Origin of the sequence: Chryseobacterium sp. 2VB (genome assembly GCF_005503635.1) — a bacterium.
Lineage (GTDB): Bacteria > Bacteroidota > Bacteroidia > Flavobacteriales > Weeksellaceae > Chryseobacterium > Chryseobacterium cupriresistens.
In genome coordinates, this window is record NZ_SCNC01000015.1 from 57,672 (window position 1) to 112,792 (window position 55,121).

General features: G+C 36.6%; 67 protein-coding genes (1 of these 67 only partly in view). 15 read left to right on the forward strand and 52 right to left on the reverse strand.

Annotated features, from left to right (window positions below):
• Positions 1-4,592, reverse strand: the 5' portion of a protein-coding gene (gene dnaE, locus FFS26_RS14515; protein WP_137905362.1) for a DNA polymerase III subunit alpha. 76 nt of this gene lie to the left of the window's left edge; only the first 4,592 of its 4,668 coding nucleotides appear in the window; its start codon is at positions 4,590-4,592; its stop codon lies off the left edge, out of view.
• A gap of 428 nt (positions 4,593-5,020) precedes the next feature.
• Between dnaE and FFS26_RS14520 the strand changes: the two genes are divergently transcribed.
• The 4 genes from FFS26_RS14520 (at position 5,021) to FFS26_RS14535 (ending at position 11,719) form a co-directional block, all read left to right on the forward strand.
• Positions 5,021-7,150: a S8 family peptidase gene (locus FFS26_RS14520; protein WP_137905363.1), complete on the forward strand. Its 2,130-nt coding sequence runs from the start codon at positions 5,021-5,023 to the stop codon at positions 7,148-7,150.
• A gap of 75 nt (positions 7,151-7,225) precedes the next feature.
• Positions 7,226-9,298, forward strand: a complete 2,073-nt coding sequence (locus FFS26_RS14525) for a thiamine pyrophosphate-dependent enzyme (protein WP_110009283.1) — start codon at positions 7,226-7,228, stop codon at positions 9,296-9,298.
• Positions 9,299-9,413: 115 nt separating this feature from the next.
• A complete protein-coding gene (locus FFS26_RS14530) occupies positions 9,414-10,445 on the forward strand; it encodes a bestrophin family protein (protein ID WP_110009282.1) in 1,032 nt (343 codons plus the stop codon).
• Positions 10,446-10,624: 179 nt separating this feature from the next.
• A complete protein-coding gene (locus FFS26_RS14535) occupies positions 10,625-11,719 on the forward strand; it encodes a serine hydrolase domain-containing protein (protein ID WP_137905364.1) in 1,095 nt (364 codons plus the stop codon).
• 38 nt (positions 11,720-11,757) lie between these two features.
• On the opposite strand, the gene FFS26_RS14540 is transcribed toward FFS26_RS14535, so the two are convergent.
• The gene (locus FFS26_RS14540; RefSeq protein ID WP_110009280.1) at positions 11,758-12,216 is read right to left on the reverse strand and encodes an Lrp/AsnC family transcriptional regulator; all 459 of its coding nucleotides are present in this window, start codon (positions 12,214-12,216) and stop codon (positions 11,758-11,760) included.
• 157 nt (positions 12,217-12,373) lie between these two features.
• Here FFS26_RS14540 and FFS26_RS14545 point away from each other — a divergent pair, with 157 nt between their 5' ends.
• Positions 12,374-13,603 carry an aminotransferase class I/II-fold pyridoxal phosphate-dependent enzyme gene (locus FFS26_RS14545; RefSeq protein WP_110009279.1) on the forward strand — a complete coding sequence of 410 codons (1,230 nt, stop codon included), beginning with the start codon at positions 12,374-12,376 and terminating at the stop codon, positions 13,601-13,603.
• A 199-nt stretch (positions 13,604-13,802) separates the two neighbouring features.
• On the opposite strand, the gene FFS26_RS14550 is transcribed toward FFS26_RS14545, so the two are convergent.
• Entirely contained in the window at positions 13,803-14,807 is a 1,005-nt protein-coding gene (locus FFS26_RS14550; protein WP_110009278.1) for a glycosyltransferase, read from the reverse strand.
• Between the two features lie 208 nt (positions 14,808-15,015).
• Between FFS26_RS14550 and FFS26_RS14555 the strand changes: the two genes are divergently transcribed.
• On the forward strand, positions 15,016-16,029 hold the full coding sequence (locus tag FFS26_RS14555) for an SDR family NAD(P)-dependent oxidoreductase (RefSeq protein WP_110009277.1): 1,014 nt from the start codon (positions 15,016-15,018) through the stop codon (positions 16,027-16,029).
• A gap of 39 nt (positions 16,030-16,068) precedes the next feature.
• Positions 16,069-16,875 (forward strand): AraC family transcriptional regulator, encoded by an 807-nt coding sequence (locus FFS26_RS14560; protein WP_137905365.1) that lies wholly within the window; start codon positions 16,069-16,071, stop codon positions 16,873-16,875.
• 68 nt (positions 16,876-16,943) lie between these two features.
• On the opposite strand, the gene FFS26_RS22545 is transcribed toward FFS26_RS14560, so the two are convergent.
• Together FFS26_RS22545 and FFS26_RS14565 are read right to left on the reverse strand one after the other, a co-directional pair.
• Positions 16,944-17,111: a hypothetical protein gene (locus tag FFS26_RS22545; protein WP_171006319.1), complete on the reverse strand. Its 168-nt coding sequence runs from the start codon at positions 17,109-17,111 to the stop codon at positions 16,944-16,946.
• Positions 17,112-17,128: 17 nt separating this feature from the next.
• The gene (locus FFS26_RS14565; protein WP_110009275.1) at positions 17,129-18,295 is read right to left on the reverse strand and encodes a class I SAM-dependent RNA methyltransferase; all 1,167 of its coding nucleotides are present in this window, start codon (positions 18,293-18,295) and stop codon (positions 17,129-17,131) included.
• A 226-nt stretch (positions 18,296-18,521) separates the two neighbouring features.
• On the opposite strand from FFS26_RS14565, the gene FFS26_RS14570 reads away from it, so the two are divergent.
• Positions 18,522-19,664, forward strand: coding sequence for a tyrosine-type recombinase/integrase (locus FFS26_RS14570; protein WP_137905366.1), 1,143 nt, complete (start codon positions 18,522-18,524; stop codon positions 19,662-19,664).
• 12 nt (positions 19,665-19,676) lie between these two features.
• Here the strand turns inward: FFS26_RS14570 and FFS26_RS14575 are convergent, their stop codons facing one another.
• The 8 genes from FFS26_RS14575 to FFS26_RS14610 all read right to left on the reverse strand — a co-directional run bounded on the left by FFS26_RS14575 (position 19,677) and on the right by FFS26_RS14610 (position 24,128).
• Positions 19,677-20,045 (reverse strand): hypothetical protein, encoded by a 369-nt coding sequence (locus FFS26_RS14575; RefSeq protein ID WP_137905367.1) that lies wholly within the window; start codon positions 20,043-20,045, stop codon positions 19,677-19,679.
• Between the two features lie 2 nt (positions 20,046-20,047).
• Entirely contained in the window at positions 20,048-20,683 is a 636-nt protein-coding gene (locus FFS26_RS14580) for an SOS response-associated peptidase family protein (RefSeq protein WP_137905368.1), read from the reverse strand.
• 42 nt (positions 20,684-20,725) lie between these two features.
• Positions 20,726-21,982: a Y-family DNA polymerase gene (locus FFS26_RS14585; RefSeq protein ID WP_137905369.1), complete on the reverse strand. Its 1,257-nt coding sequence runs from the start codon at positions 21,980-21,982 to the stop codon at positions 20,726-20,728.
• The gene (locus FFS26_RS14590; RefSeq protein WP_137905370.1) at positions 21,979-22,452 is read right to left on the reverse strand and encodes a LexA family protein; all 474 of its coding nucleotides are present in this window, start codon (positions 22,450-22,452) and stop codon (positions 21,979-21,981) included. Before FFS26_RS14590 ends, FFS26_RS14585 begins: the two co-directional genes overlap by 4 nt.
• A 462-nt stretch (positions 22,453-22,914) precedes the next feature.
• Entirely contained in the window at positions 22,915-23,214 is a 300-nt protein-coding gene (locus tag FFS26_RS14595) for a hypothetical protein (protein ID WP_137905371.1), read from the reverse strand.
• 20 nt (positions 23,215-23,234) lie between these two features.
• The gene (locus FFS26_RS14600; protein ID WP_137905372.1) at positions 23,235-23,528 is read right to left on the reverse strand and encodes a hypothetical protein; all 294 of its coding nucleotides are present in this window, start codon (positions 23,526-23,528) and stop codon (positions 23,235-23,237) included.
• Positions 23,529-23,534: 6 nt separating this feature from the next.
• The gene (locus FFS26_RS14605; protein ID WP_137905373.1) at positions 23,535-23,933 is read right to left on the reverse strand and encodes a hypothetical protein; all 399 of its coding nucleotides are present in this window, start codon (positions 23,931-23,933) and stop codon (positions 23,535-23,537) included.
• A 3-nt stretch (positions 23,934-23,936) separates the two neighbouring features.
• Positions 23,937-24,128 (reverse strand): hypothetical protein, encoded by a 192-nt coding sequence (locus tag FFS26_RS14610; RefSeq protein WP_137905374.1) that lies wholly within the window; start codon positions 24,126-24,128, stop codon positions 23,937-23,939.
• A gap of 286 nt (positions 24,129-24,414) precedes the next feature.
• Here FFS26_RS14610 and FFS26_RS14615 point away from each other — a divergent pair, with 286 nt between their 5' ends.
• Positions 24,415-24,627, forward strand: coding sequence for a hypothetical protein (locus tag FFS26_RS14615; RefSeq protein ID WP_126654133.1), 213 nt, complete (start codon positions 24,415-24,417; stop codon positions 24,625-24,627).
• A gap of 28 nt (positions 24,628-24,655) precedes the next feature.
• Here the strand turns inward: FFS26_RS14615 and FFS26_RS14620 are convergent, their stop codons facing one another.
• The 20 genes from FFS26_RS14620 to FFS26_RS14710 form a co-directional block, all read right to left on the reverse strand.
• On the reverse strand, positions 24,656-25,162 hold the full coding sequence (locus tag FFS26_RS14620) for a glycoside hydrolase family 19 protein (RefSeq protein WP_137905375.1): 507 nt from the start codon (positions 25,160-25,162) through the stop codon (positions 24,656-24,658).
• On the reverse strand, positions 25,159-25,308 hold the full coding sequence (locus FFS26_RS22550) for a hypothetical protein (RefSeq protein ID WP_171006320.1): 150 nt from the start codon (positions 25,306-25,308) through the stop codon (positions 25,159-25,161). Before FFS26_RS22550 ends, FFS26_RS14620 begins: the two co-directional genes overlap by 4 nt.
• Before the next feature lie 10 nt (positions 25,309-25,318).
• A complete protein-coding gene (locus FFS26_RS14625; protein ID WP_171006321.1) occupies positions 25,319-25,786 on the reverse strand; it encodes a hypothetical protein in 468 nt (155 codons plus the stop codon).
• Positions 25,689-26,117, reverse strand: coding sequence for a hypothetical protein (locus FFS26_RS14630; protein WP_137905377.1), 429 nt, complete (start codon positions 26,115-26,117; stop codon positions 25,689-25,691). Before FFS26_RS14630 ends, FFS26_RS14625 begins: the two co-directional genes overlap by 98 nt.
• Positions 26,104-26,427: a hypothetical protein gene (locus FFS26_RS14635; protein ID WP_137905378.1), complete on the reverse strand. Its 324-nt coding sequence runs from the start codon at positions 26,425-26,427 to the stop codon at positions 26,104-26,106. The genes FFS26_RS14630 and FFS26_RS14635 overlap by 14 nt, the downstream gene beginning before the upstream one ends.
• A 71-nt stretch (positions 26,428-26,498) precedes the next feature.
• Positions 26,499-29,264, reverse strand: a complete 2,766-nt coding sequence (locus tag FFS26_RS14640; RefSeq protein WP_137905379.1) for a hypothetical protein — start codon at positions 29,262-29,264, stop codon at positions 26,499-26,501.
• Between the two features lie 2 nt (positions 29,265-29,266).
• On the reverse strand, positions 29,267-31,600 hold the full coding sequence (locus FFS26_RS14645; RefSeq protein WP_137905380.1) for an SGNH/GDSL hydrolase family protein: 2,334 nt from the start codon (positions 31,598-31,600) through the stop codon (positions 29,267-29,269).
• 11 nt (positions 31,601-31,611) lie between these two features.
• Positions 31,612-32,628, reverse strand: a complete 1,017-nt coding sequence (locus tag FFS26_RS14650; protein ID WP_137905381.1) for a phage tail family protein — start codon at positions 32,626-32,628, stop codon at positions 31,612-31,614.
• Positions 32,619-33,092, reverse strand: coding sequence for a hypothetical protein (locus tag FFS26_RS14655; protein WP_137905382.1), 474 nt, complete (start codon positions 33,090-33,092; stop codon positions 32,619-32,621). Before FFS26_RS14655 ends, FFS26_RS14650 begins: the two co-directional genes overlap by 10 nt.
• The gene (locus FFS26_RS14660; RefSeq protein ID WP_137905383.1) at positions 33,092-37,588 is read right to left on the reverse strand and encodes a tape measure protein; all 4,497 of its coding nucleotides are present in this window, start codon (positions 37,586-37,588) and stop codon (positions 33,092-33,094) included. The genes FFS26_RS14655 and FFS26_RS14660 overlap by 1 nt, the downstream gene beginning before the upstream one ends.
• 6 nt (positions 37,589-37,594) lie before the next feature.
• On the reverse strand, positions 37,595-37,729 hold the full coding sequence (locus FFS26_RS22895; RefSeq protein WP_002984504.1) for a hypothetical protein: 135 nt from the start codon (positions 37,727-37,729) through the stop codon (positions 37,595-37,597).
• 95 nt (positions 37,730-37,824) lie between these two features.
• Positions 37,825-38,319, reverse strand: coding sequence for a hypothetical protein (locus FFS26_RS14670; protein ID WP_137905384.1), 495 nt, complete (start codon positions 38,317-38,319; stop codon positions 37,825-37,827).
• 64 nt (positions 38,320-38,383) lie between these two features.
• Complete coding sequence (locus FFS26_RS14675; protein ID WP_137905385.1) at positions 38,384-38,893, reverse strand: hypothetical protein; 510 nt, start codon at positions 38,891-38,893, stop codon at positions 38,384-38,386.
• Positions 38,894-38,904: 11 nt separating this feature from the next.
• Positions 38,905-39,312: a hypothetical protein gene (locus FFS26_RS14680; protein ID WP_137905386.1), complete on the reverse strand. Its 408-nt coding sequence runs from the start codon at positions 39,310-39,312 to the stop codon at positions 38,905-38,907.
• Positions 39,309-39,758: a hypothetical protein gene (locus tag FFS26_RS14685; protein ID WP_137905387.1), complete on the reverse strand. Its 450-nt coding sequence runs from the start codon at positions 39,756-39,758 to the stop codon at positions 39,309-39,311. Before FFS26_RS14685 ends, FFS26_RS14680 begins: the two co-directional genes overlap by 4 nt.
• Positions 39,749-40,072, reverse strand: coding sequence for a hypothetical protein (locus FFS26_RS14690; RefSeq protein WP_137905388.1), 324 nt, complete (start codon positions 40,070-40,072; stop codon positions 39,749-39,751). The genes FFS26_RS14685 and FFS26_RS14690 overlap by 10 nt, the downstream gene beginning before the upstream one ends.
• Positions 40,073-40,396: a DUF6706 family protein gene (locus FFS26_RS14695; protein ID WP_137905389.1), complete on the reverse strand. Its 324-nt coding sequence runs from the start codon at positions 40,394-40,396 to the stop codon at positions 40,073-40,075.
• A 3-nt stretch (positions 40,397-40,399) separates the two neighbouring features.
• A complete protein-coding gene (locus FFS26_RS14700; RefSeq protein WP_137905390.1) occupies positions 40,400-41,485 on the reverse strand; it encodes a major capsid protein in 1,086 nt (361 codons plus the stop codon).
• 10 nt (positions 41,486-41,495) lie between these two features.
• Positions 41,496-41,837: a hypothetical protein gene (locus tag FFS26_RS14705; RefSeq protein ID WP_137905391.1), complete on the reverse strand. Its 342-nt coding sequence runs from the start codon at positions 41,835-41,837 to the stop codon at positions 41,496-41,498.
• An 18-nt stretch (positions 41,838-41,855) separates the two neighbouring features.
• Positions 41,856-42,434 (reverse strand): hypothetical protein, encoded by a 579-nt coding sequence (locus tag FFS26_RS14710; protein WP_137905392.1) that lies wholly within the window; start codon positions 42,432-42,434, stop codon positions 41,856-41,858.
• A gap of 122 nt (positions 42,435-42,556) precedes the next feature.
• Here FFS26_RS14710 and FFS26_RS14715 point away from each other — a divergent pair, with 122 nt between their 5' ends.
• From FFS26_RS14715 to FFS26_RS14725, 3 genes are all read left to right on the forward strand, one after another.
• Entirely contained in the window at positions 42,557-42,826 is a 270-nt protein-coding gene (locus tag FFS26_RS14715) for a hypothetical protein (RefSeq protein WP_002984522.1), read from the forward strand.
• Positions 42,811-43,095 carry a hypothetical protein gene (locus FFS26_RS14720; RefSeq protein WP_137905393.1) on the forward strand — a complete coding sequence of 95 codons (285 nt, stop codon included), beginning with the start codon at positions 42,811-42,813 and terminating at the stop codon, positions 43,093-43,095. The genes FFS26_RS14715 and FFS26_RS14720 overlap by 16 nt, the downstream gene beginning before the upstream one ends.
• 293 nt (positions 43,096-43,388) lie before the next feature.
• Positions 43,389-43,586, forward strand: a complete 198-nt coding sequence (locus FFS26_RS14725; RefSeq protein ID WP_137905394.1) for a hypothetical protein — start codon at positions 43,389-43,391, stop codon at positions 43,584-43,586.
• Positions 43,587-43,615: 29 nt separating this feature from the next.
• Here the strand turns inward: FFS26_RS14725 and FFS26_RS14730 are convergent, their stop codons facing one another.
• Positions 43,616-43,873 (reverse strand): helix-turn-helix domain-containing protein, encoded by a 258-nt coding sequence (locus tag FFS26_RS14730; protein ID WP_137905395.1) that lies wholly within the window; start codon positions 43,871-43,873, stop codon positions 43,616-43,618.
• A gap of 112 nt (positions 43,874-43,985) precedes the next feature.
• Between FFS26_RS14730 and FFS26_RS14735 the strand changes: the two genes are divergently transcribed.
• Entirely contained in the window at positions 43,986-44,282 is a 297-nt protein-coding gene (locus tag FFS26_RS14735) for a hypothetical protein (RefSeq protein WP_137905396.1), read from the forward strand.
• 59 nt (positions 44,283-44,341) lie between these two features.
• Entirely contained in the window at positions 44,342-44,977 is a 636-nt protein-coding gene (locus FFS26_RS14740) for a hypothetical protein (RefSeq protein WP_137905397.1), read from the forward strand.
• 241 nt (positions 44,978-45,218) lie between these two features.
• On the opposite strand, the gene FFS26_RS14745 is transcribed toward FFS26_RS14740, so the two are convergent.
• The 11 genes from FFS26_RS14745 to FFS26_RS14790 all read right to left on the reverse strand — a co-directional run bounded on the left by FFS26_RS14745 (position 45,219) and on the right by FFS26_RS14790 (position 52,508).
• Complete coding sequence (locus tag FFS26_RS14745) at positions 45,219-45,617, reverse strand: hypothetical protein (protein ID WP_137905398.1); 399 nt, start codon at positions 45,615-45,617, stop codon at positions 45,219-45,221.
• A 20-nt stretch (positions 45,618-45,637) separates the two neighbouring features.
• Positions 45,638-46,675 carry a hypothetical protein gene (locus FFS26_RS14750; protein WP_137905399.1) on the reverse strand — a complete coding sequence of 346 codons (1,038 nt, stop codon included), beginning with the start codon at positions 46,673-46,675 and terminating at the stop codon, positions 45,638-45,640.
• Entirely contained in the window at positions 46,653-47,021 is a 369-nt protein-coding gene (locus FFS26_RS14755) for a hypothetical protein (protein ID WP_137905400.1), read from the reverse strand. Before FFS26_RS14755 ends, FFS26_RS14750 begins: the two co-directional genes overlap by 23 nt.
• The gene (locus FFS26_RS14760) at positions 47,018-48,352 is read right to left on the reverse strand and encodes a phage portal protein (protein WP_137905401.1); all 1,335 of its coding nucleotides are present in this window, start codon (positions 48,350-48,352) and stop codon (positions 47,018-47,020) included. Before FFS26_RS14760 ends, FFS26_RS14755 begins: the two co-directional genes overlap by 4 nt.
• 15 nt (positions 48,353-48,367) lie before the next feature.
• Positions 48,368-49,714 carry a PBSX family phage terminase large subunit gene (locus FFS26_RS14765; protein ID WP_171006323.1) on the reverse strand — a complete coding sequence of 449 codons (1,347 nt, stop codon included), beginning with the start codon at positions 49,712-49,714 and terminating at the stop codon, positions 48,368-48,370.
• On the reverse strand, positions 49,698-50,228 hold the full coding sequence (locus tag FFS26_RS14770; protein WP_171006324.1) for a terminase small subunit: 531 nt from the start codon (positions 50,226-50,228) through the stop codon (positions 49,698-49,700). The genes FFS26_RS14765 and FFS26_RS14770 overlap by 17 nt, the downstream gene beginning before the upstream one ends.
• Before the next feature lie 63 nt (positions 50,229-50,291).
• Entirely contained in the window at positions 50,292-50,561 is a 270-nt protein-coding gene (locus tag FFS26_RS14775) for a hypothetical protein (RefSeq protein WP_137905404.1), read from the reverse strand.
• 11 nt (positions 50,562-50,572) lie between these two features.
• A complete protein-coding gene (locus FFS26_RS14780; RefSeq protein WP_137905405.1) occupies positions 50,573-50,839 on the reverse strand; it encodes a hypothetical protein in 267 nt (88 codons plus the stop codon).
• A 293-nt stretch (positions 50,840-51,132) separates the two neighbouring features.
• Positions 51,133-51,297: a hypothetical protein gene (locus FFS26_RS22555; RefSeq protein ID WP_171006325.1), complete on the reverse strand. Its 165-nt coding sequence runs from the start codon at positions 51,295-51,297 to the stop codon at positions 51,133-51,135.
• 42 nt (positions 51,298-51,339) lie between these two features.
• Positions 51,340-51,747, reverse strand: coding sequence for a hypothetical protein (locus tag FFS26_RS14785; RefSeq protein ID WP_137905406.1), 408 nt, complete (start codon positions 51,745-51,747; stop codon positions 51,340-51,342).
• Between the two features lie 107 nt (positions 51,748-51,854).
• Complete coding sequence (locus tag FFS26_RS14790) at positions 51,855-52,508, reverse strand: recombination protein NinG (protein ID WP_228449442.1); 654 nt, start codon at positions 52,506-52,508, stop codon at positions 51,855-51,857.
• 105 nt (positions 52,509-52,613) lie between these two features.
• Between FFS26_RS14790 and FFS26_RS14795 the strand changes: the two genes are divergently transcribed.
• Positions 52,614-52,865: a hypothetical protein gene (locus tag FFS26_RS14795; RefSeq protein WP_137905407.1), complete on the forward strand. Its 252-nt coding sequence runs from the start codon at positions 52,614-52,616 to the stop codon at positions 52,863-52,865.
• A 24-nt stretch (positions 52,866-52,889) separates the two neighbouring features.
• Here FFS26_RS14795 and FFS26_RS14800 read toward each other — a convergent pair whose 3' ends face one another.
• The 7 genes from FFS26_RS14800 to FFS26_RS22560 form a co-directional block, all read right to left on the reverse strand.
• A complete protein-coding gene (locus tag FFS26_RS14800) occupies positions 52,890-53,099 on the reverse strand; it encodes a hypothetical protein (RefSeq protein WP_137905408.1) in 210 nt (69 codons plus the stop codon).
• A gap of 193 nt (positions 53,100-53,292) precedes the next feature.
• Positions 53,293-53,511 carry a hypothetical protein gene (locus tag FFS26_RS14805; protein WP_137905409.1) on the reverse strand — a complete coding sequence of 73 codons (219 nt, stop codon included), beginning with the start codon at positions 53,509-53,511 and terminating at the stop codon, positions 53,293-53,295.
• 20 nt (positions 53,512-53,531) lie between these two features.
• Entirely contained in the window at positions 53,532-53,987 is a 456-nt protein-coding gene (locus FFS26_RS14810) for a hypothetical protein (protein WP_137905410.1), read from the reverse strand.
• Between the two features lies 1 nt (position 53,988).
• Positions 53,989-54,195: a hypothetical protein gene (locus FFS26_RS14815; RefSeq protein WP_137905411.1), complete on the reverse strand. Its 207-nt coding sequence runs from the start codon at positions 54,193-54,195 to the stop codon at positions 53,989-53,991.
• Positions 54,192-54,569, reverse strand: coding sequence for a hypothetical protein (locus FFS26_RS14820; RefSeq protein ID WP_137905412.1), 378 nt, complete (start codon positions 54,567-54,569; stop codon positions 54,192-54,194). The genes FFS26_RS14815 and FFS26_RS14820 overlap by 4 nt, the downstream gene beginning before the upstream one ends.
• Positions 54,566-54,910, reverse strand: a complete 345-nt coding sequence (locus FFS26_RS14825) for a hypothetical protein (protein WP_137905413.1) — start codon at positions 54,908-54,910, stop codon at positions 54,566-54,568. The genes FFS26_RS14820 and FFS26_RS14825 overlap by 4 nt, the downstream gene beginning before the upstream one ends.
• On the reverse strand, positions 54,907-55,121 hold a 215-nt coding region (locus FFS26_RS22560; protein WP_171006326.1), incomplete at its 5' end, for a hypothetical protein. The genes FFS26_RS14825 and FFS26_RS22560, both read right to left, overlap by 4 nt.

Genomic DNA, 55,121 nt, shown 5'->3' on the forward strand with positions numbered 1-55,121 from the left:
TTCATAGACTGAACTTCAATATGGGAGTCATCTTCCAGGTTTTTGATAAAGAATTTCAATTTTTGGTTTCCTTTGTTTCTGTCGAGAACCGTTCTGAAAAAGTCGAGATCTTCAGGTCTTACATCCATCACATCCATTACCAATGATATACTTTTTGCAAATCGTTCAAATGCTTCCTGAAGTTCAATGACATCATTTACATTAACGAAGACCCTGCCATCTTTTACCTGAGCAAATTTTATCTTAAAAATCACAAATCTCTGAACTTCCAGCTTTTCTTTCAATCTCATGTAATCTCTGTCTCCCAGCCTGAATGAATAGGATCCGGAATAATCTTCCAGTGTAACAAAAGCTACTTTCTCACCGCTTCTGAAACCATCCTGAACCCTGTATTCGGTAATAAGGCCGGCTACAGTATATTCTTTACCACCACCGCCATTTTCCCTCTCTTTCTGAAGGGTCTTCCAGTCTTTCTTTTTCTCTTCAAACAGTTCTTCCTGTTTATTAGAGAAAGCCTGTTCTTTGTAAGCATCCACCTCATCCAGATTCAGGAATAAGAAATTCCCCTTTGGCTCTGCCCTCTTAGTAACTTCTTCTATCACTTCCTCTTCTCCTGCCAATACATCATCTGAAACAATTTCCGTAAGATCCACTGCATCATCCAGTGCATCCTGCTCCAAAACAGGCGCTTCATCGGTAACGGCCTTGTCTTCTTCATTTTTCTCAAGAACCGCTTTTTTAGAAAGCTGCCCCTGCATAAACTGGAACTGATATTTAAATTCGTCCAGCGGGTGAGCCGAAAGATAGAAGCCAATGATCTCTTTTTCTTTATTAAGCTTATGCATATTGGGCCATTCCGGACATGGAGCCAGTTTCGGCTGTTCAATCTGAACTTCTTCTGCGAAATCCGCAAATAAAGAGTGCTCCATCTCGTTTTTGCTTTCCTGGAAACTCTGCCCGTATCTGATCAGTCTTTCAAGATTGGTCTTTCCTGCCATGTCAATATCAAAATACTGTCCTCTGTGGAAAGCATCCAGTTCATCAAAAGCACCTGCAAGCACCAAACTCTCTGCTACCCTCTTGTTCATCTGTGAAGGCAGTATTCTTTCGAAGAAATCATAAATATTTTTAAACCTTCCGTTTTCTCTTTCTCTTGTAATTGCTTCACTCGGTCCTTCTCCAATTCCTTTGATAGCTCCCAATCCAAAACGGATCTGTCCCTTTTCGTTTACGGAGAATTTGTATTGAGATTCATTCACGTCCGGTCCCAGAACATCCACCCCCATACTTTTACAGTCTTCCATGAACATAGTGATTGAATCCGTATTGTTAATGTTATTACTCATTACACTCGCCATGTATTCTGCCGGATAATTAGCTTTTAAATAGGCGGTCTGATAAGCGATGAATGCATAACACGTTGAGTGGGACTTATTGAAGGCATATTCTGCAAAAGCTTTCCAGTCATTCCAGATTTTCTCCAGCCTTTCTTCATTAAGGTTGTTTTTTCTACCTCCTTCAATAAATTTCGGGTACATTTTATTAAGAACATCAATCTGCTTTTTACCCATTGCCTTTCTTAAAGTATCGGCTTCACCTTTGGTAAAGTTGGCCAGTTTCTGAGATAAAAGCATTACCTGCTCCTGATAAACGGTAATTCCGTATGTTTCTTTTAAATATTCTTCTGTTTCCGGTAAGTCGTAGACAATCTCTTCAATTCCGTGCTTTCTGTTGATGAAGTTCGGGATATATTTAATCGGACCGGGACGGTACAAGGCATTCATGGCGATAAGATCGGCAAAAACCGTCGGTTTAAGCTCTCTCATGTATTTTTGCATCCCAGGACTTTCATACTGGAAAATCCCGACCGTTCTTCCTTCTTTAAACAACTGATAGGTTTTGGCATCATCCAGCGGAATAAGATCCGGATCAATATCCACTCCATATCTTGCTTTAACAATCTTCAATGCATCTTTAATAATAGTCAGTGTTCTCAGCCCCAAAAAGTCCATCTTCAGAAGACCGGCACTTTCCGCAACAGAGTTATCAAACTGTGACACCAGGATATCAGCATCTTTTGCTGCAATGGTAACCGGAACAAGATTACTCACATCTTCCGGCGTAATAATCACCCCGCAGGCGTGAATTCCGGTATTTCTGATACAGCCTTCCATTTTTTTAGCACTTGCTAAAACTCCGTGTCGTGCATCATCAGGACTTTCAAGAACATATCTCATCTCATCAACGAGCATCTGTTCTTCCGGTTTTAATTTATCATACTTCGCTAAAGCTTTTGCAATATTCATCCCGGGACTTGGAGGAATCAGTTTGGCAATATTATTGGTATCAGGAATAGGCACATCCAAAACCCTTCCGGCATCTTTAATGGCAGATTTTCCTCCCAATACCGAGTAGGTAATAATTTGTGCTACCTGAGTTTTTCCATATTTTTCAACAACCCATTTGATAATTTTATCTCGCCCTTCATCATCAAAGTCAATATCAATATCGGGCATGGAAACCCTTTCCGGGTTCAGGAATCTTTCAAAAAGGAGATCATATTTGATGGGGTCTACATTGGTAATTCCGATACAGTACGCCACCGCAGATCCTGCCGCCGACCCTCTTCCCGGACCAACCCAAACTCCCATTTTACGGGCTTCATTACAGAAGTCCTGTACAATAAGGAAGTAACCCGGATAACCGGTATTGGCAATTACCTCAAGCTCAAAGTCAAGACGTTCTTTAATTTCATCAGTAATACCCGTTTCTGCATACCTTTTCTTGGCACCTTCATAGGTAAGATAGGTAAGGTAAGCCATCTCCCCTCTTTTTCCGCCGTCTACCTCATCTTCTGCATGGATAAATTCCGCAGGGATATCAAATTTAGGAAGAAGTACGTCTCTTTTTAAGGTATAAGGTTTAAATTTTGCTGTAAATTCTTCATATGCATCAAAAGCATCCGGATAGGCTAAAAAGGCTTCTTTTATCTCATCCGAATTCTTGATATAATACTCACCTGTCGCCAGCCCTCTTCTTTTACCGAATCCTTTTCCAATAGGTGTAGTAAGCTTTTCACCATCTTTGATACAGCTTACAATATCCTGGATATTGGCATCATCTTTATTCGTGTAAAAAGTCTCGTTCTGAGCTAAAATTTTAACATTATATTTATCCGCCAGATATAACAGCACTTCATTCAAATGCTCTTCTTCAGGAAGTTTGTGATTCTGGATCTGTACATAGAAATCATCTTCAAAGGTATCTTTCCACCATTTGAAAAGTTCCTCTCCTTTCTGTTCACCTGTATTTAATATTGCATCAGGAATATCCCCCATAATTCCGGATGTTAAAGCTATGACTCCTTCCTTATATTGAGCAATCAATTCCCTGCTCACCCTGGGAACTCCGAAATAGAATCCTTTCAGGAAACCGATACTGGAAAGTTTTGCCAGGTTTTTATATCCATTAAAATCTTTCGCCAAAAGCACAACCTGTGTTCTTCTGTCCGGATCATCTTTGGTAAACTGCTTTTGTTCGTAACGGTCTGAAATATAAAATTCACAGCCCACTACGGGAATAAGCGGTTCTGAAACAGGTTCTTCTTCAGTAAATTCTGTCCCGTTTTCTTCTGCTTCCTGTTTTTTTGCCAGGTATTCTTTATGCTTTTTCGCTCTGTCTGCATTAGCTCCTTCTACTGCTGAGACGAACTTGAAAGCTCCCATCATATTTCCAAGATCCACCATTCCGACAGCAGGGAAATTTTCATCAGAGGCTTTTTTAATCAGGTCATTAATGCTTGAGGTAGCCGTAAGCGTAGAGAAAACACTATGGTTATCAAAATTGAAATATTTACCTAAATCAATTTCATCAATACTTCCGAAATCCTGCTGCTTTTTCTTATTATGAAAATCAGCAACCTGTCTTCTGATGACAATATTGAAAGGCTTGATCGGGTCCGGATAAAGACTTCTGAAATAGGCAAGCTGATCTTCTGAAATCTTTAATGTCTCGGCAGGAACTACGCCTATTCTTACCATTTCAAAGAAAGCTCTGGCCGTTGCATTAACGTCGGCTGCAGCATTATGGGCTTCATCAAATTTGTTCCCATAAAGCTTTTCATATAATTCTTCAAGTTTCGGAGGTTTAAAACGGCCTCCGCGGCCTCCTCCAAGCTGGCAGAAGTCCGTTCCCAAAATCATGGTATCCGCTTTTGGCTTTTCCTGAAGGTTATCTTTCAGGTTTTTTCTGTAAAATTCTGCTCCTACGATATTGTAGTCGAACTCCACATTATGTCCGGAAACCACCCTGATTCTTTCAAGAACCTTAGAAAATTCTTCAAGAACTTCCTGAAGGTCACGTCCTTCTTCATTGGCGATTTTGGTTGTAATTCCGTGAATACGGGCAGCGTTGAAGGGAATATCATACCCTTCAGGTTTTATTATATAATCCTGGTTTTCAATCAAGTTTCCATCATCATCGTGCACCTGCCATGCAATCTGGACCATTCTGGGCCAGTTATCCGAGTCTGAAAGCGGAGCGTTGAAATTTTTTGGTAAACCGGTTGTTTCTGTGTCAAAAATTAAATACATATAATGTTCTAACTTTTTTATAAAAAGAGAATGTAAAGTTACTTCATTTTTTTCTAATCACACCCTGGTTTCAGAATATAAATCTCGGCCTTTTTTAAAAATACAAAGCTTAATTTCTTCTACTCCTATGGATTTGCTTTTTTCAATTAATTATCCATAAAATGATAAATTATAGCATATAAAACACCATAGAGTGCAAATCTCAGAGTTTTTCCAACTGTTTTCCTGTCAAAAAGCATCAATTCTCATTTAAATCCAGTAAAATAAAAACTACAAACACAAAGTAAAATATTAAAATATTCATAAATACCTATAACAACAACTAAAACAATCAACAAAAACAACATTTAATCACTCAAAAACAAAAATAAAAGCACTTTATATATATATTTAACAATCAAAGAAAACAAAAAAAAAAAAAAAAAACAATGAAACAAATCTTTATTTCGATCGGCGTACTGACAACCATTGTCATGAATGCACAAAACAGTAATGAAATTTTAAAAAAAACATTAGAACGACAACGAATAGAAAACAACAAAAAATTTGATCTGTTTCTCTCAAAACATTTTGAGTCTGATAAAAACCCTGAGACACTTAAAGAACTCGAAGAACAGCTAAAAAATCTGGCAGGATTTGATCCGGATGGAAAGCCTTATTTCTATCAGTCGGATGACTTGGATCAAATAAAAAACTCCAATGCAGACTTTTTACAGAATGGTACCATCACAGGGTTGACAGGCTCATTTAACGGCGAAAATATTAAATATACCATCTTTGATGGCGGAAGAGCATTTGAAGGACATGAACTGTTTAACAACGCAGCAGACAGGGTTAATAATAAAGAAGCCAGTACCATGAATTACAGCTCACATGCCACTGCTGTTACAGGATTTATCGGCGCCAAAGACTATCCTTATACGCTTACATTTACCAATGGAACAACCCGGGTTACGAATTTAAGAGGAATAGCACAAAATTCAACTTTTGACAATTATGCCTTCGCTACTACAACATTACCCGGAGGTTCTGCTTCCAGTACGGTATTCGAAAAGATAATCCTGGCACAGCCCAAAATATCCAATCATTCGTATGGAATCAATCCCGGATGGGATATGAAAGCAATAAACGGAGCTTATGCATGGATCTGGTTTGGGCAGTTCATAAGCCCTGGAACCACTGCTGATCTACAGGGAACCTATCTTGATAGCGACCAGACTTATGACAATATCGTGTATAATAATCCCACCTATGTTATCGTTAAATCAGCCGGAAATTCATATGGAATGGGGCCAACAGGAAACACCTTAGCTAAATATTATGAAAACAGTGCTGGAACTTATGTACAATTTGCAGCTACAGACACACTTCCACAAAACAACTGCGCTTTAGGATATGACTGTATTGGTTTTGGTTCTTTGGCAAAAAATATTATTGTAGTAGGTGCTTCTGATATCCTGACTGCCAGCGACAAAAGATACTCCTCTCCTTCTGATGTTATAAAATCAACCTACAGCAGCGCAGGTCCAAGAGATGACGGCGCTATAAAACCGGATATCATTACTACAGGAACGAATGTAGCGCATGCATCCACAGCGGAAAACACAACAGGCAGCAGCTTATATAACGTGGGCAGTGGAACCTCTTTTTCCGGGCCTATTGTTACCGGAATCATAGGAGTCTGGATGCAGATTTATAAGCAGCTGTATCCTGCTCTTGAGCTTAATGCAGCCTCTGCAAAAACATTAATGATCCACTCTGCATCGGAAGCAGGAACCGTTGGTCCGGATCCATGGAATGGCTGGGGGTACATCAATGCCAAAAAAGGAGCCGAACTTCTTGTAGGAAAATCCAACAATACCATACTATTTAATGATGAAACCTTAAATAACGGTTCGGTTAATACTCAAACGGTGAAAGCATCCGGATCTGAGCCCTTAAAAGTAACCATATCCTGGATTGATCCTGAATATGTAGTTTCTGAAAACTTAACATGGGCAGAGGCTTACAACAACAGAACATCCAGATTGATAAACGATCTGGATCTAAGAATTATAGATACCGGAACAGGCACCATTTATCAGCCCTGGAAATTAAATGCATTAGATCCAATGACACCTGCCACAAAAGGAGACAACACAGTAGACAATGTAGAGCAGGTTGTTATTGATAGCCCAACACCAGGAGCTGTTTATAGAATTGAGATTTCTCATAAAGGAACATTAAAAAATAACGCTTCTCCAAGTGTTACTTCTCCTCAGAATTATTCTATCATTACATCAGGATTTAGTGAAGTGCTGGGAACCAAAGATGCCGGATTAGAAAAGTCTGATGATATAACGATCGCACCAACAGTTGTAAAAGACTTTACCCGTATATTAAAAGCTCCTAAGAAATCTACTTTTAATGTTTATGATCTTTCAGGTAAAAAATTACAGACAGGTATCATTAACAATGATCAAGAAGCGGTAGATTTATCCACTTATACAAAAGGAATTTACATCATTGAAATAAAAACAGACAAAAATGTTATTTCTAAAAAAGTGATCAAGGAATAACCTATATAAACAAAGATTTTTCACAAAATACTAACAGTTGTTAGTATTTTGTTTTTTTATGTATATTTGCTTCCTATGGAAAATGCACTTCACGAAAAAGTTTCACAGGATATATTACTCAAAGCGTATAATCATATGATGCTGGCCAAGGCAATGGCGGATATTTATGAAGAAAACAGAAACGTATGCAAATACGTTCACAGTACTTCCAGAGGGCACGAGGCAATTCAGCTTGCAACAGCCTATCAGCTAAAGAAGGAAGACTGGGTTTCTCCTTATTACAGAGACGAAAGTATTCTTTTAGGAATTGGTTTTGAACCCTACCAACTGATGCTTCAGTTACTGGCTAAAGCTGATGATCCTTTTTCAGGCGGAAGGTCTTATTACTCACACCCTTCAAGCAGGGATGAAAACAAACCCAAAATTGTTCACCAGAGTTCTGCTACAGGAATGCAGACTATTCCTACGACCGGAGTAGCACAGGGGATCAAATACATTCAGGATTTCAATCTTCAGCAATTTGAAAACAATCCTGTTGTAGTTTGCAGCCTCGGAGACAATTCCGTTACAGAAGGTGAAGTAAGTGAAGCTTTACAGTTTGCTGCTCTGCACCAGCTTCCGATTATCTTCCTTGTTCAGGATAACGAATGGGGAATTTCCGTAACGAAAGACGAAGCAAGAACCTGTGATGCATACGATTTTGTAGCAGGATTCACAGGGTTAAGCAGAATGAGAGTAGACGGAACTGATTTTGTGGAAAGTTTCGAAGCCATGAAAAAAGCCGTAGATTTTGTAAGAACAGAAAGAAAGCCTCTTGTTGTCTGTGCAAAAACGGTATTGATCGGCCATCACACTTCAGGAGTAAGAAGAGAATTCTATAGAGACGAAGAAGATTTAACAAAACACAGAGCCAAAGATCCGGGAGAAATCCTTAGAAAACATTTACTGGAAACAGGTGTTGATGAAGATCTTTTAAAGCAAATCACTAAAAAGGCGCGTCTTGAAGCAGAAGAAGCTTTTGAAAAAGCTAAAAATGCAGAGGATCCAAAGCCTGAAACCGTAATGCAGCACGTTTTTGCCCCAACTCCCATTACTGAGGAAACAGGGACACGTGAACCTGCCAACGGAGAAAAAATTGTAATGGTGGATGCTGCCATCCATGCCATCCAGGAACTGATGTGGAAACACCCTGAAGCACTTCTTTACGGACAGGATGTAGGTGAAAGAATCGGTGGAGTTTTCCGTGAAACGGTTACTTTAGGAAAAAAATTCGGAAGCAAAAGAGTATTCAATACAGCCATTCAGGAAGCTTATATCATAGGATCTACTGCCGGGATGAGTGCTGTTGGACTGAAGCCAATTGTTGAGGTTCAGTTTGCAGATTATATTTATCCGGGAATCAACCAGTTGATTACGGAAATTTCAAAATCAAGTTATTTAAGCGGCGGAAAATTCCCGGTAAGCAATATCATCCGTGTTCCTATCGGAGCTTATGGCGGCGGCGGTCCTTATCATAGTGGAAGTGTGGAAAGTATCTTAGCCAATATCAAAGGAATCAAAATAGCATACCCAAGTAATGCTGCAGATTTTAAAGGTTTGCTAAAAGCAGCTTATTATGATCCGAACCCGGTAGTGATGCTGGAGCACAAAGGATTGTACTGGAGTAAAGTTCCGGGAACTGAAGATGCCAAAACGATAGAGCCTGCTGAAGATTATGTTCTTCCATTTGGAAAAGGTAAAATAATTATTGAAGCAGATAAGGATGAAACCGAAAAAGGCAGAACTTTATTGGTAGTTACTTATGGAATGGGAGTTTACTGGGCCAAAGAAGCAGCTAAGAGTTTCAACGGAAGAGTTGAAGTGATCGATTTAAGAACATTGATTCCTCTTGATGAAGAACTTGTTTTCGAAAGAGTGAAAGCGCATGGAAAATGTATCGTTCTGACAGAAGAGCAGCTTAACAACTCTTTTGCAGAAGCTTTTGCACACCGTATTTCCAAAAATTGCTTCAGGTATCTTGACGCACCGGTAGAAACAATGGGATCACTGGATGTGCCTGCTGTTCCTATCAACCTTGTTCTGGAAAAAGAAATGCTTCCAAATGCTGAAAAGCTCAGCAGCAAGATCGAAGAAATGCTGAAATATTAAATAATTGAAACCTCTGAAAAATCAGAGGTTTTTTTTATTAATTTTAATCAACAGAACAGATGCCTCATTTTGGTATCTATTTTGTTGATATGCACCAAAAATTCCATACTTCTTTATGATCACTACTAAATACGTCAATTATAAGCAGGTTCTCAATTTATCAGGTTTTCATCTTATACTGATTTCAATCTGGTGTACGCTGATCGCTGTCCTATTCTATTTTTTCAATTGGCAGTGGATGACGATTCCATGGGTTCCTGTAGCTTTGATTGGTACAGCAGAAGCATTCCTTGTTGGTTTTAAAAACAATCAGGCTTATGACAGACTTTGGGAAGCCAGAAAAATCTGGGGCGGAATTGTGAATTCCAGCCGTTCATTTGCCTCTATGGTGTATGCCTTCGATACTAAAAATGAAGAAATTGGTGTTTTTGATCTTGAAGACCGTAAAAGAAGAATCGTTTACCGTCATATAGCATGGTTATATACTTTCCGGGAACAGCTTTTGATTCCTACAGAATGGGAGCATATCAGCACAGAAAATAATAAATTCGGGAATATCAACCTGAGAAGAAACAGGTTAATAAAAGCCGGTTTTCCTGACTACGGAAGAGCTCCTATTTTCCTGCACAAATATCTGTCAGAGGAAGAGTATGATCTTAAAAATGATTATAAAAATTTTGCTACCTATCTGATTGCCCAGCAGGCGAAAGACATCAACGAGCTGAAAAATATGAATGCCATTACGGATTTCAATCAGACTCAGCTTCAAAACAGCCTGAATGAATTCTACAATTTCCAGGGACAGGCGGAGAGAATTAAAAAATTCCCTTCTCCAAGACAGTTTGCCAGTACAGCTTTTGTTTTTAATATTCTGTTCATCATGCTTCTTCCATTGGGATTAGTGAACGAGTTTGCCAAATTGGGAGATTGGGGAATATGGACCTCTATTCCTTTCTGTATTATTATCGGATGGATTTATATCATCATGGAACTGGTAGGAGATTATTCTGAAAATCCTTTTGCGGGATTAATGTTTGACGTCCCTATGCTGTCTATCTGCAGAACCATTGAAATAGATCTTCTCCAGATGAGCGGAGAAACAGATCTTCCGGATCCTATTGCTTCCAAAAACGGAGTATTAGTATAATTTCTGAGGATCATTTATTAAAACAAAACTGCAATAAAAATATCAGGTAAAATATATTTTAAAAGTTCATTGTTTTTCATAATTTAGGGCTTTGAAAGCATCAGCTATATTAATTCATCCGGATCAATATAGTTTTTACTTTTTCCATCAGCTAATAATTTATCCCTTCTTTTTAAACAATGAGATCCAAGCAACTCCTGCTGGTTATGACGATACTATGTCTTACCTTATTCTGCCCTAAAGTGAAGTCGCAGGCGGCCTTCAATAAAGAGTTACCTAAAGAATTTACAGATCAGTTCACCCAGGAGATCAACGACAGTATTCCTTCTCTGGGATCGTTCATTGTTTCTCAAAATGATAAACTGATTTATGAGCATTATTTCCACGGAGCCAACAAGGAAACCATCTTCAGCATAAAGTCCGTTACCAAGAGTATCGTCTCTGTTCTGGCAGGTATTGCTCAAGATAAAAACATACTTCCCAATCTCAATACACCGGTTTTAAAAATTCTTCCGGAATACAATGTCTCAAGAAGCAGTTTCAAAAACATCTCCAATATTGAAGGAAAGGTAGCTCATGATTCGATCAGAAATACGTTAAAGTTAAGAAATCTGCTGACCATGCAAGGTGGTTTCGATTGGATTGAAAATTCAAAAATATCAACAGCCATGTCATTTTCCGGTGATCCTGTAAAATTTGTACTGGATCTTCCTTTTGAAGAGTATCCGGGAACCGTATTTAATTATAACAGCGGTGAAACCCACCTTTTCGGAGCAGCACTGGCAAAAATTGTGAAAACCAATCTGAAACAATTTGCAGCAGAAAACCTTTTTAAACCACTAAAGATCAATGTTCCACGATGGGATACAGATTCCATGAACAGGAATATTGCAGGTTCGGAAATGTTTATGAAACCTGAAGATATGCTGAAATTTGGTTTGATGATCCTGAATAACGGAAAATTGGGAGGCAGACAGATTGTTTCCTCAAAATGGATTCAGGAATCGACAGCTGAGCATGTCAAACTGGATTCCTGGGATGTGATGCCGGGTGCCAATGGATACGGCTATTACTGGTGGCGGAGAAAAACCAACGGACATCAGGCTTTTGTGGCTACCGGATATGGCGGACAGCTTATCTGCATCATTCCTGATTTAAAAATGGTTATCGTGACGACCTGCTTTCTGAATGACAAAAACAGAGGCAGAAGCGAGATTAAAAGACTTCATTATTTTATCGACAAAATGACCAAAGAAGATATTTATAAACATTGATCTTCCACACAGTTTAAATCAAAAAACCTGTGATAAGCTTACAATACAATCGCCGTCGTATTTTTAACTTCGGAAATCATAAATGAGCTGTGCGTACTTGCGATGTGCTGAAGTGTTGTTAGTTTCGTCAGCATAAAACTGCGGTAATCTTCAATATCTTTCACTCCTATTTTAAGGATATAATCATAATCTCCGCTTACATGGAAACATTCCGTAACTTCCTGAAGGTCCATTACCTCTTTTTCAAACTGAAGAACAAATTCTTTTTTATGCTGGCTTAGTTTCACATGGCACAAAACGATAAAATTTTTCTTAACTTTACTCTTGTCCAGCAAGGCTACATATTTTGAAATAACCCCTGCATTTTCAAGTTTTTTTACACGCTCATAAATTGCTGTAACGGATAATCCAAGCTTAGCGGACAGTTCTTTGGTGGTTTGTTTACAGTCTTCCTGTAAAAAAGACAAAAGTTTCTTATCAGTTTCGTCAAGTTCCATAGATAATTTTTTGGTAAAAATTTAATACTATCGAAGATACTAAATATTTTTTCTAAATAAACAATATTTTACAGTTTTATATTCTATAAATTCAAATTTATATTGTAATAATTAACAATTTAATGCAAATTAGAACCATAAAATAAAAACAATATTTATGGAAAACTTTAACGCAGCCAATGAGATCCAGGATCTTCAGTATTTTGGTGAATTCGGGGGAGTGAATCCTTCTATCTCTGACAGCTCTACCTATACCTTCCTTTCTGCAAAGACAATGTTTGATACTTTCGAAGGCAATGCAGAAGGATGCTATCTGTATTCCAGACATTCATCACCGATGAATCTTTATCTGGCCCAGGCTCTTGCCAAGATGGAGAACACAGAATCTGCCAACGTTACAGCATCCGGAATGGGAGCAATAACTTCTGTTTTGATGCAGGTGTGCAAAAGTGGAGACCATATTATTTCAAGCCGGACTATCTACGGAGGAACCTATGCTTTTCTAAAAAATTTCTTCCCTCAGTTCAATGTAGCGACCACTTTTGTAGATATCAATAATTTTGAATCTATAGAAAAAGCAATTACTGCCGATACTAAAGTCATTTATTGTGAAAGTGTGAGCAATCCGCTGCTTGAAGTAGCAGACCTTAGAAAGCTTTCCGAAATCTGTAAGAAACACAACCTGAAACTGATTGTAGATAATACCTTCTCCCCTCTTTCAATTTCTCCAACATTATTCGGGGCTGACGTCGTGATTCACAGCCTCACAAAGTTCATCAACGGAAGCAGTGATACGGTAGGAGGAGTATATTGTGCCACTCAGGCATTTATTGATGATACCAAAAATGTCAATTCCGGAGCTTGTATGCTTCTTGGCCCAACCATGGACAGCTTACGATCTTCAAGTATCTTAAAAAATCTGAGAACATTACACATCAGAATCAAACAGCACAGCCACAATGCCATGTATCTGGCTGAAAGATTTGAAAAAGATGGTTTAAAAGTATCTTATCCGGGCTTGCCATCCCACAAAAACCATGAATTAATGAAAAGCATGATTCATGAAGAATACGGATACGGAGGATTACTGACTCTGGATGCCGGAACAACAGAAAAAGCAAACGAACTGATGGAACTGATGCAGACAGAAAACCTTGGTTATCTTGCTGTGAGCTTAGGGTTCTATAAGACCTTATTCTCATGCTCAGGAAAATCTACCTCATCTGAAATCCCTGAAAAAGAAAGAGCATCTATAGGAATTTCAGACGGACTGATCAGGTTCTCCATCGGTCTTGACCACGATATCAAAAGAACTTACCAAAAAATGAAGGAATGCATGCTGAAAGTTGGAGTTCTTAACCACCATGAAAACATTTCCATTTCCTAAATTTATTGTAAAAAGGCTGTTTCATTTGTGAGAAACAGCCTTTTTTATTTATCAATCTACCTGTTTTGATATTGATTAACAAATGTTATGTATAGTCTTTTATAGGTTTAGGCTAAAGCTTTTGGAAGATTTTATTTATTTTGATGAATGGGCTAAAGCCCCATTCCTATTGAATTTCTTTTACAGATAATCATCCCTGCTATTTCTTATAATAATGATGCGGAAAAGCATCCTCGGGCTTCATTCTGAAAACATTCAGCAAAATCCAGGACTTTAAGAATCCGTATCCGTAAGAAAACATCTGAATATAAGTGGAAATAACTGCCATTCCGGCAATACTGATATTTTTTGTCAGTAATAAAGCGTGAAACAACACCAAAAAGGTGTACAATCCATAAAAGGCAAGGATGATTCCTCTTCCCATAATAAAATACTCCAGAAAGCCCATCACATATCCCAGCATAAATAAAGTAGGAAAAGCAAAGGAAATCTTTACATAGTTCGGGTGTCTCTGGTTAAGAATCGGTCTTGCACAGCCAAATTGGTAAACCTGTTTGGAGAATTTCCCAAAATCAACCCTGCGTTTATGATAAACTGCAATATCATCAAAAAAAGCAGTAGTAAAACCATTTTCCCATAGGGTCATGGAAAGATCCGGGTCTTCACCAATTCTCATTTCGGAAAATCCGCCTACTTTTTTAAAGACTTCTTTTTTCACTCCCATATTAAAACTTCTGGGCTGAAATTTCGAAACCGCTTTCTTACTTCCCCTTATTCCTCCGGTTGTAAATACAGACGTCATGGAATAGGAAATAGCTTTCTGCATCAGATTAAATCCTTTATGCGCTTTATCAGCCCCGCCAAACGCATCACAAGAAATGGTCAGGATATCGTTTTTAATATGCTCAATATAATCTTTTTCAACAATGACATCACTGTCTACAAATACCAGCCATTCGTTAGCGGCTCTTGCCGCACCGTAATTTCTTGTCAGTCCCGGTCCTGAATTATCTTTTCTGAAATATTTAATATCCAACCCCTGTTCAAAGTTTTTGATAGTAGGTTTCAGATCGATCAGAGAACCGTCATCCACGATAATAATCTCAAACTCCTTATCTGTTTGTTGAGTAAGAGAAGTCAGCAACTCAAAAAGTTCATCTTTCCGGTTGTAAATGGCAACGACAATAGAAATAGTAGGCTTCAAATTGAAAATTTTTCAAAATTACTTATTCGCAGAACAACCTACAAACAGTTTAACAGCTTATTCAGAGAAATTAACGATGTTACCTTGTATTCTTCTCACTGTATGCATTTGACCAATGAAATTCTGAACCAAGTAATTTGGCATTTTAAACAAAATAAACGTCCGGAATCCCTACTAATTTTGCTATAGAAATTTAAACCAACAAAAAATGGAACCAATTATCAGCACATTACAGCAACCCGTTCAGTCAGGCTTTAATGCTTATTCAACAGCACAGGAAGTTATTCAGGGAATTGATCTTACCGGAAAAACAGTGATCATTACCGGTGGCTATGCAGGAATCGGTCTTGAAACTACAAAAGTACTTACTTCAGCCGGAGCCCATGTCATTATTCCTGCAAGAGATATTGAAAAGGCAGGAAAAAATCTTACAGGAATTGAAAATATCGAACTTGAAAAAATGGATCTGATGGATCCGGCATCCATTGATGCCTTTGCAGAAAGATTTGTCTCATCAGGCAGAAAACTGGATCTTCTTATTAATAATGCCGGGATTATGTGGGTACCACTCCGCAGGGACAGCAGAGGTTTTGAATCACAGCTGGCGACCAATTATCTTGGACAGTTCCATCTCACCTCAAAATTATGGCCGGCTCTGAAAAAAGCAAATGGAGCAAGGGTTATCAGTGTTTCTTCGTATGGACATCAGATGGCTCCTTTTAATTTTGAAGACCCCAACTTTGAGGAAAGAGATTACGATACCCTTTCCGGATACGGACAATCCAAAACAGCTTGTAATCTGTTTGCCGTAGAACTCGATGAAAAAGGAAAAGAATTCGATATCAGAGCTTATTCTCTCCATCCCGGTTCTGTATATGGTACTGATCTGGGCAGAGAAGAACCTGTTGAGCTTTTTAAACAGCTTGGAACGCATGACGAAAACGGAAATATAAAACCTGAAGTTGAAGCACGATTAAAAACAATTCCACAAGGGGCTGCTACTACAGTCTGGTGTGCTGTGACGCCTCAACTTAACGGAATTGGCGGAGTATATTGTGAAAACTGTGATATTGCAGAGGTAGACAGGGGGCAAATTGAGCACAGATTTGATGAACCAGCTACTATTCGTGGAATACAACCCTATTCTATCGACAAAAACAATGCTGAGCGCTTATGGAAATTAAGCGAAGAAATGCTGGGGTTTAAATTTGATACCAAATAACTGTTTTTTAAATACATTTGTAATGAAAAACTTTTGACAATGGATTTCCAGATACAATACCTCACGCCGGATATCAAACTTTCCAGTTATGATGACAAGCTCTTCAAAACGGAAACAGTTTTTGAATACCATATGCTCGTTTGGTTCATATCAGGAGAAACGAAAATTATCCAGGCAGATAAAACCTATGTTTTCAAAGCTGGAGATATTTTCCTGATTCCAAGAAACCATCTTGCCACGATTATCAATTATCCTAAAGACGGACTTCCGCATAAAGCTGTAGTCATGCATCTTACCACAGAACGGCTGAAGAATTTTTATAGCTCTGTTGATTATGAAAGGAAAAACGGACATCGGGAATCCAGCATTCACAGTTTCAGCAGCCATCCGCTTCTGAACAGCTGTCTTGCGTCGCTCATACCTTATTTTGAAATGGAAGGTCCGCTTCCTGAGAATATTGCCCATTTAAAAATCACTGAAGCTATCAGTATTGTAAGGGAAATTGATCCGGATATAGATTACATACTCGCCGATTTTGATGAGCCGGGAAAAGTAGATCTGATCAATTTTATGGAAAAAAATTATATGTTCAATATGCCATTGGAACGGTTCGGATATCTGACAGGAAGGAGTTTATCTACTTTCAACCGGGATTTCAGAAAGATTTTTCAGACAACTCCACAGCGGTGGCTTACTCAAAAGCGTCTTGAACTGGCCTATTATCATTTGTCAGAAAAAAATAAAAAGCCTTCCGATGTTTTTCTGGAAGTAGGTTTTGAAGACCTGTCGCATTTTTCGCATGCCTTTAAAAAACAGTATGGCTTTGCGCCTTCACTGGCACGATAAAAACAAAAAGGTTGTACTAATCTGTACAACCTTTTATTATTTCAATTAAACTTATAATGTATGACAAGTTAATTTTTCTTTGGAATATCTGTATCTTTTAACTGCTTCTTTTGAGATATCACATTATGATTTAGAGCTTTTCGTTCAGGTTTTGAAGGTGATGATTTTGATCCGGAACCAAGCAGACCAAATAAATCAAGAACCACATCAAATATATCTAAAAAATTCCAGGACATTTCAATCTCAGAGTTTATTACTTCTTATCTTCCAGTTTATGTACCTTTTTCGTTCCTTCATACATTTCATACTGCAAAAATCTTGTTTCCAGTTTTCCGTTGAAAAGTTTGATCTTTCTTGAAGGACGTAAACCGATTTTCTTCACCGCTTCCAGATCGGAAGAGATCAGCCATGCTAAGGTATTTGGATAATGGGTTTTAAAGGTATCTCCGATTTTCTTGTAGAAATCATCATCATTGATGGAAATTCTCTCATCGTATGGCGGATTGAATACCATTAATAAAGGGAACATATCTTTTTTAGAATCAAAGAAGTTTTGTTTTTTAATCTCAATCACATCTTCCATTTCCGCTGCTTCCACGTTCATTCTTGCCGCATTCAGCATTCTTGCATCGATGTCATATCCAACAATTTTTCCATCAAATTGTCTTACTCTGTTAATTCTGAATTCTTTAATTTTTGCAAACAAGTCTGCATCATAGTTATTCCAGTTCTGGAATCCGAACCTTTTTCTGAAAATCTGAGCCGGAAGATCCATTGCAATCATTGCTGCTTCAATCAATAATGTTCCTGAACCGCACATCGGATCAAGGAAATTACCTTTTCCGTCCCAGCCTGCCAGCTGAAGCATTCCGCTTGCCAATACTTCGTTGATAGGCGCTTCTCCCTGCTCTCTTCTGTACCCTCTTTTAAACAAAGGATCTCCTGAAGAATCCATGGAAATCATCACCAGTTCCCTGTCAATATGAAGATGGAATTTGATATCCGGATTTCTCGTTTCTACATTAGGCCGTCTTTTGAATTTTTCCTGGAAATAATCCACGATCGCATCCTTCATTTTTAAGGTCACAAACTGAGAATGCTTGAACGTTTCAGAATTGACCGTAGCATCGATAGAGAAAGACTGATCTACATCCATGAAATTATCCCATTCAAATTTGAATAACCTGTCATAGAACTGATGCTGATTAAAAGCTTTGAATTCATGAATCGGCACCAGGATTTTCAATGCTGTTCTCGCAGAGTAATTGATTTTATAAAGAAAACCAAGATCCCCTTCACAATTTACCGCTCTGTTTTTAATTTCAACATTTCTTCCGCCCAATTTTTTGATTTCTTCCGCCAGAATCTGCTCCAATCCGAAGAATGTCTTTATCTGTATTTTAATATTTTCTGTATCCATAAGTATGTATTAAAAGATTTAAAGCTTTAAAAATTAAAAGATTAACCACCCAATTTCTTATTCAATTGAATTTTTCAATCTCTTAATGTTGTAAAATACTTTGCTTTTAACCGCACAAATTTAGTTATTTTTTACCTTTAGATCTAACATGCGTATTTTCAAGTTTTTCGAATGTTTTATTTTTTGTATAGTAAAAAATAGTAAATTAACACTCTAATATTAAATCATGAAAAAAATAGAAGTTCGTATTTTCTCTTCTCAAAACCTTAATGAAAAATGGTATGTCTATTTGTATACCGATGGCAAAATTATTAAAAAAATATATAAGGGCTTGAATTTAGGACAAACATTTGAAGAAAGAATGTTTAAAGCTGAAGTGTTAAAGGCTACGTTGGAAAAAGAAATCAGCGGAGGATGGAATCCAAAAGCAAAAAAGAACATTGTTAAATACAATCTTCATGAAGCCCTTGAATTTGGTCTTGAAAAGAAAAAGTCGACTTTGAGTGCCGGATCTTTTAAAGAATATTCAATTACAGTTGGTCTTTTAAAAACTTATTGTACAAAACTGGGTTATGATAAGCTTAATATTAACGACTGTGATAGATTTCATATTAAAACTCTTTTAGATGCTGCTAAAAATGAAAGAGAATGGTCAGCAAGAAATTATAATAAGGTTCTTAGAAACATAAGCTCTATATTTGCTGAGCTTGTTGAATGGGAAATTATTTCTTCATCTCCGACACGGGACATTCGGGCTATTAAAGAATCTGAAAACGGCCAATATGATTTGATGACCGAAAGCGAACATCAAAAAGTATTCTCGCACCTGAAGGACCTACACTTGAATTATTATATTTTCTGCTCCGTAGTTTACTATATGGGTATTCGACCGGGCGAACTGGTAAAGCTAAAATGCAGTGATGTAATATTGGAAAAAGAAGTGATTGTGGTTAGTTCTAAAAATTCAAAAAACAATAAAACTCGTGTAGTGCCCATCATTGGTACTATCAAAACACTCATTAAAAATTTTGATTTGTCTAATCCTGACTATTATCTATTTGGAGCTAACACCAGTAGTAGGACTCCCGGACTTGTTGAAAATTACTTTTGCCCAAATCCATTTCAGGTCAAAAGAAAATACCCCACTGATTTATGGAGGCGAATAGTAATTAAAGATTTGAAAGTAAATAAAAAATTATATTCTTTAAAACATAAAGGCGGTAGTGACAAGCTAAAAGCAGGACTGGATTTAAAAGCCGTAAGTTCAATATTTGGACATTCTTCCGAAAAGATAACTGAGATTTACGCAAACTTCATCAATGACATTAGATTCGATGAAGCGAAAAAAATTAATCTGAAGGAATATTAAATTAAGGCGTAGCTAAAATGTTACGCCTTTTTCTTTTAGTTCCAAAATTCTTCTCTCCACAATATCCTCGGTTAATTCCTCATGATATACATGGTGCCAGACATAATGTAGGTAATTGAAAATGTCTTCATCAACTAATGCAGAAAGAAAAACATAAAGATCCCTGCGGTCTTCGTCCTCAAAATAATCCTCGTCAAACTCAAATATTGTATCTGCTGATATTTCCCACCGTTCCCGAAAGTAGCCATCAAATTCAATGTTTTTATCGGCTGCAGCTCCACGGATTAAATTCATGGCGTCATCGTAGAAGTTTACCATGTCGTCTGGATCATCTTCTATGTAGTTTGCGAGAAGCTGAAATATGTATTTGTCATCTTCCATGGCTAAAATAATGAAGGTGGTGGTAATTTATGCGGTTCCAAGTTTACTGCAACGAGTGCTGGATCATAAGCCGGAAAAACAAACTCTTCTATCGGTTCGTCCTTCAAAAATCTATCAGCCATTCTCGCATCCAAACAAATAGGCATTCTTAATTTAGAATTGTGGATTACAGACATGAGTTCGTTTGCTGCTGTAGTAACAATGCCCACTCCTATTTCTTTATTTTCCCAAACATCAAAGAATCCGGCTAAATATAAATGATCGGCATCTTTCCATAAAACTTCATGTTTTACTTTTGCCGGGGTTTTCTTTCCGGGAATTATTACATGTTGAAAATCGTAGAATCCGGATATAGGAACAACGCAGCGGTTATGCTCAAACTTCTTGTAAAATGTATGTGTTTTTTCAGCAGTTAGATTTAATCCTTTAGCTGGTTTATCTTTTGGTATTTCTGAATAAAGTCCCCATGTTCCGTGGGTGATCTTTCGACCATTATGTTCTAAAACGATTGGCATTGCTGGCCTGGTGAATGCTGAAATAGTTTCCTCCTGTACATATCCACTCTCATAATTTTCCGCATCCAACTCTTCAGCGATCTTTTTGAGATCAACTTTTTTATTGTTGAATGAGTAACACATAGAATAATTTTAATTGAAAAGATACAAAAAGCGTACAAATTATTACGCCTTCAAAATAATAGAGTCATAAAAGCTTGTTGAATAGCGTTGAGACAAGTGTTTTTGATCCATTTTCCAGGTTCTCTGAATATCCTGTGAAGCCAGCTTTATCTTTTGTTTTCCGAGGCGATTATTCATTAAATCCATTGCATTCATGAGCGGTTTATGCTTTTCATGAAAATCCTGATCAAACATACTTGTTATTCTTTCAGTTTCCGGAACGAATGTACTTGTGATCACCCCTGCTTTGCGGTACTTTGGGCCATTAATAAATATTTTATCCAGCGCTTTTTTAGCATACTTGGAAATATCTATTGATGAATTACTTGGATTTGGAAGCGTTACCGTGAATGAATCTGAATATTGAACCTGATTCTGCTTGAATCGGTCTGTCATGATAAATACCGTAACATGCCTGCAGCATGATTTCTGCTCCCGGAGCTTCCGGGCACATTCCGCCGCGAAAGTTGAAATTCTTTCATGTACGTAATCATATTCAGCGTGTCCGGTATCGAATGTTCTTGTAGTTGAGATCATCTTTTTAGGTTCAGGGATACTCATAGTATACTGAGCTTCTCCCAGAAGTTCCTTTTTCATCCTTACCCCTAATATTCCCATTTCATTACGCAGGAAATCATCCTGAAACTGTGTAAAATCCCAAGCAGAATGAGCACCATAATTTTTAAATCGCTCATGATACCTACGGCCGATACCCCAAATATCCTCCAGCGGAAACCATTTTAATGCTGCTTCCAGTTTTTTGTGAGTATCTATCATATAAACAGATCCTGTTTTTTCCGGAAACTTCTTTGCGATTTTATTGGCGACTTTTGCCAGCGTTTTAGATGGTGCCATACCAATACTTGTTGGAAGGTCTAAACCCTGCAACACATCCCTGCGTAAATCAACCATCTTTTTATATTGGTCCATATATCCATCAAGGAAAAGAAATGATTCGTCAATAGAATACACTTCAATATCATTGCAGTATCTACGGGTTATCTGCACTACTCTATTGCTTATATCTCCATATAAAACAAAGTTTGCAGAACACACAACAAGACCGTGTGATTTCTCAAAATGTTTTAGCTTAAAGTATGGTTCACCCATCGGGATCCCCAACGCCTTAGCCTCGTTACTTCTGGCAATTGCACAACCATCATTATTTGACAGAACAACTACCGGACGGCTTCGCCATTCGTAATTAAAGATTCTTTCGCATGATGCGTAGAAGTTGTTTCCGTCAATTAAAGCTATCATAATTTTCGCCAGTTTTTAAATGTCCATGTAACGACACCCCAGAGAAAAAATTCTGTTTCATCTGTGATGTCAAAATCTGAATATTCAACATTGGCTGATTCTAATTTAAGTTCTTTTATCTGGTTTCCGGCTCCATATCGTGGTCTGAACCGCTTAATAAAGAATTGATTCTCTATTATTGCCGCTACAAGATCATTTGGCCTGGCTTCAATGCCCTTCTGAATAAGACACCAATCTTCATTTAATATCCCTATATCCTTTAAGGAATCGCCCGAAACTCTTCCCGGGAAAGTTGTCACCGGATCTTTAACCAAAAGCTTTAAAAAGTCTATACTTTCATCCGGAAAATCCAGCGCGGCACTAGGAAAAGCACCATAACCGCCAGCGTGAAGTCTCTCTTCCAAAGGCGTCAAAACTATAGGCTCCGTACTTTCCAATGTAAATAACTCTAAATTTCCGATCGTTTTCATATCGCAAAGTTATATACTTTTTGAACCATTTTTTATCAAACCAATGTTAAAATTTCATGAGACAAAGCAAAACCCGCATGGCGACAGAACTTGACGCATTAAAAAGTTATCCACAAAAAAATTATAAATTATTAAAGGGATTCTAAAGAAATATTTCCCATGTAGTATTGATAAACAAGACACAGCATTGATACACACATCATAACAACTGGATAGATATAAAACATGTCACTTATCTGCTTTTCTTGATCATACTTGTTTTTCTCATTACTCAATGCGATTTGAAGAAGCCACAAAAGACCTAAAACAAACACTATGACTAGTGCAGGTGGATACATTGGTATTTTTTCAAGATCAAACATGCTTCAAATTTAAATAAAGTTTGAGATATACTATTATGGTTTTCCGTAAAAAATCCCCGGATCTCTCCGAGGATAAAACTAATAACCATGAAAACTCAAATTAATGAGTTGTATTGTAAATTTCGTTCGCTTTTTCGATTGCAAGCCTCTGTGCTTCGTTTCTTGTATTCTGATTCTTAACAATAAACAAATCTCCTGTAGCATTATCATTGATGTTACAACGATAAAAACCAGCCTTCATAGTTTCAATATAGATTCTTTTTTCATCAAGCCACTCTATTATTAAACCATTCTGTGACGCTGTATGTAATTTATCAAATAATTCTATAAGTTCGAAATCTTTAGAATATTCTTGAAGCCATATCCTAAAATCTTCTTTTGCTTTTCCTGTTAGTATCATATTCTTATATTTTGTGGAGACTACTCAGTGGGGTTAAATTGTAAATCTTTCGGTTCTTGTGGTAGTTGCATCCAGTGTGTGGGCAATAAATCTAATTCTAAAAATCCTCCCCCTTCTAAAGAATAATAAAACCATCGTATTTCAAATAATTCGTCTTCAGAAAGGTGTTTCGCGTACTCATCAACCATTGAATCTGGAAGACATTCGGCGTAATTGCCATAAAAACCTGAGAAAACTCCTGCATCCTCTCTAAATAATATTACATCTTGAAATTTTTCCGGTGGATTTGAGACCGGAATCCATTTATTTTCCATAGTCTACTATTTTATTCCTATAGCCTCTAAAGCGGAAGGGGTTAGTTCAAGCTCCCAACCATTATTTGCCAAACCTTCAATATCTTTGTACTTTTCAACAATGTACCTAAACTTACCTTCATTAAGCTTTGGCCCCCTTACAAACAATAACTTTTCTTTTGCCTGCCAATATTTAATGCATTCAGGTTTATTCTTATATTCAGGATCTGCAAACGTAAAATAAGGTTGAATCTCAATAATATTTCCCTCTTCATCACAAGGAACAAACATTGCCAGCGTCAATGGCTGTTTTAGGAATTCAGCGTAATTGAAAATTAATTTCAACGGTTTTACATAGTCTGTCTCAGACGTCGTTTTTCTTTTTTGTTCAAAAACAAAATCGGAAAGGGGGATAAGTTTTTTCATGCGTTATAATTTTTCAAGTTCTGCCTTTACTGATTCCCAAAATTTGACACTTTCCAACATCTCATTGAATACAGATTCATTGATAAGAAATTCTACGGCTTTAACAGCACAGGCAACAGCAGGATAATAATCCATTTTATAATGAGCTGAGAACATCTGTTCGTAGATTTCTATGGCTTTTTCTTTTGGTGTCATATTCAATGTTTATTAAGTACAAAATCATGCGCGTCATTTAAAATTAAATAACCGTTAATCATCGCCCAATTCTGGAAATTATTTGCTTCAAAATAATCACCTCCAAAAAGATCTAAAGCCAATCTTTGCTGTCCTTTTGGTTCTTTAAAGTATTCTTTGTGGAATTTATAAAATGCAAACTAGCTCATGGCTATTTTGTTTATGTTTCTTTTACAAATGTACATAATTTTATGTACATATACATATTTTTATGTACTTATTTTAAAATTATTTTTACCTTTGTTCTATGACAGTGAAAGAATATTTGAAGAATAATAAGGCAGTTAACGTTTCTGAAGTTGCTAAAATTATGTTTCCAAACAATGAAACGGCGGCAAATTACTTACTAAACAAACTTAACGATACCGCAAAACGTACCTTCACTAAAAAGGATGCAGAGAAAGCATTAAAGGCGTTGCAAAAACTTTATGGAAACATAAATGATCTAACCATTGAATAGAAAACCCCACGTAATTGCGGGGATATTTTTATTTAAAAACGGTCTTGTAGTACTTCAGCTTATTGTTTCGGTCTGTGAATCCATTAGCGTCACCGTACTGCTCAGTCAACTTCCCTTTATTGATAAGGTCAGAAATTGAATCTATTCTATCAAGATCTGCGTATTTGTTTAGATTATTTCGATTCCAGAACCAAATTGCTGAAGTCATTGCATCTGCTTCTCTTTCCAGCCACTCAGGGTTATTTACGTAATCAATTCCAGTTTCTTTTGATAAAATAGTGTAATTATACCTTCCGGTAATTTGAATGAATCCACGACCTTTAAATCGAAGCCCGTCACCCTTCTTAGTATTCCCTAGGTTTTTGCGTCCTTCATATTTTTGGAAATAAGAATCCGTCCCTACTTCTCGTAATCGGGTAAAGTTCATGCTCTCATGCGCTAATTGAGCGAAAAAATGCGCTTTTCTCAACGGAGTATTAATTCCATTTTTACTCAAAAGCGTTTTGTATTTATTTGATAGTTCTAATGCTGTCATTTCGTTTTATTTGTAATTGCTAAATATGCTTGCAAAGCCTTTAAATAATCATTCATAGCCTTTTCGCCCATTACTTTTATTCTATTCCTTTCTTCGGTTGTTAATCCATCAAAGGAGTTGGAAATGGATCTGTTGCTTGTTTTCATTTAATTCGCTTTAATTATTGTTCATCAAAATAAGTCCAGCTACTCCCAACACAGCGACTGAAAGACCGCCGATTTTAACACCACTCCAAAACCTTTTACGCTGTTTAATATCCGCTTCTTTCTTTACAACCTCCATTTGTGTCTGTAAATAAGAAATATCAATATTTAACTGCTTTTCTCGTTCTTCTGCTGCGATTTTATCCTGCTTTGAAATTTCCAGAACGGTTCCCATAGCCTCATCTTTTGCAGTCAATAAATTTTTACTGACAGTTAACGCTTTGTCTTGTTCATTGATTAGCTGGTTTGCGCTGGAAAGTGCTGATTCCGTTTTCTGAAGTCTTGTCTTTAAATATTCGTTTTGCTTCAGTCCTCGGTATACTTCAGGGATTTGTCCCTCCGGAATACTCCTTGTATTTGTATTTTGAGATAAAATCAAATTGCTCATTAATAGAAGCAGAATTAATGTGATCGCTTTCATTTTGTATATTTTTAAGGTCTAAAAAATTTTTATCATACATCGTTTTCATATTAAGAATACTATTGTTCATATTCTTAAAATTATCGTTTAGAATGCCAATACCAATGTTTTGCTGTTCTAAAACATTTCTAAAAGAATCGCTTTTGTTATTTGCTGCTTTTTCTCTTAGCTCTGATTGATATTTTGCATCATTTTGAGCTTCCTGGATCTTCCTTAATTCGGTAAGTTCTTTCTCATTACTTTCTTTAAATATATTACCTACTACAGAGGCAAAAACCGAGATAAGCAATACAACCAAAAAAGCGTATAATAAGTCTTTATTGATTTTCATTTTCGGAGTTTTTATCGTTAGATTCATCTTTATCGTCTATTTTAATTCCGGCCCGCTTTGCTGCAGTGTCGAATATTTTTAAATATCTCTTGTCCATCCAATCCGTCAAGTACTGTCCGGCAAATGCTACCATAGGCAGTGAAGGATTCCGCCACTCGCTCCAATTGAAGGCTTTTAAAAGCTCGGAGGCTACGTAAGTCAGGCATAGATTGATCAGTAAAACCGCCATCACATATGCAATACTTATCTTTTGCTTGTTCTTTATGTAAACAAAAGAAATGTAAGCCCCCGATCCTATCAGTACCGACATGACTAATGCGATTATCTCGCTGATATTGTAGTTTAGATTTTCCATTCATTTTTTAAAGATTATTTATTAATTTACGCTCCTATAAACAGTCCGTTTTGAAAGAAACAGATCGTTCCACCTATTGTTTTTTGCCCAGAAAATCCTTCAGCTAGTTGCCCTCCTAATGCTGGCACATATACTTTAAACCCTTTAAACCCATTGCCGCCGATATTATTTAAGAAAACATATCCATCATTAATAGTTAGTGCGTTATTGTTACCCTGTGGACCTGTTGCACTAAGTTCTAAGGCTGTATTACCAACATTGTTTCCTGATGCCGATATTGATGCACCTGTATTTATTACATTACCGGCATCTTTGGAAGAATTAATGATGAAATTGCCTATGTACTGGCTATTGGGGTGTACATCATTTGAGATCATTAGCCCATCAACCAGATCACCATTACTGTTTACAGTTCCGAAAAGAATTTTCCCAGTGGTACTGGTTAACGTCGATGGTGTGATATACCATCCATCTACCCCACCAATTGTTCCGGTTTCGGCTTCAATCACGCCTTTTATGTTGGCATTCTGGGCTATCAATTTTCCATTCTGTAGAACTTTAAACACTGCATCATTCTTATGCGCATAATCCGCACCTGCACCAAACCGAATGCTTTCCGGACCTGCATCAGTTACAGAAGATATAAAAGCGTTTCTTTCGGTGTTATTTCCGACTTCAATTACTTGAGACATCAATAAGCCATTATCAATAGATGTGAAGCCATCTGAGCCATCAGTAAACTTGATTTTACCTTTTATTTCCTGCGTGTCCAGGTTTATTGTCATTTGACCGTCCAGTGACGAAATAATTCCGGTTCTGATTAAACCTCCATTAATTGTCGTTGTTCCAACGGTTATGGATAAAACCCTAACGCCATCGACAACGGAGTGAAGAATTCCAATCAGAAAGTAATAATCATTCGCGTCTGCGTCAAATTTGATCTGTTCCTGAGTGAAGACAATTGATCCTGTCTGATCTGTTTTTGAGCATTTACCATAAACGTATCTGAACTGATCATCTGGAATGGTTTCTACATTCTCAGGGATATTCCACTCTTTATCGAATGTTTGAGAGTAGATTATTCCCGGATTGACTTTGACTTTATTCTTATCATTTTCAAACATGACATAGAAAACAACACTGCAGCTGATCTGTTGACTTCGAGCACCAACTGAAATCATATTCGTTTCGATAGAATTCGGCCGTATGTTCTCAGGATTAAAGTAATCATCCGTATCAAATACAAGATTCTTAAGCTCTTCCGTCGTTTTAAGACCGAGTTTTGAATAATTGATCTGTCCTAAATTGGTAATCGATAAAACATTTTTAATTTCCTTAATTTGAAGTTCTACCTTCGAACTATATGCGATTTCATATGAATCTGCAATTACAATTTTTAGTCTAAAAGGATTGTAATCATAGGATTCAATAAAGCTATTCGTAATCTGGTTTACTCTTAAAACCTTGTCAATCCCAAGAACCGGATCATACACTTGAATATAGTCACCAATATCAAACTTCCCTACTCCAATTTTTTCCATGTAAGCCGGATCGACATTGAGATCATAAGAAACTTTAGCATTCTTGTTTAGCTCAAATTGTTCCAGTCCTTTCTGAAGAAGTTCATTCTCCGCATTGTCGATATAGGTTTTCGGCATTACAATATCCAGTAATACATATTCATCACCGACAGCAAATTGAAAAGCAGTTGACGCTTCATCCGGGAAACTTTGCCCCTGATCGTTTTTGAAAGGAATTATTTCAAAAGTCTTCGTTGTATGATTATACCCTCCTTTTTTAATCTCAAACTCATATCCGGCCAGATTACCTGTATTAAAATGCACTTTGGCAGAAGTTCCCGCAATTAGATACTTAGTCGTTACTCCATCAGCTTCCTTCTCGTTGAGATCGAAATCCATGGTGGAATCCGAGAACTTAAATTTAGTATCTCCTAAAGATGTAATCTTTCCGGTTCTGTGCGGGTAAATTTCGTCAAAAGTGATTGAGCCTTCTTTTAATCCAAAACCAGCAATTGATCCAGCATCTTCCAAATAATCCGCACCAGGTAATTTTAATCTCTTACTAAAATTCCGGTATTCATTTGGGATATTGTTCGTTCCGCCAAAAACATAAAGCCGGTTCACAATGTCGTTATCATCAACATTATTCCGGGATAGTGAGTATAGTCCTTTACCTTTTCCATACTCGAATTTTAACGGCACTTTCTTGCCGTAATCTCCGGTATGAATAACATACTTACCATTTTCGTACTTAATCCAAAAATCAGTCTTGAATTCGTTACAGATCTTCTGCATTGCTGAAAGGCAAGTGTCATCTCCGAAAGTGATTGTTTTGGTTTCACCGTTGGTAAAATTCCCGAGCTCCCAATTAGCAGAAAAACGCTTCATATTGTTTTTAATAGCCAGCAAGAAAACTTCAATAGTTCCAATCAAAGGAAATTCCAGATCCGGCCCGAATCCGGTAGCATCTGCATTAAAATATTTGCATCGCTGCATGTCGAACATAAGTCCCTGAGCGGTAATATTGTACTCGTATGAAGTATTGCTGTCCTTCACTAAGGACGGCAATGTATTGATACGATAAACAGAATCGAACAACACGAAATAATCATTGATCAGAATATCCAGCTTTTCCCGGGAATTCAGTTTAATCGAAACCGAATCATCCGAAAGCATAACACGGTTAAGCGTTGCTGATTCTACAGAACGTTTCCCTCGCTCAATCAAATTGAACAAGGGTGATCCGTTTCTGTATAGTGTTATATTATTCATTATTATTGACAATAATTGTAAAGAATATTATAGAAGAGCGTGTCAGCCATTTGCGCATAACCTGCCGCGATCGGGTGAACGTCGTCCGTATATACTTTTTTAGTTCCAGAATCTCTTTTGTTTACTGTTAAATCTGTTGTTGGATAAGCATTATCCGGGAAGAAAGTACCCATGTATGAAATATGCTCAACCCATGAAGAGTATGTCGGATCTAATGCAATCTTTTCATAGATTCTGGCAATTGTCATTACTCTTTGCATAGTGCTCATGTATGATTGTTGGCGCGTACTTGTCCCGTAATCTTTATAGATGTCAACAGGTGGAAGCTGCATTGAAATTAATTTCACGCGCACTCCTGATTTTTGCGACTTAATTAAATCTAGCCACTGCCTTGCGAATGCTTCAATTTGTGTCGGCGTGTAGGTAAATACATCATTCCATCCAAGTTGGCAAAGAATAATTAAATTGCTGGCGGTAGAGTTGACTCCAGTGAAATTATTCTGAGTAAGATAATATCCTAAATCAAACTTTACAGCACCAGAAATTCCAGTGTTCCAAAATGCATTCGTAGCACCAGATTTTGATGCAAGGTTTAAATAGTCTGAGAACGACCACCCTCCACGGCCTTCATGCTTTATCACTTGATCCCCAATGGTTCCGATGAAATTAATATTTGTCAATGCTAAGGCGGCCGGCGCGGTTGCAGGTGTTAAATTATATCCTACCCCTGTTAATCTTCTGGAAAGCTCGTTTACAATCGCTCCTTCAATACCACTATTAACAGTGCCCTTAACCGTCGAATCGCCAAAGTGCATAAAATACAAGGCTGATGAAGGTGAGTTTGCATTAACACCTACTTTAATATTTACATAACCTAAGATTGTGTATATACCGTTTGGCTGTCTTTGCCTCACTGGGATTTGCACATCTGCTGTAGGAATTATTCTAATGAAGTCTTCATTCCCGTTGGGCGAATTAAAAAAAGTATCTCTCGAATAATCCTTAGGATGCTTATTTACAAAACCATTAAGGTTTAGAGATATAGCCTCACCTGCTTTAGCCCATGTTTTAGATGGGAAAAAAGAATCATTAACAAAAGTTTTTGCAATTGCATTTATATCTACTCTGCTTTGGTCGAAATGCGTTGATGTTAGTCTTTGTACATCACCTACATTTGCGCGCGCCGATGCAATAACGAAATCAACACCTGCAGGAACTGTTATTTCCTTGTCTGTAAAAGTTCCCTGTGCTGACAAAGAAACTACTGGATTCAATTTTGAATCATAGCCCCATATTGGATAAACAGCTGCTGAAGTAATTCCTGTGTATAATATCTTTTGATCTTTTGTAACCGGTAATGGTGGTGTTAATTTCCATGAAGTACTGCCAAGGACTAAACCTCCTGAACTATTTAAATACCCTGAAATAGAATTAGCAAATGCATCATCGGAAATTACTAATTTATTTAACTCAGTAATTTTTTCGAGATTCCTAACAGCTTCCGTTGCAATAAATCCTGTTTTAGATATTGAAAATTCGCCAGAATAGGAGCTTGCAGAATTTGTTCTTATCTTTCTGGTTCCTGGAGAAAGATCCGATACTTTTACTAAATAAGATGTTGAGTTTAGGTTATAATATCCTAGATATTTGCCATCAATATCAAAACAATAAATTTCAGCAGCAGCTGAAGAAGATGAAACAGCCGATCCTTTACGTAAAATTGTATCAGTTGCAACAACATCAATTAAATCTGATAAAAGCCAGTTTGTCGATGAAGTAAGGGTCGGAACTTGGCCAACTGTTGATGTCTTTGCAATATAATTTGTAGAAGTAGAGAATATAATATTTTGCTGTCCAGATTTTAAATTTTCAAGACTGTCATATACAACACCTCCACTGACAGAATTCGGGTCATCCTTAATTACTGATCCAGTTGGAGATGCTACAGGCATCTTTACTTCTGACTTCGTCCAGGTTGTCCCCTTTTTATAGAACATTGTGTCATACCCCGTCTTTGCTCTCAAATTTCCAGCATTTGGATATATTTTGCCCCAGTCAGCAGTGCTACTTGGATCAGTTGGTTTATCATCTTCGGAAGACACCGACGGCTTATATGTTCCATCTTCTGTTGGCGCCGGATCTGTTGGTGTAATGCTTCCTTTAAAATTAGAAACTATCATTTCCTGAACCTCTCCCTTAAGTTCATTTAAATCACTTTGAACTTGTTCCTTGGTTGGAGCATTTCCAACAAGTCCATCTTTGTCAATTGTTGCTATATTCTTAGGCGTAATACTATCTACGACGCTTATTGTCACTTGTCCTTCTAAAACTCCCATTATCTTAAATATTATATTTTCTCCCAAATTGTTTCCGCAGGCGTCTGAAGGTTTTTAACGTCTTCAATATTGCCTGCAATGATTATTATTTTTTCTTTACCTAACATGTTTTGCCATTCTCCAACAACCTCAGCGGTTTCAATGCGAGGATTATTGTAAACTATTCCCGGAATCTCATTTCCGTCGGAATCCAAAACTTTATAAATGAATTTTCCGTAATCCGGCATGTTGACTTCTTGAACTACAGATAAAGAGTTTTTTCCAGTTAAACCGTCGTAAAGTGCACTTACGGCAACAACTTCATATGTGTTGTCTAACTTTCGCCCTATTACGTACAGTTTTATGTTTTTCGGAGATTGTAAATCAACTTCTACTGAAAATTGATAAATTGTAGATCCAGATAGAACGGTATTAACTTCAAAATATTGATCGTTTACACCGCTTGTGCTTACTATTGACAGTCCGGAGTTCTCGTAAGAAGGTGCTGAATAGTCTTTAGTAAGACTTACATTTCCCCGGCCGGTCTGTTTCGTTCCGTCACCGAAGAAAATCTCAGTTTCAGAGTCTATTTCGTAAGAAATTTTAAAGCTGTCTAGTGTTGTTTTCAGAATCTTTTTGATAGGGTTAGGCTCAATTAATTTTAGCGTAAAAGAACCATACATTTCACCATCTCTGAATTCTTTTGTAAGGTCTGCCGACCCATTCAGTAATACTTCATAAGCGTATTCTTTATTTCCGAAAGGCTCAATAGTAAAACGTTTTGTAGATTTTGTGTCGAATAAGGCTAAAAATGAATTGAAATTTTCTGTAAGCGTATCAGAATCGGAAGCTCTAAGCCAGCACTGAAGTTCCATTTCTCTCGCTTCATAGAATGGCTTAGATAAATCGAATTGTTTCCCGTGATATTCAGCCCATGTGTATGAGTTTCTTTCGCGTGGCTTTAATTTATCAAGAACCCCTTTAGACTCTGAAACATTAATTCCAAACTCCACAAAATCCCTTCCATTAATTGACCACTTTAATCCCATACTTTTTGCTTTACCACACAATCTCCATTAACCACTCCTCCATATTGGTAAACAAATACCTCAGCATTTCCAGACCTTTCGATATTTAGTTCTGAATCGTCTAAAACCGTCACAAATATTTTAGAATATCCAGAAGCTTTTATTGTAATTTTAGACTTTCCACGAACAATAATCTCTGATACATCGAATCCCGTGAATTCTATTTCAGATTCACTATCAAAGATAGCCAAATTAACAGCCTTGTTTATAGTACTTTGCCTGTAGTAAACCCCGTATTTTTCATAATAACCACGGTATTTTTCAAGTACTTCTTTTGATGGGAAATTTTGCCTCAAAGCCCAATCCGAATTCGCAAAAAATAGTTCGCAAAGATTCTTTATTGAAGTATCTTTATAAGCTTTTTCAAAGCCCTCTTTACAAGGGCTAAAAGCTTTGATTTCTTTTAAAATAAATTCTGTATTCATTAGATTCCGGCTAAGCCATTTTTAATTTTTGAATTGAGTTCTGATAGATCTTTTCTCATTTGAACAAGGTTCCGTGTATTACTTTCAATTTGCGTTAGTTGCATTAATTGATTTTTAAATACATTCTGATTTTCTCTGTGGATCTTCAATGCTTCAGCAACATTTATTCGCATGGCATTAATCTGCCCTTCCAATGCTCCGGCCGTCTTCTCGGTAATTCCTTTAATATCTCCTTTTAAACCTTGGGCATTTTCAGCGGACTGTCCGAAAAGATCCTGGTATTGCTTCAGAGCCTCCATGTATTTTTTCATGGCCTCCTCGCCCATTGCTTTTATCTTGTCTCTTTCCTCTTGAGTGAGTCCATCAAAATTACCGGCGACATTGGAGCTCGCTATCTGTTGCTGTAATGCCGCAATGACTTTTTCTAACTCTTCTTTTTCGAATCGGGCTTTAATAGCATCAGCACTTAAAGGACTGCCGTTATTAATGAGATCATTAAGATATTTAAGCCTATCCTGGGCGTTCTTTAGTTGTTTTTGTAAATCAGCTGTATCACCATTACCAAATCCCATTGCGCTGTAAAGCTCATTAACCATGTTTTGGGCTGCCTCGTCAAGAAATTTCATTTTTAAAGCGTTCTGAACGGCATTACGCATAACATCATCAACAACTTTATCAAATGAGTTTGCAGCGTCTTCGCCTTTTCCAAAAGCCTCAACCAATGCATCAGACATTTTCTGCGCTAAATCTTTAAACTCAATAGTTGTAACCTTGCTTTTAAATTCATCAACCAGATCAGAAATCTTATTGTTTATGTCTTCAATCTGTTGGGAATACGAAGCAAGTTTATCAGTATCTGAGTTTTTCTTTTCATTTTCCATCCGACGCATCTTGATCAATAGATCTTGTTGTTCCTTCAGATTCGAAATGAGATCGCGCTGAATTTTTAATTGAGCATCTCCTGCAGTTTTCTCAATTGATTTGTTAAGTTGTTCATAAAGTGATTTCAACTTTTCAACCTCAATACCCCACTGTTGAATAGTTCTTGCTCTGTCAACGTCACCATTCATATATTTGGCAATTGAAGTTACCATCTGTAGAATTCCACCCGCCATTTTAGCATAATCCCCAGATATATATCCTGTTACTGCATTAATAATCCCATCGAATAACTGTTGTGCATCTTTAAGGGCTTGTTGAGATTCTTGAGAAAGCAAACCTAATGCGCTTCCAAGTTCTCCTGCAAAAGAAATCGTTGCATTTGCAGCCGCTTGCGAAACTGTGAAAATTTGACCTAAAGCAAATTTTGTATTATCTAACTGATTGTTATATTGTTCACTATTTTTTCCGTATTTTTTTTCTGCGTCGTCTAACTTTTTCTTTTCGTCAGCATATTTTCTTATTGCGTCACCTATTGCAGCAAACGGATTTCGTGACCTAACATTCTCATCTAATTTATTATATGCATCCTGAACTGTTTTCAGATCTTCTGGTCCTAATGCCTTTGCAGCATCTGAATCTAAAAACTTCTTAAATTCATCCCGCATTTTACGCAATGTTTTAGGGCCTACTCTCTCCAAATCTCCAAAAGCCTTAACCCATAAATCTGTTTTCTGGAAAAGTTCAACAGACATTGACGAAATATCTTTTGCTTGCGCTTTATTGGCTTCATTTGTTTGCCTGGTCTTTTCAACTTCAGAAGCATTAGACTGCTGAATTTTAAGACGGATGTCGTCATACTTCTTCGTAATTTCTGCTTTACGCTGTTCAAAGGTTTGATGTTCGTTAATAAACTGAGCATACTGTTCTTTTTGAGATTGTACAGCATTTCTTCTGAGTTCTTCCAGGTATTTTTTTTGATCAAGGAAATTTTGACTATTGCCTCCTTCTTTCTGGAACGCGTTATCTATTGCCTTATCGATAGCATCGATCTGATCCACAAACGATGGCATTAGCTTCAAAGTATTTTCGAACTCACGCTTAAACGCTTCAATCGGTTCTTCAAAACCGTTCAAAGAATCCATTTCATTTCTGAGCATAACTAAATACTCCTGATCAGATTTGGAAAGTTTTTCACCGGCTTCGATTCGTTTTTCAATAGCATTAACTTCTCCCTCTACATATTGAAGATAATTTCTAGATTTACTAACTAAAGGATCGTATTGTTTATCAGCTATTTCTTTTCCGTAATAGGAAGCTATAGAGTAATAGTTTTCAAACTGGGTTTTCGTTTCATCCAGTCTATCTTTGTTAGACTTATACCTTTTTGAATCTATTTCATCCTGTATTTGCTGCAGTCTTCTATAAGCTTCTTCAGTTGAAACAGTTTCGCCAGTTAAAAACGGATTTCCCTTTTTGTCTTTATCATGCCCGAATTTATCTAACTTTCGAAGTTTAACTACACCATTAACCGCTGTATCAATAGCGTCATTTAGCAACTGAGCTCTTCTTTCAAGCTCTTTTATAGAACCTTCGGGTAATATTTCTGCAAGTTGATTTTCCTGCTTATTTTTTTTTGGATTTAATAATTCATTTAACTTGTCTATTCTGTTCCGAATTGCTTGATATGCTGCTTGAGTAGGTGCTTTTTGCGCCTGTGCTTCCAATTCTTCAATTTGAGCTTTAATCCTTTCAGCCCATCCTTCAGACTTTTTAATTTCTTCAGGCGACTGAATTATTTGAGGCTTAAAACCATTTAGTTCAAAAGCGAGTTTTTCAATTTGTTTCTTTTTAAGTTCTAATTGTTCGCCATTAAGCTTGCCAAGCTTTACTTCTTGCTCTAACTGTCTTAGAACTTTTGTTTTTTGATTAATTTCCTGCTGGTTACTTCTGATGATTGTGTTAGAAATACCGGTTTTCTCATTAGCTACCTTTCTCTGCTTTTCAAGTTGTTCGAGAAGTTTATCCCTTCTTTTCTCAGCATCATAAGCATTCCTCATGTATTCGAGGCTTGCTTTTCCAGCTTTTCTTGCCTCTTCGTCCATTTTCTTCCACTTATCAGCTTCTTTCTGAGCAGAATCAGCCTGGACTTTTAATGCATCACGTTTAAATTGTTCCTCAAATGATTGTTCAAGTATTTTTCGTGAAGCTGCAGCCTTAGCCTGAGCCATTGCAAATGCATCAATCTTTGAAGTAACAAATTCTAATGCTTGGCCAAGTCTGTTTGTTGCTTTATACTGACCATCAAGAACACCAATAAAAGTTTGATCAATTTTGATAAGTTTTTCATAGGCAGCTTTACGCATTTCAAGAGTAGAAGACTCATTATTTATAATGCTTATCAGTTCGGAGATATTTGCCTTCGTTTCATTAACTCCTTTGGCAAAATTTCTGTGATATTCAGACATTACTTCCTCCTGAGCTTTCTGTGAATTCGTTTGCTCTTCGATTAAGCCGGTAAGCTCTCCGAGTTCCTGTCGGTAATTATAGGTAATAGCGATTAATGCCCCTATAACTGTAATTATAAGGGTATAAGGGTTTGCTCTTGCTGTCAAATTAAATAACGCCTGAGCATCTGCGGCAGTTCTTATGCTTCTGGCTAATGAAATCCATGTCTTAATGGCTTCCACAGCAATTGAAGCCTTTTGAATTGCTGTTGTTACCAGTAAAGCGGTTCGGTAAATACCGTATATTTCAATAAGGGTAAGTAGGACTCTTCCGACCTCCTGATAATTTTCAATTAAATGCGTTATAGCATCTATTCCTCCTTTCAGGATGTTTTCGTTGTTAGTTCCTATTTCATTAAGCATTAATTCAAATTCGTGCTTAAGTCTATTTACAGAACCGGTTAAAGTCGTCGCTTGTTTAGCAATAAGGTTATTAAATTTACCACCTTCAGATGTAAGCCTGTTCATTGCTTTTTCCACTTCCGGAAATCCAACTTTTCCGGCTTCAATTAGTCCTTTAAGCTCTGAGACATTTACATTCATTACTTTGGCTAATTCATCCATTAATGGAATACCTCGCATTGTGAACTGTAGAATATCCCTAGTATATGCTCTTCCCTGAGTCTTTAAAGTTCCATACACGTAAGCTATATCACCAATGTTTCCAGAAACACCGGAAGCTACATTGGCAAGCATTTCAATATCATGGGTTACCTTGTTTACATCAATACCGTAGGCAAGCAACTGCTTTCCTGCTTGTCCAATTTCGGATAAACGAAAAGGTGATCTTAAAGTGAGTTCCTTCCACTCATCCATTAATTTATTCATCTGAGAAGTAGATCCGGTAATTGTCTCAATAGCATTTTCCATCTGTTGGAATTCACCACGAACCGTAATAAGTTCATTGATGAAGTCTTTAACCGCATGAATAGAAAAATAACTAGCAATACCAACTGACAGATTTTTAAAAGCTGCATCCATGTCGTTGGTATTCTTTTTTGTGTTTTGATTTAAATTCTGCAGATCTCTTTTAATTCGTTCAATATTTCTATTCCACTCACTAAGATTTAAAACTGCATTGAAATTTAAAGCTCCTCCTACATTATTCATTCTTCATTATTTATATTGCTCCAACTGTGATAAAAAACTTTCCTGAGATAATTCAGAGTAATTGAATGATTTCCCTTTTTTGGAGTCTTTTTTCACATCTTCATCTTTGTCGTAATCATATGAAGGTGCATCAATAAGCATTCTTTGTAAAAATGCGTAGTCTACCTCTTCAAGTAAATAATCGAGTGTCCATCCAAAGTGGTGACATAGTTGACCACATAGACCATATATAGTTTTTAGGCCGTTTTCTCTACCTTCATCGGATTCGTCACTCTTACTGCGCTTAGTAATGTGGTAGAGATCGTAAAAGACTGATAATCGTTCAGCGTAAGAACTTTCTGCGTAAATTCAAGAAGTTCTCTTGAATTGATATTGCTGAAAATATGTTCAGTTAATAGCTTTCGGAAAAGCCAATTGTTCCATTTAGTTCCAAGAATTGTAATAGCTATAATTTCAGCGCAAAGTTTAGCGTTATCAGCAACAGAATTAAACTGTGAGTTTAATATTTCTTGGAAATCATCATTTTCCTGTTTCTCCTGACTGATTTTAAGTTTGAAAAACCGGTAACTCTGAGCAAACATTACTTTCAATGGTATTTTTTTTACCCTCCACGTTATCTCTTTGCCCCAGAAATTAGTTTTAACGGTAAATCCTACACTATTTAAAACCTTCAGCTCCTTTTCTTCTGCAATTACTTTTTCCTCTTCACTTAATATTTTATTTTCTTCCATAATTGTAATTTTTGTAGTTAAAAAAAGCGCACCCACCTAAGCAAGTGCGCTGAAAAGAAAAATATTAAGGTGTCGGAATCGGATATTTCACCAATTCAAACGAAGGTGTATTTTCTTTGGTCGGTCTCAAAACCTTTGCATTCACGGAAACTCCCAGCAAATTGTCTTTACCCATATCGGCAGTGAATTTGTAGGTAATAAGAGTTCTTACCACATCAAAACCAAACCCGATTTCCGGTGTAATTTTTAAAGACCTTTCTACGGTAACGTTTCCGATAGGTGGAATGTAGTTTCCGTCGGCATCTTTAGTTCCGGCTCCAACCTCAACCAGAGTATCTGCATCAGGATTAGCAACATCAAAGTCAAAAGACATAGCCCCTTTGGTTGTTCTTGTGAAAATAGGATCATCGTATTCCTCAACATTAAAGTCAGTAGTTGTACCGTCTTCCATATTGATCTTTAATGTTCCCAGCATGGTTTCCCCTAATTTTTTAAAGACGGTGCCCATTCCCCCGTCTGATGCAATTGGTGCTAATTCAATTTTCGCCACACCATTGTTAATCTGTCCTGCCATTTTATTGAATTTTAATTATTATTAAATGCGTTTAATTTTAGTCTGAAGTTGATATAGCAATCGTTACCATCCATAATTGTTTGCTCAAATTCTATATCAACATTGTATTTGTCAGTGAATTTTCTTTCCAGAATTGGTTTTACTTTGTCGGAAACAGCTTTTAGACGAATTTCGTTTGGAACGTTTTGATCTATGGCGTTGATCTTTACTTTTAGGTAAGGCACATAGCAATTCACGTTGAATGCACCGGTCTGGAAAAAAGTGCTGTTGAGAGTAATAGCGTTCACAACAATATCTTCTTTGGTACTGCCGGCCGGTCTAAAGTCTTTATACAGATCTCCTGTGATAATAGAACCAACACCTCCATTTTTCAGCTCATTGTATATCCACTGTTTGGCTTCTATTACTGAATTTCTCACCGTATGCTATTTAGAAATTGATTGAGTTTTAATTTTGCTTTGAGTTCTGCGCTGGTAAGGACATTACGACCTCTACTTTCAACAGTTGATGCGTAATTCATTCCTGCAACAATAACCAATGCTATTTCCGGAAGTGCTTTAGCAATATCAATCGCCAGATCATAGCCTATTTTCTTACCGTCTTTCGTTGTTGGTTGCGGGCCCTGTACTTTTTCAAAGTCTTGACCAACAATACTACCATTCAGAGTGATAACATATCCGATAGATGATCTCAGATTTCCCGTGACGTCTTGCCAGTCATTCTGTTTAGCGTAAGACCTAGCCTCGTTTATAGCATCTTCACCTACTACCCGCATAATTCGAATGATGTTTTGAATTTTAGCATCCAAAGCATTATTGATATATTGGTTTAAACCCGGCATGTTGAAGTTTGCTCTTACACCCATATTCTACTATGAAATTGATCATATTTGACTCTCAAAACTTCTCCTGTAAGTCGTGTTTCACCTTTTGATCCTATGACCCTTATACTTGATCCTATATCAATAGGTTTAAGCTTTTTAGGACACTGAATCAGCCAGGTGTATTCATACTTAATCTGATCGTTAGAAATCGTCTTGGTACTTGATAGGCTGTCTTCATCACGACATTTACCGAAATCCTGCCATTCTTCAGATCCTGGAATCCAGTTTCCGTTTTCATCTTTTATAGCATCTGATTTTACAAATACTTCTAGTTTATATGGATATTGAACCGCCATTTACCAAAGATTTGAACGATCACGAATTTTGTTTCTTTCCAAATTGTTTGGAAGTCCTAACTGGTCAGCTATCATACGGTAATATGCAACCATCGCATCTTTGTCATATTCGATTGTAAACTGTCCTTCTGAAACTCTTTTTGGAGATAATAAAAGCTTAGGGATTAAATTGTAAAACAGCGTATTAGTTTTTACTTCTAATTCGGGTTCGTATTCAGAGTCGCCATTCAATCCTACATTAATCAATTCTGCATCAATAAGCGAATCGGACACTTCAACCGACCATAATTCAAGATTTGCTGACAAATAATCCCTAACTTTCATTTATTATACTAGTTTTAGCTTTAAGTGGTAAATTGCGTCAATTGCTGTTAATGCAGGAATCGCCAATAACTGACCTCTTGTAAACTCGTTAAAAGGTTCATTCATAGACCATTTAGCAATCTTTACTTTATCTACATTCGCATATGAATGCCCCATAACCTGTTTTAAATCTCCTTCAGTCACCAGCGCATTTTTAACCTTTCCTAGTTCTCCTTGTGGAACAAATACAATCACATCGTCAGCGAAAGCTCTAAATGATCTTGTAGCTCCGTCCTCCTCAATGTTAAACAATGAAGTTTGCAATTCGATTGGCGGAAGTCCGTTAGAAACCAGGTATTCGTTAAGGTTGTCAGGTGTTACTAATGCCGGAGCTTTTCCAACTACTCCTTTAAAAATCTTTTGGATTTCAACGCTGTTTTTTAACTTGTTGAAAGTAGCTCTGGTCATGATCATTTTTTCAAAACTGTCATTACCTTTTCCTTGTGCGGCATCAATCACATTCTCAATATCCTGAAGCGGTGTTGCGTCTGCATCATCCCACTTCTTGGAAGCCTCAATAACATTGCCCGTCGGAAGTCCTACTGGAATTTCACCATAAGCAACGCCATCCGGGTTCCCGGTAGCTGAAAGATCAATCATACCTGTAGAAAGTCCTTGTAAGAACATAACATCAAGTCTGCCGGTACATCCATCCGCTGATAATTTGACATCGTTAAAAATTAAATCAATGATTTGCTTCTTCTTTGTGTCATCATCAATATTACCCATGTTCTGTAAAGAGTAGTAAGCTCTTACATCAGATTGTTTCATGAGATATTTGTGTGAAATAGTTGGGATAGACCCCTCAAATGAAGCCAGCCCTCTCCTACTTCTTACGGGAGAAACAGAATCTTCTCCTACAACAGATGCAATTGTATCAAGTTGTGTTTTTCCGATTACATCTTTGAAAGATAAATCGACCTGAGGCGTGTCCCAGGATAAATATTTGGAAAATTCTCTGGTTTTGAATTTATCCATTCTTTTGTCGATGATAAGCTGTAAACCTTCGCTTGTTGCGTATTCACCGAATATAGATGCTACATTACTCATACTTCATTAATTATTTAGATTGTGAGAAAATGATTTGAGGCATTTTTGCTTTAAGTTCATCCGTAATAGCTGGAATCCTTCTAGCATACACGGTTCCTCTCAGAACAATATCAACAGAAGTATTATCGTCAATAACAACATCTTCATACAGTAATCCTTTTGGAGCTACTTGATCTGGCTTTGCCAATCTTGTAGCTTCGTCAAAAGTAAACGCTGTACCGGCTACAATTTTTTCACCTTTTGTTAGTCCGGTAGTATCTAATGCGAAACCGCCTAAAGCCGTTTCCAAAACGTGAGCATAGATTGTTTTATCCCCTGCTACTTCCGTTCTCTTAAATCCTAATTTGCTCATTTTTTGTCTGTTTTGTTTTTACGCTAACCTTTCAATGTCTTTCAACGCTTGTCCTTTTTGCTCAGTCCCACCGGTTCCAATAGGCGGATTTCCACCTTTAGCTCCTTCAGTTGCAAAAGCCTGTTTGAAATCCTCAAATTCAGCCTCCATGGACTTCACTGTATCTTCTTCAGAATAGCCCTCTCCATAATCTACAGTTGAAAGAAACTTGTTGTAGTACTTTTCCGGAATGTTTTTCGCGGCAAGTGCCTTTACAAGATTTCCTTTTTTGTCGTCGGTAGCTGTTTTGGTTACTAATTGCTGTACGGTTCCAAGAAGTTTTTCAAACTTTTCTTCAAGAGTAGAATCCTTTTTTTCTTCGGTTTCTTTTTTCTCTTCAGACTTTTTCTTCTCGTCAGCAGGCTTTTGTCTTACCTTATCCAAGCTTGATTGAAATGATTTTAAAACACCCCCCACGCCGTCAATAACCCCATCTATGGTTTCATCAGTTGGCTTGTTTGATAGAATAAAATCCGCTTGCGACCCTAAAATTTCATCGCTTAACCCTAAATCAATGTAATTAGTTCTCAGCTTTTCAATTATAGTTTCTCTTGTCATATTAAAAGGTTTATTATTAATTACCGTAAATTTCGCCCGTAAAACGTTTATTTTCAATAGCATTTGTTGGTTTTACACACGATATTTCGTAATTTTACTATTATAACCACGGTATTATTTTTATGAGGGGAGATTTGGGAAGTATGAGAACGTCGGATATGACACTTAATGAACTTTTGGTAGCATTTAACAGACTATCCATGGTTCAAAAAATAACAATGGATTTATCGGAATTTTGCGAGGTAACAGGAAAGGGACAGAAAGAAGTGTATGCGCTTCTACGTTGTCAATATTATCCTGATGAACTGATCATAGGAGGCTATGAAGGAAGGAGAAGGAAAAAGAAATTATTGTTTGATACGCAAAAGGTTTTGGAATGGATGAGAAGGTGATAGAAAAAATTAATAAAGCAATTGGAATTGCTTCAGTAATTGGGTGCTTCCCAGGATTATTAAGCCATGTTAGAGAAGCAGATAGAATTTATGCTCAAAAACAAAAGCTTATAAAACTAATTGGTGAAGAAAAAGCTTCTGGAATTTTTGACCGTATAAAGAATGAAGCATACGCTCAGTTGGGAAACAACGGATCTTATATTTACAATGAACTCGTAAAAATTAATATTGAATTGGAATATGGAAAACACACCGAAAAGCGACATTAGAAGCTTGTTCGCATATAATTCTGGCTATGGATTCTTTTGGTTTAAATTCTTTGGAAAATATGGAATTCTAATCAGAGATAAGAACAAAACAACTACATTGTTCTCTGAAAGAAACGGCTATTCAACATTTAAAGATTTTGGCAGGTTTAGATTTAAAATCTTAAGATGAATCTAGGATAATTAATAAATTAAATCAATGCAGCCGATTAAATGTGGAAACTATTTTATAGTGCAGAATACTAAGCTCCTGGACAAATTAACCATCCAGTATTATGTTATAAATTTGAATTGAAATGAACAGTAAAACAACAGCAGAAATAAAAAAAGAAATTGAGGATTTGAAAACAGCTCTTAAAAGAAATATCGACGAATTTCTGAAATCGAATCCGGGGTTAGATCTGAATATTGAACTTGAAAAAGAGGTATTCGGATTTAGAGACGGTAATGCCGTATCAACTTACAATCCAAAAATTGAAGTAATTTTGAAATAATGGAAAGGAAATCCCCGCCTTTCGCGGGGTTACTTTTTCCCAATTCCGTAGAATTCATTTTTAGAGTTATAAAGGTGAGTGAAGTTTTCATCTTCTTCAATTAATTCAAACACGGAACATTCAAGCGCATCAGCACATTTCTGTATTAATTCCATCTTCGGTCCTCTTTTAAGTCTTTGATTAAAGTCTATGTAACTTATACCAATCTTTTCACACATCTCCTGAAGTGTTTTCCCTTTTCTTTTAGCTACTTCTTTGATTCTAAATTGCATGTTCAAATATACCATAAACGTAATAGTTTACAAAATTTTAGTAAATATACATAAAATAATTTATAAAAATATTGCATACGTAAATTAAAGTATTTATATTTGCTACAGAAACATAAACAAAATAGTCATGGAAAAATTTAGGGGTGAATATAAAAAGCTTGTTAATCGGTACGATAAATGGGAAGATCAAAAAAGGAGTAGAATTGAAAAAGACATTAAAGCTGTTATAAAAAGAAGGTGTATAGCTTTAGGAGTTGATTGCACTAATACACAGCATTCTTTTTATACCGATCTTGAATATGATGAAGAAATAAAAAGAAAAAGAATTCAACAGTTCCATGACTTTATAATTTATGTTGCCGACCATCATAAAGTTGATTTTTATTTTACTGTAGAGAATGGAAAATTTAGATGGCTTGGATAAATTAACCCCACGGAGTAGTCTCCACAAAATATAAAATTAAACTTGTAATAAACTATATTATGGAAACACCAGAATTATTAGCTCTAAAATCAAGAGAATTATTAAATGATCAATTATCTAGCGTAGATGGAAACAATGCCAAAGCAGGAACAATTACCGCTATATCTGCATTGTTTATACCTATTTCGTTTTCAGTTTTTGATAAAATTGCCACTTCCTATTTTTGGATTTGCGTATTTTTTATTCCTATAATTTTGAATATAATAGGAATATGTAATTTGATAATGGCAATGCGTCCTAGGAAATTATTTCATGGAATTGGATTTCATAACATGGATGAACTTCTAACAAACGAAGTTGAAGATGTCTATTTGTTTGAAATAAGCATAAATAGAGGAAGTTTTAATGATAATCAAGAGCCTATATCAAAACAGAATAGATGTATTAAAAAAGGGCTCTGGCTTATTTATTCTAGCGCAATTGCGCTAACATTATTTTTCTTTGTAAATTTAATAACAACTAAACCTAATAAAATGAGTGATAACAATCAAAACTCCAGCACTTCTTCAGGAAGTAATAACAATCAAACTTCAGGAGGAAATAGCGCTGGAACAAGCAGGCAGATTCCGTCCACTAACTCCGGACAAAGGTCTGTAATTGAAAAGGGAGGCAATCCCAATATTCAAAAAAAGTAATTAACAAAAATAGCCCCAGTTAAGGGGCTATTTTATTTTTTAGACTTATCAAAAGCTTCGTTTATTCGTAATTGAAGACTATGAATATCTTCAGATGAAAATATGCTTTCCATTCCATTCAAGTAAATTAATACCCCTCCCTGATGTCCATTCTCTATCATGACTATATGATTAATATTAATAAATCTAGTCATTGTTCCGTTAGTTTTAACTTCAATTAGCATTTTTTTATTTTTTATGGTTATTTCAAATATTTAATAAATTCTGATCTAAATCTTATTTCGGGAGTGTTTTCTACTATTTCTTTCCAGTACGCAATGTTTTTAGCTTCGTATTCTGGCTGTCCTGAATGCGCTAACGGTTCTCGTAGAACAATAAGAGTGTTCGCCACATTATCAGACAACATTTTATGCTGCTGAACTTGTTCCAACAGCCTCACATGAAAATCACAAAGGCTTTCATACTGTCTTTTAGTGTAAGAATATGAATGAAAATGATAGCATATAAACGGGAATTCGGGGTGAATTTCTCCGGTAAAGTTGCAGTTTTCAACCATTAATAAAAGCTTGTCCGGAAGTGGCATAAAATTACAGCCTTCCGTTAATTCATCATATAGTTTTTGTTCTTGGTGCGAGATCATCCAGTAAAATTACAAAATTTCTAGTGTAAAAACTTCTTGTTGTCAACCATAAAAGATGGCTGAGTTTTCCAACCTTCCATTTTTGCTTTGTTTTCGTCCATGTATGTTTTAAACTGTTCTGGAACATCAGAAATATAATTCTCAGATCTTTCGGGCGGTAAATTCATCCCTTTGTTGATCTCATCAATGATTTCTTTGTCTGTTTTGCGGACAGTGAACCGTTGACACATGCAGCCGATATGCCAGCCTTTCCAAATGAAGTTTTTCGGATAGAAACCTTTAAGATCATCACAGATGTCAACAATTTTATGCGCGTTACTTAGCTGAATTTGATAACCAACAATATCATTGTTCTGCATTATGCGAAGCTGGTCCGATTCCCGATAAGCCAGATTGTTTTCTTCTTTGGTTAGGCGAACAGCATTTGCCATACTACTTCGATATACACCTTGTCCCGGTTTATAGGCTTTAGCATTTTTGCTCAAAGTAAGATTTCCGTGCTTATCTCGAACTCTTCTGTAAAGCCTGTCAGGCTCTCTAAGATACTTTTTTATTTCCCTGGCTAATTGCTGAGCGCTTTTACCCTCAGACAGTCCCAAATCAAGCGCAAATTCAAGCTCTTTCTTCGTGTTCTGAGTAATTGACCATACACGGTCTGAAATAGTGAATTTACCAATCTTTCGCTCTTGAAACGCGTTTAATGCTTCAGCATTACGAGGCATAGGCGCTTCTTTGAGTTTATTCAAGATTTCAACCGGAATTTTCCCGGAAATACTGTTGAGCGTTGCAAGTTTTAATGCATCATTCTTCAAATCTCCAACATTCCATGAGTAAGCAGTAGAAACCGTTATCAATTCACGCAGATCCGAGTTGAATTGATTGAAAACATCTTCGATATACTTGGTTATCTTTGGATATTTTCGGAACTGAAAAAGCCCCTCCTTTAAAGTTACTGGAAGGGAAGAAAAAACAATACTTTCAACAAGGTCATTGAAAAGTTTTTCAACTCGTCTTAAATACTGCTCTACTCTTTTTCTATGTTGTTTGTCGAAGTCCATTGAAGAATTTTTCTATTTGATCAAAAAACCACCCTGTCATGTAAGCCTGAGCCTCGTCGTTTTCAATATCTAACTTTTGACCACGGTCTTTGAATAGCTTGTTGACAAGGTGAACACACTCATGAGTAATAACACTGTTTTTAGGCCGATCTCTAAAGCATACTACATACTTGGAATATCCATCGTGGCAATCATCAAAAACAAACGCCTCATCTCTTTCGTCGGCCGGTCTATCCCATTGCAGACGATTTTGATAAATGCTGTTTACGTTCTTCCATTCTTCCGGATCTAAAATGATAATGAAATCTCCAAAGTATATCGGAATTTTTATCGTTTTCTTTTTCATAATCCAAACGTTTGAGAGTTCTCTGTTTCTGATGCACTACTATTTTCGTCACGAATCCTATTCATTTCTTCAACTGGATCATCAATACCAAGATTACGCATAGCTGTCTCAACAGACATTATAGCCTGTCCTCCTGTTGCATCCATAAGATAGCTGATCTTCTCTTTCATATCATTAATCATGTACGGATTGTAAACAATATCAACTTCTAGTTCTTCCAGCTTTCTAGCATCTTTAGTGCTGAGTACATTTGCCAGGAATGCTTTGATTATATTGATACGCCTCGCCAGATAATCATCCCATATTTCACGCTTCATTTCAACTTTCAAATGAATATCCATGAAGTAATACTGGGCTGCTACCCCGGATATAGCTCCCATTGATTTAAGTTTGTCGAAGGAAATATCAGGCGTCTGAGTGATTTTGAAAATAATATTCCATAGGTTGTCGAATTCGAGCTTATAGGAGTCTGTATTGTTATTCCACGTCATGTAGTCAAGTTCGCCGTCTTTCTCCATTTCGAAAATAGCCCCCTTTTCTCCTTTTTTAGCGAATCCGCTTATTTCTCCTTTTGCTTTTATTTTCGGTGCAACATGATAGTCATTAATTTCAGCGTGACCGGAAGCAAGCTCTTCCAAACGTTCGATAAGTGGCTGAACAATATCCCATTCGGTTTTCTTTTGAGATCCATATACAACCGGTATTTTACCAATGATGTTTCGTTCTCGGCTTTCTTCAATCCATTGAGACTCCTTTTTAAGCACGATCTTTTCTTCAGCAGTATAAATCTCACGATATTCGACTTCCTTGTCGTTTTCGTCCTTTACTGTAATCTCACGAACAAATGCCGTCATGTCTCCGTTTTCAAAGACAGGATAGAAAACATCACCTTCAGTTGGTAATAGTTGTTTTACTCGCAATCTATCTGCTTCCGGTGTCAAATACCAAATCTCCGCTCCCTTAGTTGCACCGTATATCTGTCTTGCGATATTCCGGGTTAACGAAACGCTTTTATTCTGATCTAGTACCGATTGAACCAACGGCCAGACTTTAGCATCAGTTGGAATGTAAGAAACCGGCTTCCCAAAACCAAAAGCAACAATCTTATCAACAATCATCTGCTGGATAGCAAATCCGATACGGTTAATAGGCTGTGAGGTTGTTCCTTCTTCGGTTTCCACCAGCTTATCCGGGTATTTCGTTTTATTGGTGAAAATTTCGTGAGTTTCCACATTGTACTGCAGAACAGCTTTCGATAAATAGTCCGTGTTCGGTCTTAATTTATCCAGCTTCTTTACTATTTCCTCTGCATCTAATCCTTTCAAATCCATATATAGTATTTTTTATTATCCTAACATTCTGCCGAGCTTCTTTAAATCAACGTTTCGGCTTGTTTTTAATTCTTTGTAGCACGCATACCGGCAAGCATCAATTAGATGGTTATAAGCATCTACCGGAACGCTTGACTTCTTATCACTCCAAACGTAGTTGTTCAGTTCTTTGATAAGGTTTATACTTCCCGGATCTATCACAAGCTGATAATCCTGCATTAAAGCAATTCCAGCGGAAACGCTCCCCGGTCCTTTCTCTACAGCTTCGATATTATTCCCTCGTTTTCTCAACTCTTCAATCAATCTTGGTTCTGCTGAATCGGCATAAACTTTTCGGGTACCAGCGACTCTTTTGTTTGCTTCGTAAATATCCGTTGTGGTTAGGTGGGTTTTATATAATTCCTCTCGCAAGTAGATCTTTTTACGGACCTTATCAATCGATGCGCTTACTAGTGTTGTAGGATCGACGGAAAAACCGAAATCCTGACCATGAAGGGTTGAATTGATTTCCTGATAAGGACCGATAACCCAATCCGTAAACACAACACCTTCAGCTTTGTCAAGCCAGCCACCAAGAACTGAATGCGCATAGTAGTTATGCCATTTCTTTATTTTTTCAGGTAATGCGTCTCGTTCTTTTATTGGCGTCGATAAGTATTGGTGATACGCCTCTTCTGTTTTCTCAAAGTCCTCCATAATATGGTCGGCTGTCCAATCTCTTTGGCCATCTTTGTAAGTGGTATGAATATAGCAAACACCATCCTTGACACCATTCCATCCATCCGGAATACCTCTTTCTTCAAAAAATTCTTTATGTACCCAATGTTCCTTTGTTGTCGGGTTAAGAATCAAAATACATAGGTTAAATACATCTTTTGCTCTTATCGACTTTCGGATCTTATCCCATTCTGAAAACGATGGCATTTCCTCAGCTTCTTCCAGTACGAAAATTGAAAACCCTTTTAGAGATTTAAGATTTGCTGTTTGGTTTCCGGCAGAAGTCTTGATACCTTTGAATATTACCTTTGGCGTCGTCTCTGTTTCTTCCTTTTCTCCTTCTTTGTAAATAATCCTGTCTTTGTTTATGTTGAAACGATCTCCATAATTAAGAAGGTCAAGCTTTTCCTTGAATTCTGGAATTACCGAGTCTTCTGTAGATGTCATAGTGTATCTGGTATACAGTATTCTGTGATTATAAGAAGAGACAGCTTCAGCAAGCATTACAGAAGCCGTGAATGATTTGAAAGAGTTTCTTCCACCTGTCAGTATAGCAACGGAAAAAGGCGGTTTAGTTTCATCTTTACCACCTCTTTTATATTGCAACCATTCAAACAATGGCTCAAACTTATTTGGAATCTCCAAAACCACGTGTGAAAATGATTTTTGTTTGTTCTTTTATTTCTATTGGATTGTCTTTATCTCCAATATGCTTTTGCTCTTGTTTATCTGATAGGCCCTGAAGTCTTGCTGTTAGGTTAGCATTAAAAGCTCCAACCATTGCTCCCTCTATCTGCTGGTTGTTTATTTTTTCTCTCGCCCATGTTGTGACTTCCACAAACTCCGTTCTTTCTTCATATAATTTCCAGGTTGCATGAGCGATTCCTAAGTAATGACAAAGCGCAATTAAAGTATATGGTCTTTGTGTTGGAATTTGTAGTGGAGTTCCGGCGAATTCACCACCTTTTACAACGTCATTTTTTATCCATGGGTTTTTATCAGCCCATTCAAAGTAACCTTTACAGAAAGACTCTAATTCTGCTGGCGTTTCAAACTTCATTGGCCTTCCACCTTCGTTGCCTACAGAAATAGTATTCCCTTCCGCAAACTTACCGTCCGGCATTCTCCCTTCATTATCTTCACTCTTCTTCTTTGCCATTTCTTTTTCTTTATTCATTCACCGCACTCCCTGTCACTCCCTCTGCCATAGAAAATTATTGCTTTAAATTTTGCTTAGCTCTTCTTCAAGACTTTTCAACTCGCTATCATACTCTTGGATAAAATCTTTTAAGAACTTTCTGGAAAACTCTCTTGATGGACAATGGTCTCCAAATGAACTAAGATCATTTACTTCAACCTTTAATCTCAATCGCTTGGTCGATCCTTTTTCTTCTATTTCACCCAACGCTTCTGTTAGACGCTTGATTTGTATTTCAAGCCAATCTATTCTATCATAAATATCTCTACCTTTTAAAAACTGATCCTTTGTCATAGAAAATTAGTTTAGTATTTATTTTTCTTCTTTCGGTTACGTGGCTTGGTGTAGTTCGTAGGTTTTCTTCTTTTTTGGGGATAACTGATTTTAACATTTCGAATCTCATCACTTAGCTCCTTTAAAGCTTTAGATGCAGTATTCGAACTAACACCCATACTTATCAATGAATTTATATCAGCTTCTACTTTTTCGTAAGACTGATTAGTACTCATTGCAATTCTTTCAATCATTTTTTCTTTACCCTCCATTCCCAACAAATTAAATTTTGCATTCATACTCCCTAAATTAAAAACCCGCTACCTATTACAGCAGCGGGACACCAAATCACAAAATATTAATATGAAAAAAATAGTTCCTACTGCATTAAATCAATCTAAAATGATAGTCTTTCCTATCAGTCAACCATACTTGCCCTATGGATTATATAATATGGATATTATACTTCATTTTTTTTAAAAGAACAATGGGATCTATAGTAAATGTTAGTTCACACCATTAAATGGGATAAGTCTTAATATTTTCATTTACCTTTCAGGACCGTACTATCTTCGTGTTATTTACTGAACTTCTATTCCAACATAGTGTTATACACGATCCTTTCCTTATCGACTTCATAAGCGGATTCACCCGCCACTGTTCTTTGGTTGCCCGTCTTTCCGGGCTGTCTGTCGATACAGTCACTTCGCTTATGCTCCGGACTCGAACCGGATTCTTTCGTAATAGTATTTATCATACTCGCCTATCGCATTACCTATATGCTAGCATCACGTTTTAATTACCACTTAATAATCAATGTTATCGTTAAAGCAACCACAAGAATTAAATTAACCCAATTGAATAATCTAACATTGTCAATCCACCCACTATCTGTAATCCAATTTTTTGCACCTTCAAAATAACTGTACGGTATATACGTAATTACTACAAATGGAATCCAAAACATATTAAGCACAATGCCGATAATAGAAATAACTAAAGGAGTTAGGATTTTTAACTTATTATTCCCTGAGTATAAAACCCGATATTCCCCCAATATAAAGTCTTTAAAACCATAGGCATAAATGTCTTTATCTGTATGTCTTACAATCCTCCAAAGTAAAGAACCAAAACCAACCATAGTTTTTCTGTAATTCTTTAGTTTATGTGTTTTGAAAAGCTCTAGAAACATTTGTTTTTGATTCATCTTATTCATTTAAAAATAAACACCAAGCACCCTCCTTCATCAACCAACTCTCCACCCCCTCTGCACTCATCATCTGTGCTTGGTAATTCAACAACAATTAAATCATATCACACAACCGCTTTCTTCTTCATTTCCCTAATCTTTGAGCGGTAATACTCAATCTTTTCTTTTATCTCTGGAATTGACAATTTCAAAACTCCATTTCTCGCTCTGAACTCTAAAGCATCGAATCTTTCAATCCCTATTTTTTCAATAAGCCTCGGACGATATTCGTTAATATTCCCTGACTTTTTAAAGTTGCAATTGTTACTGCATTGCTTGTGGCAATTATCTTCATCAAATCTCACATTAGGAAATCCTCCTGTAGCCCAAAAATGCCCTGCGTCATACTTAATATCCGTTCTCGTAGTTCCACAGCTTATACAAGGCTGATCTCTATCTCTTAATCGAATAAATGTATTGAAGTCTTTTTGCAGATCTTGCAGCCAGTCCTTGTGAGTCTTTAGCTTCTCCTTCCTGATCTTCTTCTCTTTTCTCCAAGCTTTAGCGTTTTGCTTCTGAACATTTGATTTGCCTAGAGCAATTGCACAGCTCCATCCACATACTTCCTGACCTATCCTAAATGGTATAAAATCTTTCCCGCACACTGTGCAATAATTAGGCTTCCCCATCTTCATAACCAACTGCTTTATAGTAAAGTTACGAAGAATCGTGTGGTTAAAAAAGTATTTTCTAACTTTTTTTATAGTTTTTACTAACAATTTTTTTAGGAATAACTAACTCTGTAAAAATTGGCAGGTTTTAGATACCAAAGAAACTTTTACGTTTATTTGCAGAAATAATTTTTAACCACTAAAAAATTTTATATGAAGGGAAAATGTAAAGAGCCTATCTTTGAGATAATAGAAGATAATGAATCACTTCTTGTTGCAAAAGCTACGGAAGAAGATGTTATAATTGGCGTGGCATACGATAAAAGAACATGTAAAGAAAATGGTATAGACTCCATGGACTTCACAGACATTTACTACCCTAAAGATGATCCATATTTTCTAATGAAATTAAGAAACAAGTTAAACCAATGGCTAAGAGAAAACCATTATGAAAAATTCCAATAAAATACCCCTGTTAATTCAGGGGCTTTATTTTGGCAGCGTGTAGCTTGTTCCGTTAAGGTGGTTAATTTTGACTATCTTCTTTTCTTTTAAAAGCTTGGATATGTATTCATTTCTTTGTTCTAATGGCATTTTTAAAATAGGATCTATTATATTGTGATCTATTCCATTGTTACCACCTGATTTTTTAAATTCAACTTCTAAAGCTTCAAAGAATTGCCTCTCTATTTCTTGCATGTTTTCCATGGAGTAAAGATACTAAAACAGATAGAAAAGCAAGTACACCACACAGGCAATCCAAAACCAAGCAAGCGCACCGATTATTCTCAATTCTGTGTCCTTATTCCTGAATAGCATACATTCGTTAATAAATTCTTTCATAGTTCTAATTTAGTTTGGTTATTTGGTTTTGTATTATGGGTATCCGTAATTACTCTTCAACTTCATGTCCAGGACAACCACCTCCGAATGGATCAAAGCCAATGCATTTTTCAGGGTTACAAGACATTAGTTTGTGTCCTTTTGCCTGTAGTTCAGCAATAACCTTTCGCGCTTCCTTATCAGACATTATTTTGCCGTTTTCATCGTTGAAAATATTAATTTTCTTCCCTTTATAGTTCCTGAGTATTCCTTCAAGGTTTATACTCATATGGTGTATTACTTTCATCTTTACAGTATTTCAAAGATTATACATTTTGATGGGTTGAAGGTCATTGATTCGGCTTCCCGCCATTTATCCAAATCCTCGTAAAATTCTTTTTCATCCCACCCCGGCGGGTCATCCAAAATGTTTATGTTATCATGATAACCATAGCTTTCTTTATTAGGATATTTAACCTTATTTACACCCCAGATAAAGCCTTTTGATTCTATGGCGGAAATAAAGGATTCTAAAGCGGTTACGAAAGCAGGACTATAAACTATTTCTTTTGACTCATACAGATAATTTATAAAGCCATCTTTACCATGAGAACTTTTTACTGGTTTTGAAAATTCTTCAGCTACTTCCTCAGTAAGATCTGAGCCTTTGCAGATGTATTTTAAAGGGCTCCCATTGTGATAATACATAAATCCGCCCTCCACAATAAGGAGTCTTTTATTTGTTTTTATCTCTAACTGTTTCATGTTATTTTAATTTTTTTAAGTCAATATACATTCCTATGGAAGCACCTATTACTATTATAGTTCCCAAAAATCCAAATACAGAAAAAAATTGTCTTGCCGATTCACTCCATTTGGAAGGATTAAATGTTAAATAGTAAAATGCTATACCAGAGTAAAGTAATGCTAAAACAAATATTAGTGCTAGTATTGTTATTATAATATGTTTCATAGTATTTTTCCGTGTTTTATTACAAAATAAAGTTTACCGGGTTCTGCGCCCCATTCTGGATTCCCTTCTCTGATTTCAATTCCTGCGTGTTCCAGTTTTAAAATTCTTTCAGTGTCGCCTTTTGAAGGATAGCCTAAAGTCATAACATTTAAATCGAAATGTTTTAAATCGTAATTCTCGTTTATAAAGTCAATGACAAATTGATAGTTATTCAGATTAAACAATGCTTCAAAATTTGATTGTTTTATATTTTGTGATTTAAATTGCAACAATCTACTACACCAATATGGTGTTATCTCTCTGTAATCTTCCGGTTTAATTTTGGCTTTAGTCATGTCAAACCATTTCTTTTTTAAAGACAATTGTAGATTCATGATTCTTTAATTTTAAGTTCTTCCCCGGTAAGGGCGAAAAATAAGTTCTGCAATTCGTGAACATACCTTACATATCGTATTGATTTTTCATCATCGCAAAATATGTAAGGTCCTTTTACAGATTGGAAAACATTAAACCTATCATGTCCGGATACGCAATACTCATTTTTATCACGTTCATAGCCCAGCTTCAAAAGCCAGTCCTCATTCAGCTCTATGGGTTCATAAGTGCTTTTACCGTTCTTATTTACGATCAAATTAAAGTCCGGCAATTCTATTTGAAATGGAGAACCGTTTATATTGATCCAGTTTCCTAAACGTAGTTCTTGTGGTGCTATCATGAGTTATATTTTTTATAAATTTTAAGGCATTTTTTACAGCAGTTTTCATTTATTTCTTCTTCTTGAATATCATCGATATTAACAAATCTATCCCCATCATGAACGCCCCCTTTATTGCACAATGCTTTGTTTCCAGAATATTTTTCTTCGTACCAAGCACCTCTTTCTTTTTCTATATAAGCGTGTTGTTTTAAGGTCCTTTCACCATCCA

Excerpts from the sequence above, each read along its gene's own strand:
- FFS26_RS14520 (WP_137905363.1), top strand. The coding sequence starts at position 5,021 with ATGAAACAAATCTTTATTTCGATCGGCGTACTGACAACCATTGTCATG.
- FFS26_RS14525 (WP_110009283.1), top strand. The coding sequence starts at position 7,226 with ATGGAAAATGCACTTCACGAAAAAGTTTCACAGGATATATTACTCAAA.
- FFS26_RS14530 (WP_110009282.1), top strand. The coding sequence starts at position 9,414 with ATGATCACTACTAAATACGTCAATTATAAGCAGGTTCTCAATTTATCA.
- FFS26_RS14535 (WP_137905364.1), top strand. The coding sequence starts at position 10,625 with ATGAGATCCAAGCAACTCCTGCTGGTTATGACGATACTATGTCTTACC.
- FFS26_RS14540 (WP_110009280.1), bottom strand. The coding sequence starts at position 12,216 with ATGGAACTTGACGAAACTGATAAGAAACTTTTGTCTTTTTTACAGGAA.
- FFS26_RS14545 (WP_110009279.1), top strand. The coding sequence starts at position 12,374 with ATGGAAAACTTTAACGCAGCCAATGAGATCCAGGATCTTCAGTATTTT.
- FFS26_RS14555 (WP_110009277.1), top strand. The coding sequence starts at position 15,016 with ATGGAACCAATTATCAGCACATTACAGCAACCCGTTCAGTCAGGCTTT.
- FFS26_RS14560 (WP_137905365.1), top strand. The coding sequence starts at position 16,069 with ATGGATTTCCAGATACAATACCTCACGCCGGATATCAAACTTTCCAGT.
- FFS26_RS22545 (WP_171006319.1), bottom strand. The coding sequence starts at position 17,111 with ATGTCCTGGAATTTTTTAGATATATTTGATGTGGTTCTTGATTTATTT.
- FFS26_RS14565 (WP_110009275.1), bottom strand. The coding sequence starts at position 18,295 with ATGGATACAGAAAATATTAAAATACAGATAAAGACATTCTTCGGATTG.
- FFS26_RS14570 (WP_137905366.1), top strand. The coding sequence starts at position 18,522 with ATGAAAAAAATAGAAGTTCGTATTTTCTCTTCTCAAAACCTTAATGAA.
- FFS26_RS14575 (WP_137905367.1), bottom strand. The coding sequence starts at position 20,045 with ATGGAAGATGACAAATACATATTTCAGCTTCTCGCAAACTACATAGAA.
- FFS26_RS14580 (WP_137905368.1), bottom strand. The coding sequence starts at position 20,683 with ATGTGTTACTCATTCAACAATAAAAAAGTTGATCTCAAAAAGATCGCT.
- FFS26_RS14585 (WP_137905369.1), bottom strand. The coding sequence starts at position 21,982 with ATGATAGCTTTAATTGACGGAAACAACTTCTACGCATCATGCGAAAGA.
- FFS26_RS14590 (WP_137905370.1), bottom strand. The coding sequence starts at position 22,452 with ATGAAAACGATCGGAAATTTAGAGTTATTTACATTGGAAAGTACGGAG.
- FFS26_RS14595 (WP_137905371.1), bottom strand. The coding sequence starts at position 23,214 with ATGATACTAACAGGAAAAGCAAAAGAAGATTTTAGGATATGGCTTCAA.
- FFS26_RS14600 (WP_137905372.1), bottom strand. The coding sequence starts at position 23,528 with ATGGAAAATAAATGGATTCCGGTCTCAAATCCACCGGAAAAATTTCAA.
- FFS26_RS14605 (WP_137905373.1), bottom strand. The coding sequence starts at position 23,933 with ATGAAAAAACTTATCCCCCTTTCCGATTTTGTTTTTGAACAAAAAAGA.
- FFS26_RS14610 (WP_137905374.1), bottom strand. The coding sequence starts at position 24,128 with ATGACACCAAAAGAAAAAGCCATAGAAATCTACGAACAGATGTTCTCA.
- FFS26_RS14615 (WP_126654133.1), top strand. The coding sequence starts at position 24,415 with ATGACAGTGAAAGAATATTTGAAGAATAATAAGGCAGTTAACGTTTCT.
- FFS26_RS14620 (WP_137905375.1), bottom strand. The coding sequence starts at position 25,162 with ATGACAGCATTAGAACTATCAAATAAATACAAAACGCTTTTGAGTAAA.
- FFS26_RS22550 (WP_171006320.1), bottom strand. The coding sequence starts at position 25,308 with ATGAAAACAAGCAACAGATCCATTTCCAACTCCTTTGATGGATTAACA.
- FFS26_RS14625 (WP_171006321.1), bottom strand. The coding sequence starts at position 25,786 with ATGAAAGCGATCACATTAATTCTGCTTCTATTAATGAGCAATTTGATT.
- FFS26_RS14630 (WP_137905377.1), bottom strand. The coding sequence starts at position 26,117 with ATGAAAATCAATAAAGACTTATTATACGCTTTTTTGGTTGTATTGCTT.
- FFS26_RS14635 (WP_137905378.1), bottom strand. The coding sequence starts at position 26,427 with ATGTCGGTACTGATAGGATCGGGGGCTTACATTTCTTTTGTTTACATA.
- FFS26_RS14640 (WP_137905379.1), bottom strand. The coding sequence starts at position 29,264 with ATGAATAATATAACACTATACAGAAACGGATCACCCTTGTTCAATTTG.
- FFS26_RS14645 (WP_137905380.1), bottom strand. The coding sequence starts at position 31,600 with ATGGGAGTTTTAGAAGGACAAGTGACAATAAGCGTCGTAGATAGTATT.
- FFS26_RS14650 (WP_137905381.1), bottom strand. The coding sequence starts at position 32,628 with ATGGGATTAAAGTGGTCAATTAATGGAAGGGATTTTGTGGAGTTTGGA.
- FFS26_RS14655 (WP_137905382.1), bottom strand. The coding sequence starts at position 33,092 with ATGAATACAGAATTTATTTTAAAAGAAATCAAAGCTTTTAGCCCTTGT.
- FFS26_RS14660 (WP_137905383.1), bottom strand. The coding sequence starts at position 37,588 with ATGAATAATGTAGGAGGAGCTTTAAATTTCAATGCAGTTTTAAATCTT.
- FFS26_RS22895 (WP_002984504.1), bottom strand. The coding sequence starts at position 37,729 with ATGCTTATTGATGCACCTTCATATGATTACGACAAAGATGAAGATGTG.
- FFS26_RS14670 (WP_137905384.1), bottom strand. The coding sequence starts at position 38,319 with ATGGAAGAAAATAAAATATTAAGTGAAGAGGAAAAAGTAATTGCAGAA.
- FFS26_RS14675 (WP_137905385.1), bottom strand. The coding sequence starts at position 38,893 with ATGGCAGGACAGATTAACAATGGTGTGGCGAAAATTGAATTAGCACCA.
- FFS26_RS14685 (WP_137905387.1), bottom strand. The coding sequence starts at position 39,758 with ATGGGTGTAAGAGCAAACTTCAACATGCCGGGTTTAAACCAATATATC.
- FFS26_RS14690 (WP_137905388.1), bottom strand. The coding sequence starts at position 40,072 with ATGGCGGTTCAATATCCATATAAACTAGAAGTATTTGTAAAATCAGAT.
- FFS26_RS14695 (WP_137905389.1), bottom strand. The coding sequence starts at position 40,396 with ATGAAAGTTAGGGATTATTTGTCAGCAAATCTTGAATTATGGTCGGTT.
- FFS26_RS14700 (WP_137905390.1), bottom strand. The coding sequence starts at position 41,485 with ATGAGTAATGTAGCATCTATATTCGGTGAATACGCAACAAGCGAAGGT.
- FFS26_RS14705 (WP_137905391.1), bottom strand. The coding sequence starts at position 41,837 with ATGAGCAAATTAGGATTTAAGAGAACGGAAGTAGCAGGGGATAAAACA.
- FFS26_RS14710 (WP_137905392.1), bottom strand. The coding sequence starts at position 42,434 with ATGACAAGAGAAACTATAATTGAAAAGCTGAGAACTAATTACATTGAT.
- FFS26_RS14715 (WP_002984522.1), top strand. The coding sequence starts at position 42,557 with ATGAGGGGAGATTTGGGAAGTATGAGAACGTCGGATATGACACTTAAT.
- FFS26_RS14720 (WP_137905393.1), top strand. The coding sequence starts at position 42,811 with ATGGATGAGAAGGTGATAGAAAAAATTAATAAAGCAATTGGAATTGCT.
- FFS26_RS14725 (WP_137905394.1), top strand. The coding sequence starts at position 43,389 with ATGAACAGTAAAACAACAGCAGAAATAAAAAAAGAAATTGAGGATTTG.
- FFS26_RS14730 (WP_137905395.1), bottom strand. The coding sequence starts at position 43,873 with ATGGTATATTTGAACATGCAATTTAGAATCAAAGAAGTAGCTAAAAGA.
- FFS26_RS14735 (WP_137905396.1), top strand. The coding sequence starts at position 43,986 with ATGGAAAAATTTAGGGGTGAATATAAAAAGCTTGTTAATCGGTACGAT.
- FFS26_RS14740 (WP_137905397.1), top strand. The coding sequence starts at position 44,342 with ATGGAAACACCAGAATTATTAGCTCTAAAATCAAGAGAATTATTAAAT.
- FFS26_RS14745 (WP_137905398.1), bottom strand. The coding sequence starts at position 45,617 with ATGATCTCGCACCAAGAACAAAAACTATATGATGAATTAACGGAAGGC.
- FFS26_RS14750 (WP_137905399.1), bottom strand. The coding sequence starts at position 46,675 with ATGGACTTCGACAAACAACATAGAAAAAGAGTAGAGCAGTATTTAAGA.
- FFS26_RS14755 (WP_137905400.1), bottom strand. The coding sequence starts at position 47,021 with ATGAAAAAGAAAACGATAAAAATTCCGATATACTTTGGAGATTTCATT.
- FFS26_RS14760 (WP_137905401.1), bottom strand. The coding sequence starts at position 48,352 with ATGGATTTGAAAGGATTAGATGCAGAGGAAATAGTAAAGAAGCTGGAT.
- FFS26_RS14770 (WP_171006324.1), bottom strand. The coding sequence starts at position 50,228 with ATGGCAAAGAAGAAGAGTGAAGATAATGAAGGGAGAATGCCGGACGGT.
- FFS26_RS14775 (WP_137905404.1), bottom strand. The coding sequence starts at position 50,561 with ATGACAAAGGATCAGTTTTTAAAAGGTAGAGATATTTATGATAGAATA.
- FFS26_RS14780 (WP_137905405.1), bottom strand. The coding sequence starts at position 50,839 with ATGAATGCAAAATTTAATTTGTTGGGAATGGAGGGTAAAGAAAAAATG.
- FFS26_RS22555 (WP_171006325.1), bottom strand. The coding sequence starts at position 51,297 with ATGATAAATACTATTACGAAAGAATCCGGTTCGAGTCCGGAGCATAAG.
- FFS26_RS14785 (WP_137905406.1), bottom strand. The coding sequence starts at position 51,747 with ATGAATCAAAAACAAATGTTTCTAGAGCTTTTCAAAACACATAAACTA.
- FFS26_RS14795 (WP_137905407.1), top strand. The coding sequence starts at position 52,614 with ATGAAGGGAAAATGTAAAGAGCCTATCTTTGAGATAATAGAAGATAAT.
- FFS26_RS14800 (WP_137905408.1), bottom strand. The coding sequence starts at position 53,099 with ATGCAAGAAATAGAGAGGCAATTCTTTGAAGCTTTAGAAGTTGAATTT.
- FFS26_RS14805 (WP_137905409.1), bottom strand. The coding sequence starts at position 53,511 with ATGAGTATAAACCTTGAAGGAATACTCAGGAACTATAAAGGGAAGAAA.
- FFS26_RS14810 (WP_137905410.1), bottom strand. The coding sequence starts at position 53,987 with ATGAAACAGTTAGAGATAAAAACAAATAAAAGACTCCTTATTGTGGAG.
- FFS26_RS14815 (WP_137905411.1), bottom strand. The coding sequence starts at position 54,195 with ATGAAACATATTATAATAACAATACTAGCACTAATATTTGTTTTAGCA.
- FFS26_RS14820 (WP_137905412.1), bottom strand. The coding sequence starts at position 54,569 with ATGAATCTACAATTGTCTTTAAAAAAGAAATGGTTTGACATGACTAAA.
- FFS26_RS14825 (WP_137905413.1), bottom strand. The coding sequence starts at position 54,910 with ATGATAGCACCACAAGAACTACGTTTAGGAAACTGGATCAATATAAAC.